Source organism: Anaerococcus hydrogenalis DSM 7454, assembly GCF_000173355.1.
Classification (GTDB): Bacteria; Bacillota; Clostridia; order Tissierellales; family Peptoniphilaceae; genus Anaerococcus; species Anaerococcus hydrogenalis.
The window spans coordinates 57,672-108,388 of the sequence record NZ_ABXA01000003.1; the positions used below are offsets into that span (position 1 = coordinate 57,672).

The following is a 50,717-nucleotide window of genomic DNA, read 5'->3' on the forward strand; positions in this document are numbered from 1 at the left end:
TCTTTTACTACCTTTATTTTTGGAAAATAGAAATACTTATCTAAATCTTCACGCATCTTTTTTGATAAATCTGTCATTTTAGAAAAATCATTTATTTTATTTACATGAATTTGCCTGAAAACTTGTTTTGCCCTAAACTTTTTAAATCCTAAGTCCAAAAATATTTTTTCTAACTCTTCTATTGTCTTATCATTTATAGTTTGTTTCATAATCATATCTTTTCAAATTTTGTAAGGAAAAATCCATCGGTTTCATCTTCAAAAGTATTATATTCCAAATACTCCTCACCATTAATTTTTATATTCTTAAGACTTTTTTTCTTGCTTAAATAGGTAAAATTATCTTTATTTTCAATATTTCCAATAGTACAAGTTGAAAACACCATAATGCCACCCTTCTTAAGGTATAAAAAAGCTCTGTCTAAAATATTTTTTTGAAGTTTTGAAAGATTTATAACATCTTCCATAGTCCTATTATATCTTATCTCTGGTTTTCTATCCATAACACCAAGACCTGAACAAGGTAAATCACATAAAATATAATCAAATTTTTCTTTATACTCATCTTTTACTATACTAGCATCAAAATTTGTAATTTCTATATTTTTAAGGCCAAGTCTTTTTATATTCTCATTTATTTTTGAAAGTTTATTAAATGATATATCATTGGCTACAATTCGAGATGAATTTTCGCAAAGCTCTGCTAAAAAAGAAGTTTTAGTTCCTGGAGCCGCACACAAGTCAAGTATTTGAGAATTTTTTTCAGGACTTAAGACTTCACAAACCTTAATTGATGCCTCTGATTGGATAGTAAATAGTCCTTTTTTAAATTCTTCTGTATCTGCCAAAGAGCTTGGGTTTTTAACTATCAAACTTCTAGAAGAAATTTTAGATTCTGCAAGTTGATATCCCTTATCTTCTAGAAGATTTTTTAATTTATTTTTATAAATCTTATTTTCATTCACCCTAATTGACAATTTTCTTTTCTTATTTAAGGAATTTAAAAATTTTTCTGTGTAGTCATATCCATAAGATTCATTCAAATACTTAATAATCCATAAAGGAATAGAATATTTTATAGATTGAAATTGGTCTTTATTTTTTGCCTTTATTTTTGATAGGTTTTCTTCATCTCTAATATATGACCTTAAAACAGCATTTACAAAAGACTTAGATTTATAAGAAACTTTTTTTGTTAAATTTACAAGTTCATTTACTATGGCATAATTTTTTCTATCTAAAAAATGAATATTATATATTCCAATCTCTAAAATTAGCAAAACTTTTTTATCTAATTTTTTTATTTTTATTTTAGATAATTTTCCAATAATATATTCAAGATACAGCTTATTTTCCAAAACTCCATATATATTTTTGGTAATATAAGATATATCGCTGACTTCTCTTGCTATATCATTTATAATATCTGTAGATTTTTCGTTTTTATAGCATATCCTATAAAGTCCATCTAATATTAATTTGAAATCTTCCATATTATTCTAAATAAATTCCTTCTTCAAAATCATTTCCTAATAAAAATGACTTCGTATCCATGGCTTTTTTCCCAGGAAATTGAATTTTTTCTATTTTTATCCCACCATTTTTGCAGCCTATAATAATCTTATCTTCCTTATTTGCCTTATATACAAAAGATATTTTTGGATTTTCTATTTGAACAGGACTTGCCTTTAAAATTTTTACGTTTTCTCCCTTATAAGTAAAATAAGCCTTAGGAAATTCTACAAAAGCCCTTATTTTATTGATTATATCTTCTTTATCATTAGAAAAATCGATTTTTCCCATATCTTTTGATATTTTTTTGGTAAATGTAGCATTTTCATCATCTTGTTTTATACTTTTTTCAATTAAATCATTGTAATTTAATAAGGAATATAAAATTGCCTGGCTTCCAATTTTAGATAATTTTTCACTCAATGATGTAAAATCATCTTCATCTTGTATTTCCAATTCTTTTTGATATAAAATATCTCCAGAATCCATTCCTTTTTCTATAAGCATGGCTGATGCATGAGTTGTTTTATCACCATTTAATAAGGTAAATTGGACAGGACTTGGTCCCCTATATTTTGGTAAGGATGAAGGATGTAGGTTTATAATTTTATTTTTAAATTCTTTTAATAGATTTTCTTTTATTAGTTGACCGAAGGCAACCACCACAATAAAATCTATCTCTTTTTCTCTTAAAATATTGATAAATTCATCTGTATTGACACTATCTGGTGTAAGTACTTCCAAATTATTATCCAAAGCATATTGTTTGATTACAGTTGGTTTGAATTTATTTCTATTTCTTTTTTTATCTTTTCCACTTACTACTAAACTTACATTTATATTTTCATTTTTATTAAGAATATCCAAAGTTTCTAGCGAAAACTTTGGACTTCCCATAAAACATATATTTATTTTTTTAGTCAAATTTAACTTCCTCTTCATAATTATCTATAAATAAAACTCCATTTAGGTGATCAATTTCATGGCAAAGAGCAACAGCCTTTAATCCTTCAGCTTCAATTTTTTTCTCTTCTCCATTTTCATCTAAATATTTTACTATTACATGGGCAGGTCTTTTTACATTTGCATTAAAGTTTGGAACTGAAAGACATCCTTCAACTCCAACTTGCTCTCCATCTTTTTCAATAATTTCTGGATTTACAAGTTTTATTAGCCCATCTTCATCTCTAATATCTACAACTATGACTCTTTTTAAAAGGCCTACTTGGGGAGCTGCAAGTCCCACTCCGTCAGCCTTATACATAGTCTCAGCCATATCATCTAACAAAATTTTAATTCTATCATTAACTTCTTTAACTTCTTTTGAAGTTTTTCTTAAAATTGGATCTCCTACTTGTCTTATATTTCTAATTGCCATATCTTCTCCTTTAATTATTTTGTTCAAAATCTATTGAGTAAATTTTTGATATCCCACCATCTCCAATTGTTACTCCATGTATTTTTTCTGCAAGTTGCATGGTTGTTTGCCTGTGAGTTATCATTATAAATTGAGTATTATTTGATAAGGATTTTAGATAGTCTATATATCTTTTTATATTTGATTCATCCATAGCTGCGTCAATTTCATCTAATAATGAAAATGGTGCAGGATTTGTTTCAAATATTGCAAATAAAAGTGCTACTGCTGTAAGTGATTTCTCTCCACCAGATAAAAGTGAAATATTCTTAGTACTTTTTCCTGGAGGACAAGCAGAAATATCAATTCCAGCATCTAATAATTCATTAGAATCTAAACTTAATTTTGCATTTCCACCCATAAATAATTCTTTAAATATTCTTTGAAACTTTCTATCTATTATATTGAAATTTTTGATAAATTCATCTTTCATGTCATTTTCTAATTTTTTTATCATTTTTTCAATATCTTTTTTAGCTAATTCTAAGTCTATTTTTTGTTTGTCTAAAAACTCAAATTCTTCATTGATTTTCTTGAAATTTTCCTTTGAATTTTCATCAAAAAATCCTATCTTTCCAAGTTTTTTTTGAAGATCAAATAGGTCTTCTTTTTTTACAGAAAGCTCTTTTTCCTCATAATTATTTTCTTTTAACTTATCCAAGGGTTTTGAAATAAATGGTCTGATTTCATCTTCTAAATTTTTCAAATCCTTACTAATAGCTTCCAATTTGTAATTAAACTGAACTATTTTCATAGAATATTCATTTAATTCATTTTCTATATTTTTTGATAAGGATAATAGTTCATGGTTAGCCTTTTTCTTATCATTGATTTCTTTATTTAGATCAAGCTTTGTTTGTTCAAATTTATCTAGATTATTTTTAGATTTTTCAATTTTTTCCTTACTCAAAGAAATTTCATTTTCTAAATTCTCCAAAGTTTTATCTAAGCTTATTTTTAATTTTTGATTAAATTTAATATTTTCTTCTAAATTTATTAGGCTATTTTGATCTTCACCAATCCTATTTTCTAAAATATTTAAGTCCCTAGTATATATTTCAAGACTATTTTTATTTTTAAATATTTGGTTAGATAAATCATTTATTAAGTTATTTTTTTCATCAGCTTGATTTTCTAAGTTTTTAATTTTTTTACTAATATCTTCTAAATCTAATTTTATTTTCTCAATATCTTTAAATTCTTCATCTTCCGAAGACTCTCTTAGAGATTCTTTTAACTCCTTAATTCTTTGAAGTAAAGTTTCCTCTTGATAAGTCTTCCTATCAAGCTCTAAATTTTTATTGGAATATTTTTCCTTTAAATCAAGTGATACTTGCTCATTTTTAACTAATATTTCTTTATTTTTTTCGATTTCTATTTTTATATTATTAAAAGAATCCAATAATTCATTTCTTTCATTTCTAAGATTATTTATTCTAGCTTTAATTTCATTGATTTTTTTATTTCTATTTAAGATATTAATATTTGATTTTCTCGATTTATTTACACCTGCAGCCATAGAACCCCATGTATTTATGAGGTCAAGTTGTAAGGAGATTATCCTATAACCCTTTATTTTATTTGAAAGACTAATAGCATCATCAATATTTTTTACTACAACAGTATTAGATAAAAAATGATTTATAATATTTTCAAGCCTATCATCATAGCTTACTAGATCATAAGCCATAGCTATGACTTCTTTCTCATCAACTCTTGCTTTTTTATTTTGTTTAATTGAATCAAGAGGTAAGAAGGTTATTCTTCCAAGTTTATTCTTATTTACAAAGTTAATAATTTCTCTAGTATCATTTTTTGACCAAGTTACTATATTTTGAAGGCCCTGTCCAATAAGATTTTCAATTATTTCTTCATAGCCTGACTTTACTGTAATAAGATTTGCCAGGGTATTTATATAGTATTTTTCAATTTCTGTATTTTTTGTTTTTTCAAAAAATCTGAAACAGAATAAAAATATCCATCATTTCTTTCAATCATTGATTTTTGAATCTTATATTTAGAAATTTCTTCCTTACATGATAAATTATTTTGATTAATTTCTTTTTCTAATAAATCTTTTTGATTGTTATCACTTAAGATTTTTTCTTTTATTTTATTAATGTTTTCATCTGTATCATTAATTTTTTTTGATAAAGTATTTTTTTCTTCTTCAAAAACAGATAAATCTTTTTTATATCAGTAAGTTCTTTTTCAAAATCACTTATCTTTTCTTTTATTTCTTTATTATTTTTATCTCTTCTCTCTTTTAAAATTAACCTTGTTTTTTGGTCTATATCATAATCATATATTAATTTATTTAGTTTTTTCTCCGAGTCTTTTAAACTTACAAGGTCATTTTTTATATTTGATAAAGTAGATAAATTTTGCTTTTTCTTTTTTAAAAAAATCTTCATTTTCGATTTCTAGATTTTTAATAAGGTTTTTAGTTTGATCTAATTTACTTTTTTGATTATCTAAGGAAATTTTATATTTTTTTATTTTTTCATCATAAGATTCGAAATCTTTTTTATTTCTTTCTAAATCTTTTTGATTGTAAGATAATTTTTGCTCATCTAATTGAATTTTATTAGTAAGCCTATCTATATTTTTTTCCTTATTTAAAATATCCTGGCAAATTTTTTCATAATTTTTTTCAAGATTTCTAATTGAATCTGCTATTGGAAGTAAAGACTCATTTACCTTATCAAATTCTCTTGTTTTCTCTTCTTGGACTTTTTTTTATATTTTTTATATCTTCAATTAATTCTTTATTTTTTCTTCTAAAGATTTGGACCTTCTAATATAAAAATAATAAGATTTTTTATCAAGTAAATCTTCAATTTCGTGATACTTGTCAAAATTTTTAGCTTCTATTTCAAGCTTATTTTTATCTTTATTTTTATATTCCCATTCCCTTTGAATTATTTCTAAGTCATCATCGACTTTTGATAATTTTTTTAAGGATTCTTCCCTTCTATATTTATGAGTTGCAATTCCACTTGCCTCTTCAAAAATATTTCTTCTTTCTTGGTTAGAAGAATTCAATATTTCATCAATTCTTCCTTGACCAATCACAGAATATCCTTCTTTACCAATTCCAGTATCCAAAAACAATTCTTTTACATCTTTAAGCCTTACTCTTTTTCCATTTAACCTATATTCATTGTCACCATTTCTATAAATTCTTCTAGAAATTTTCACCAAGTCATAGTCACTTGATAAGGCCCTATCTTTATTATCGAAAGACAAGTTTACTTCTGCCATATTCATAGGTTTTTTTTGGTCAGAGCCTTGAAATATAACATCATCCATCTTTTTTCCTCTCAAAGATTTTACAGATTGTTCTCCCAAAACCCATTTTATGGCATCAGCTATATTAGATTTTCCAGATCCATTCGGTCCTACTACAGCAGTTATTTGGTTATTAAATTTTATTTTCGTTCTTTCAGCAAAGGACTTAAATCCTTTAAGTTCTACACTTTCTAATCTAATATAAATCACCACCGTAAGTTTTTTCTACAAATTTTTTTATAAATCCATCAATATCATAAGGGATTTTTTTGTCTTTACATTCAATAAATTCTTCACTATCATTTTTAAAATTTATTATTAAACCATATTTTTTGTAAAAATAATCTTTATTTGATTTTTTATTTCCAGAAATTATAGAAATTTCCCTATTTCCTACATGAATTATTATATTATCTTTAAAATCAAAGTTTTTGATTAGTTCTTCTAAATAAATTTTGTGTATATTTGATTCTACTAATTGTCTTATTGATGGATGAAAGGGACCAGACACAACATCTTCTTTGTCATTTATATTTTCTGTTGGTTGAAGTCCTATTCTTATAACTGGAATATTTTTATAAGAATAAATCATATAAAGCTTACTAGAAATATCAATAGCTTCATCTAAAGTCAAAGGCTTATATAAATTTTCTTTATATAATTTTTCAAGTTTTGTATCTTTAATAACTAAGGTAGGATATATTCTCACCATATCGGGATTCATTTTTATAGATTCTAGTCCTGTATTTATTGCTGAATCATAAGAATCCTTGTAAAGACCTGGCATAATTTGATGGCCTAATTTAAAGCCATATTCTTTTATCAATTTACTTGCCTTAATTGAATCCTCCCTACTATGTCCTCTCTCATTAGCATTCAATATTTCATTATCAAGAGATTGAATCCCAAGCTCTATTACATCAACCTCGTATTTTTTTAATATATCAAGAATAGAATTATTTATATAATCAGGCCTTGTAGATAATCTGATTCTATCAATAATTCCCTTCTTTTTATAAGCTAAAGCAATTTCAAGATAAGAAATCATGACATCTGTTTCAAGACCTGTAAATGATCCACCAAAAAATGCAATTTCTTTTGGATTATCATTATTCGGAAAATAGGATAAGTATTGATCAATTTGCTTTATGGTATTTTCTTTATTTATACTATCTTTATAATTTGTAATTTTCACCTGATTGCAAAAAGCACAATCATGGGGACAACCCAAAAATGGTATAAAGATTGGTATTATATATTCTTTTTTACTCATGGTTTAACTTCTTATAAGCCTTCATCGCAGCCATTTGTTCTGCTTCTTTTTTATTTTTCCTTTTCCTGTGCTTAATTTTTTGTTTTTAGCATAAACATCCATATAAAATGTCTTGTTATGCTCAGGACCTTCTTCTTTGGCAAGTTTATATTTTAAAATTGTCCTATTTGTTTTATTAAAATATTCTTGCAATTTTGTCTTATAATCAATAAAAAGTAGGTCATTTTCTAAAAGTTCTTTTACAGTTTGATAATAATTTTCCATCAAAAAGTTTTTCAAAAAAACATAGCCTGCATCAAGATAAATCGCAGCACAAAAAGCTTCAAAGGTATCAGCCTTTACAGACTTTTTCTCCCTACCATTGTGGCTAATTTCACCTTTTCCAAATAACAAATAAGAAGAAAGATTAAATTTCTCGCTTGCCTTTGAAAAAGAAGATGTACAAACAATTCTCGACCTTATTTTTGTAAGTTTTCCTTCTGGATATGACTTGTGATTTTTGTATAATTCCTCGCTAACCACCAAATCTAAAATGCTGTCTCCCAAAAATTCTAGCCTTTCATTAGAAGATCTATTTTTATCTTTACTTTCGTTTATATAAGAAGAATGAGTAAGGGCTACATCAATTAAATTTTTGTTTTTAAAGCTGTAGCCAATACTTTCTTCAAGTTTTTCTAATTCTTCTTTTCTTTCTTTGCTTATAGTCATTAATTTTTGCTTTCTATTAAGGATACTACATCTGAAAATTTTTCAATTTCATCTAGTTCGTCATCAGAAAATTCTATATCATATTTGTCTTCAATAGCCATGATAAAATCTAACATATCTATTGAATCAATATCATAATCTGAAATAGCCTTATCAAAATCTACTTCATCCACATCTATATCTAAATTTTCCCTTACTAATTCTAATAATTCATCTCTTATCATTTTAATTCTCCTTTAATTTTTTCTATTGTATCTGTATTTATATAATCTATTAAACCAAGAATTGCTGAGGCAAATGCTTTTTTATTTGAGTTTCCATGAGCCTTATATACATATTGTTTTACTCCCAAAAGTGGTGCCCCACCAATACCATCAGAATTATATTTTGATAGGTTCTCTTTTAAGCTATCTTTTATTAATGCTCCACCAATTTTTGTTTTAACCGACTTATAAATCGCATCCTTTATTTCTTTACTAAAAAGACTTATTACTCCTTCAGCTGTTTTTATAGCTATATTTCCATCAAAGCCATCAGCTATAATTATGTTAGTTTTTCCTGTAAATAAATCCCTTGCTTCAATATTTCCAACGAAATTAAGGGAAGATTCCTTTAATAATTTATAAGTTTCCTTAGATAATTTATTTCCCTTATGTTCTTCAATTCCTACATTTAATAAAGATACTGAAGGATTTTCTATATTTAATACATTTTTTGCAAATACATGGCCCATAATTGCAAATTCCTTTAAAAATTCTGCCTTACAATCCATGTTTGCTCCTGTATCTAACAAAAGACTTGTATTTTCATAAGTTGGAAGACTTGTTGCTATGCAGGCTCTTTTAATACCTTCTATTCTTCCAGAAATAAAAAGACCACTAGCAAGAATTGCTCCAGTAGAACCAGATGAAACTAGACCATCATAACCGTCTTCGTTTAATTTATTAAATCCTTTTACAAGACTTGATTCTTTTTTCTTTCTAATAGCCCTTACCGGGTCTTCATTGTTTTCTATTTTTTCTTTAGCATCAATTATTTCATAGGATTTTATTCTACCATCAATTATTTTTTCTATTTTTCTTTTTCACCTGAAAAACATGGTATAAATTCTTTAGTTTTTAGAGCTTCTATTGCACCTTCTATAGGAATTTTAATACCATCATCTGCTCCAAAAGTATCTATAATTATTTTCATAATTTCCCCTTATTTTTGATAATAAAAAAAGATAGTGTTACCACTATCTTAATTTAACTCAAGAACTTCTTTGCCTTTATGATAACCACAGCTTGGACAAACTCTATGTGGTAACATTGGTTCATGACAATTTGGACACTCTACATAAGATGATTTATTTAATCTGTAAGCTGAAGCTCTTCTTTTATTTTTTCTTGTTTTTGATGTTCTTCTCTTAGGTACTGCCATTCTAACACCTCCTAGTTATGAGTTTTAGCAATCTTAAACATTATATAAGTAAATGTTAAAATTGTCAAGTTAAACTAGTTTTTTAGTGTCTCTTGCAATCATTAATTCTTCGTTAGTTGCTATAACAAATACCTTAACTTTAGAATCATCTGTAGAAACTAAATGACATCCGCCACGAACATTATTTTTTTCTGGGTCAATTTTGATACCAAATTGTTCGAAACCTTCCATTATGCTTTCTCTCATTGTTATAGAATTTTCACCAATTCCACCTGTAAATACTATAGCTTCAACATTTCCAACTTCTGCCATGTATCCTGCTATATATCTTTTTGCTCTGTTAGCAAACATTTTTAAAGCTATATCTGCTCTTTTATTTCCATCATTTGCTGCATTTTCAAGATCTCTAAAATCTGATGAAACTCCTGATACTCCTAAAACCCCAGATTCTTTGTTTAAAACATTATCCATTTTTTTAGTATCGTAACCATATTCATTCATCAAAAATGTTACAACAGTTGGATCTAAATCACCACTTCTTGTTCCCATTACAAGTCCTTCTAGTGGAGTAAGTCCCATTGTTGTATCAAAAGATTTTCCTTCTTTAATTGCACAAATGGAAGATCCATTTCCTAAGTGGCAAGAAATCATATTTAAATCTTTTTGATCTTTTTCTAAAACTTCTGCTGTTTTTTGTGTTATGAAATCATGGCTTGTTCCATGGAAACCATATTTTCTAACAGCTTGGTCTTCATAATATTTATAATCAATTCCGTATAGGAAGTTTTCTTCTGGCATTGATTGGTGGAATGCTGTATCAAATACTGCAACATTTTTTACATTTGGAAGAAGTTTCTCACATGCTTCAAGCCCCATCATATTTGCTGGGTTGTGTAATGGTGCAAATTTTGAATATTCTTTTACAGCTTCTCTTACATTTTCATCAATTACAACTGATTTTGTAATTTTTTCTCCACCGTGAACAAACCTATGTCCTACTGCATCAATTTCTGATAGGTCTGATATTACACCATTTTCTTTATCAGTTATTGCATCAAATACATGTTTTACAGCTTCAGTATGGTCTTTCATATCTTCTTCGATAATATATTCGTCTTCGCCTTTTTCTTGTTTAAGTCTTGATCCGTCGATTCCAATTCTTTCTACAAGACCTTTTACTAAAACTTCTTCATTGTCCATATCAAATAATTGATATTTTAAAGATGAAGACCCACAGTTGATAACTAATATTTTCATTTATTCCTCCATTAAAATACTTTTTTCGATTTAATTTCTATATATTTTGGATTTTCTATGTCATTTATATAATTTAAAGCTTTATCCTTATCGTATGAATATTTTACTAAATTAGAATAATCATTTTCTGATATTATTTGTCCATTTATGGTAAGTTTACTTTTATTTTTTGAAATAATATCACCTTTTATTATAAGTAAACCATCCAAAATCAAATCATTTTCCAAAATTAAATCATTTCCAATTATTACTATACCACTAATTCTTATCGGTGCTTTACTTTTATTGGAATAATTTTCCTCTTTGTTTTTTAAGTTACTCTCATTTTTTTCTTGAATTTTTTCATCAGATATTTCATTTGATTTTCCTTTTTTATCTTTTATATTTAAGTTTTTATTAATTTTTAAAAAAGTATTTTCTCTATCATTATTTATCTGATAATTTTCATATTCTTTAAATTCTTTTGTCTTAAATTTTATATTTTTATAAAATTCATCGAATTTATCAGCTAAAATAATTTTTTCTTCTTCTTTTAATTCACATTTTTCTTTTAAGTATAATAACACTTGTAATTCAGCTCTTGAATCACCTATTTCATTTACACTATTTATAGAGAAATATGTATCAGATATTTTTTTACACCTAAATTTCTCAATTTGATTAAAATATTTTATATTGTAAGGATGCCATGAATGATCGTTGAATTTATCAACATCTTCTAATATTTTTATTAAATTTTCCTTATCATCAAAAATTATAGAATAGATAGATTCTTCTTTGTAGATTGCTTTTTTTCTATTGTATATGTCCTTGTTTGAATCTTGGTTATTTACTGCTTGCTTGTAGACAAAACTTAGGCTAATTGATAGTAAAACAAGGATTAAAAGTACATATACTGATAAAAATCCTCTTTTTTTCATTCTAGCCTCCTAATATAAGTTCTATATTTTGAATTTTTATCTTTTTCATAAAAATCTATAGCTATAGTAAAGGCCTTGTCTTTTTTATCATAGGATATCTTAGATGATTTACAAAATCCTATAGGAATTTTCGCTTCATTAAGACTTGATGAATTTATATTATTTATGTATACATAAAGAGTATTTTCTTCTTGGCCAAACCTATATGTAGATGTCTTATCTCCATCATTAATTTCTAATTTGAAATTTTCTTCATCTTTTATATCTATAATTTTGTCTGCTTTTCTTATAACATTTTCTATATAAAGGATGCAGTTGGTTGAATTTTTATAGGATAATTCTTCTTCATAAGTTTTTTTACTTATAGACAAGTTAGTTTTTACTATATTATCTATTAAAAGAATAAGAATAGAGGAAATTGCAAGAACACATATCAGTTCTATAAGGGTAAAGCCTTTTTTTCTCATTTTTTAACCACCACTTCTAGTTCGTATTTAGAGTTTTTAACCTTTATATATTTTAAATTTTCATTATAAGATATGACTTGTGTATAAGTTTTAATACCATCTATTTCATCTTCATATTGGCCTATTTCTCTTTCTTTTGATCTTTCCAATACTTCTTGCATTATAAATAATGATTTAGAATCATCCTTTATCTTTTTAGAATTTTTATATACAGAAAAAATAGAAGGAAGTATATAAAGGCTTATAATTCCTATTAAGGCAAGACTTATTATAACTTCAATTAGGGTAAATCCTTTTTTCTTTTTCACTTCTTATCCTCCCCGCTATTGGCGAAACTATTATCCTATATTTATAATACTTTGAATAAAAGGCTAGAGTCTTTGCTTTTTCAACACTTCCTGTTGGCTTGAAAATCAAACTATAAGAGTTAAAGGGACTAATATATTTTAAATCAACTTCTTTTACCAGGCTATTGTCCGCATATTTTATAATTTTATATTTATCATCCTTAATTTGGATTTCAAAATTATTTCCACTAGCTAAAGATTTTTCCCTGCAATAATTAAAATCGGATATAAGATTTTCTATTTCTTTTTTCTCTTCAAATTTTGATATTATCCCTGTTCTTATCATTATTAGGCTTGCTATCATGGAAATTATGGCTAGTGTAATTATAAGTTCTATTAGGGTAAAAGCTCTTTTTTTCATATCTTCCTCACAAAAGTGCTATTATGTAGGCTAAAAATATATAAGGGCAAAAAGGCATTATTATTTTGGTACTTTTATTTTTTATAGCAAGAAAAATTGCAGGTATGGCCCCTATCCAAACCGATCCTAATAATAAGTATATTATTTTTTCATTTTCTAAAAATAAAAATAAAGATATATAGAAAAAATAATCCCCGTCTCCTATATTTTTCTTCGATAAAAAATATATTATTAGAAATAAAAGGCTAAATATAAGAAATATTTTTATAAGTCCTAAATAATTTTTTAAATAAAAAATCCTATAAATAAATCCTAAGATACCTAAAATGTAGACATATACCATTTGAATTTCTAATGTTTTAAAATCTATAATAGAAATTATTAGTCCAATTATTAGGGATAAAAATATAAAAATCCCCTGAATACTACAAAATTTTTTAAATGTAAATATAAATAAAAGACCCCCTATTATTTCACAAATTGGATATGAAATCGGGATCTTTTTGTGGCAAAACCTACATTTTCCTCTTAAAAATAAATAAGAAATTATAGGGATTAAGTCTCTTTTTAATATTTTTTTATCACAATATGCACAATGACTTGGTGGAAAGGCAATATTTTCTCCCTTTATTGACCTTTGACAGACAAGATGGGCAAATGATCCAAAAACACTTCCTATAAAAAAATAAAATATAATAATCATTCAACAGGACCTGGACTTATACTTATTGATGAATCTTTAGGATTTATTGTGACTGTATATTCTTTACCTTTTATTTTGTCTGAACCTTCAGGAACTTTTGGCCACTTATCTAGATAATTTTTGTAATCTCCTTTCCCATCTGACCATTCTATAGTTTTATCACTCGAACTAGATTCATTTAATTTTAAACTAGCTGCTGTTTTTAACATTGAAATATTTGCATTATGGGCAGTAATTGCTGCTTTTTCTTTTGACATTTTGTATTTTGGTATAGCAATTGCAGCAAGTAAGGCTATAATTGCAATTACTATAATAAGTTCAATTAAGGTGAAAGCTTTCTTTTTACTTTTTAATTTTTTTACCATAGACTGCTCCTTAAAAATTAACATTATTAACTGAATCAAACATGGGAATAGCAACCGAAAAAACAACAAAACCTACAAGCAAAGCCATAAATAAAATCAAAAATGGTTCAGCCATGCTTGAAAGTCTTTTTAACCTATATATGTATTCGTTAGCATAATAATCTTTTGATTTTCTAAGAGAATCAACCATATCTCCACTATCTTCTCCTACTCTTATCATAGCTATAAATAATTTCGTAAAAACATTTTCATTCTCAAGTGAATCTGACAAGGAATTTCCTAATTCTAGACTGTATTGAACCTTATCCAAAATATGTCTAAGATATAAATTCTTGAAAGATTTTTTTTATTATATTTATACTCTCAATTATATCTACATCACCTTTTTTTAAAATAAATAATAAGGATGACATCTTATATTCTATATTAATCGTCCTAAACTTCTTAAAAAATATACTAGTAAACAAAAATTTATCGATTTTAAACCTATAATCTTCTCTTTGCCTAAGTAAGAAAATTAAAAATACAAAAATCAATACAAATAAAAGTATGTATAGGCCATTTTCACTTATAAATGATGAGCTTTCTAAAAGAATTTTTGTAGACTTAGGAAGTTTTGTCCCATTATCCTCAAAAACTTCTATAAAAGTAGGCAAAACTTTTGTAAGTATGAGAATAACTACAACAATTGTAACAACTAATAAAATTATAGGGTAAATTAGCGCTTCTATAATTTTATTTTTATTTTTACTTTCTTCGGTCAAATATCCTGATAACTCATCGAGTATTTCAGGCATTTTGCCACTGGCATCTCCACTTCTAATAAAGGCTGTAATAATGCTTCCAAACGCCTTTTCCTCTTTTAGAAAAGATTCGTAGGCTCCGTTGCCATTTTTTAAAGATAAAGATATATTGACCAAAGCCTTGTTCAATTTCTTATCAAGACTTTGGTCAATTATTATCAATAGACTATCGTATATAGATACCGATGAGTCAATAAGTAGGCTTAATTGTTTTAAAAATAATGATAAAATATTTGAATTAATCTTTCTCATACCTATATCTTTATTTAAAAAAGCCCTTAACTTATCAAATTTATTCACTTATACTTCTAGCAATTCTTTGTTTTTATTTTCTGCTATTTTTTCAATATTATCTATATATTTTTTAGTGATTTTTTGAATATCTTCTTCTATTGAGAATAAATCATCTTCAGTTAGATCGGCAGATTTTTCACCTTTTTTTGCTGTATCCAAAGAATCTCTTCTGATATTTCTAATTTGAATTTTACTATCTTCTGAATATTCATTAACTTGTTTAGTTAAATCTTTTCTTCTTTCCTCAGTCAAAGCTGGAAATGGAAGTCTTATTACTTCTCCATCATTTTGTGGATTAATACCGATATCAGACTTATTAATAGCCTTTTCAATTTCTTTGATATTTGACTTATCCCAAGGTTTGATAACTAAAAGTCTTGGTTCTGGTGTAGAAATTGTAGCAGCTTGATTAATAGGTGTTTGAGATCCATAATATGAAAATGTTAATCCATCCAAAATTGAATCATTAGCTCTTCCTGCTCTAATTTTAGAAATTCTAATTTCAAAAGACTCGCAAGCCTTTTTCATAGCACTTTCTGTATCTTTAATAATTTTATCGTACATCAAAACTCTCCTTTACAATTGTTCCAATATCTTTTCCTTCAACTATCCTAACCAAATTTTCTGGATTATCGATTCCAAAAGCAAGAATTGGCATTTCATTATCCATGCACAAACTTGTAGCTGTAGAATCCATAATTGTTAACCTTTTTTGTAAAATTTCACTATAGGTTAATTTTTCATATTTAATGGCATCATCAAATTTATTAGGATCTTTATCATAAATTCCGTCAGTACCTTTTTTACCTAATAAAATCATGTCAGCGCCAATTTCCAAAGCTCTAAGAGATGCTGTTGTATCAGTTGAAAAATATGGTAATCCTGTTCCTGCAGAAAAAATAACAATTCTTCCCTTTTCAAGATGTCTTACAGCCCTTCTTCTTATATAAGGCTCTGCAACTTCTTGCATATTAATAGCTGTCATAAGCCTTGTTTCAATTCCCATTTTTTCTAAAGTATCTTGAAGTCTTAAACCATTCATTACAGTTCCTAGCATACCTATGGTATCGCTAGTTGCTCTTTCAATATGTTTTCCACTTCTTCCTCTCCAGAAATTTCCACCACCAACAACTATGGCAATTTCTAATCCCTTGTCCTTGGCTCTTTTAATATTTTCACAGATAAGATCAATAGTTTCATCATCAAAACCAAATCCCTTATCCTTTGCAAGTGCTTCACCACTTAATTTTAAAACTACTCTTTTAATATCTCGCAAAACTTTTCCTCCTATTAGTAAAATTATATACTATTTTTAAGTATTGATAAAGTTATATGCAATTAAAATTTATTAGATAGTTTACTATCAATATATTTACCCAATTTAAAAAATATTATCCTGAAAATAAATAGAAATTTAAAATAATAAAAATTTTTATACATTTAAACAATTTAGATGTCATTTTAACTTAAAAACTGCCGCTATCTGTTCATAATTTAAACCTATTCCTTTGAGTTCTTCTGTCTTCATAAAATCTCCTATTCCTAAGCTTTTTAAGTAGTCGCTATGACTTTAGATTTGTGATTTCCTAGCATTTTAGGTCTGCCTTGAGTTGTGGGACAAGTGGGATTCGAACCCACGAAAGCTAATCCAACAGTTTTACAGACCGTTCCGTTTTCCACTTCGGTATCTTCCCATAAAAACCTGCTAACAAAAGTCAAGGAGAAAAGCGAATTATTTTTCCTTTTCTCCTTGTTGTTTAGAGTTTAAATTTGAGCACAACAAATAAGCCGGTTACAATCGGCTTGTTCAACTATTGCATTCTTGATTCTAGGCTACTTTTAATAACTTCTTTTCTTGTTTTGATGCCATAACTTTTGCATAGTATATTCTTAAGAATTTATTTAATCCTGCAAATTTACAAATCTTCTTAGCCTTTCCATCTTTTTCTTTTTTATCATATATAGATATATATCATTTTCAGTATCTTTTGCGCTCATCATGCATTTCATAACTTGATAACCTACTTTTCTTAGTATTGCATTTCCTCTTTTTGTTATTTTTCTCTGATCTGCTTTAAAGTTACCTGACTCATATGGTGGTGAATCTATTCCTACAAATGATATTAAACTTTTTTTGTTTTTAAATTTTGATAAGTCTCCAAATTCTGCTGTAATTTGCACTGCTAATTTATCTGATATTCCTGAGAATTTCTTTGCTTCTTGATATTCTTCTAAGGACTCGGAAATTTCTATCACTTGTGATAAAATAGTATGTAGAATTTGATTTATATGCTTTATCAATTCTATTCCTTCTTGTATGCTAGTCTTTATATATGAGCTATTAGAAGGTTGAGTTGAGATACTTTCCTCTGCGAGCTTGTATATGGATTTAGCTTTATCAGAATTAGGATGGTATCTCTTTTCTTTTGCCCAGTTTTTAAAATCTTCTATGAATTTTTCTTCTGGTTTTTCTAATACTAGGTTTTTATGCCACCGTATTTCTAAGAAGTCTAAGAGTTTATCTTTTGAAAAGTCTCCTGAAGCGTGTGGAATTAGTTTTTTTATTCCTGGAAATGTTTGATTTATTGTTTGATCTATGAAATTCATTTGATTGATTCTTAATTCCATATAGTGCTGATAGGATCTGTTTAATTCTTTTAGGACTCTGAAACTTTCTGAATCTACTTTGTATTCTTGTAATTCTTTCCAGTACATCAAGCCATATTCTGCTATTTGTATGGCATCTATATTATCATTTTTTGCTTTTCTAAAGTTGAGTACTCGACAAAACTGTTTCATTTTTAAAGGATTTACCACAGTTACAAAGTATCCTTTGTCTTTTAATTCATAGAGGATTGGAAGGTGGTATTTACCTGTTGCTTCCATGATTATCTTGACTTCTTCGTTTAATGATTCTAGTTTATTTGAAAATTCTTCTACTTTTGTTTTGTTAATATCAATATCAAAAGGCTTCCAAATGATTTTGCTACCTTGTTCTAGTGCACAGAATGTAAATTTTTCTTTTGCTATATCTATTCCTATAGATATCATTTTATTACTCTCTTTCTTTTGATTTGTAGTTCCTACCTGCACCATTACACTCATTTTAGCTCGTGACACGGACGTTTTGCCCAACCTGCTTAACCGAATATGAATAATGAAGAGGTAGTTGACAGTTTTTGTGACGGATATTTTAACCCTAAAAGACGATCGTCATACTACTCCTTCATTATACAAAAATAGTGCAAGATAGAAATAACTTTCTTTCTTACACTATTTATGGTACTAAAAAGACGAGCAAAAACTCGCCTAACTTGTCTACTGTATTTTGATGTAAATACTATATGGTATTTTCATCTCCAACTTGTATGTAATAAAGTTTTTTCGTTCATGAAAACCCCTTTTTTGATTGTGCATGTGACTATCACAATTATACCCTATTTAGTCACAAGTGTATTAAAATCGAGTAAAATAGGTTATAATTGTAATGAACGGAGGTAAAAAGCTAGACCTTTCGACTTCGCTATTGCTCCGCTCAAGGAAGTCCACTTCGTTTTACTTTTTCCTCTAATTTTCCAAATAAAAAATCCCTAGTTAAGTTCATGACTTTCCTAGGGAATGTATTTATATTTTCTTTTTTAGTATCCTCATTGACCATAGGACTGCTATTATTGTAACTCCAACATCTCCAAATATTGCTAGCCACATATTTGCATAGCCTAGTAGTCCTGCTATTAGGATTCCTATTTTGACTGCCATTATGAAAGTCACGTTTTGCCTTACTGTCCTATTGGTAAGGTCTGAGATTTTCATTAGCTTGCTCATCTCTCTAAATTCTCCGTTAACTACGAGTATATCGGATGATTCTATAGCAAGGTCAGATGCTGTTTCTCCCATTGATATACCAACATCTGCATTGGTAAGGACTGGGGCGTCGTTGATACCATCTCCTACAAAGACTGTAGGAAGTCCTTTATCTTGGTAGCCTTTCATAATTTCTAGCTTCTGGTCTGGCATGACTTCTGCGTAGTAGTCATCTAGGCCAAGTTCTTTGGCTGTTTCTTCAACTGCATTTTTGCCATCGCCTGATACTACAGCTATATTTTCAAAATGGTTGTGAAGATCTTCTATAGTTTCAAATGATTGGTCTTTGATTTCATCTTCGATTATTACTTTTGCAGCAAGCTTGTCATCTATAGATACATAGATTGCCCTGTCATTTTCTTCTCCATCATAGCCAATAAATCTAGCAGAACCTATCTTGATTATGTCGCCATCCTTGCTAGTAGCTCTTACACCAAGGCCCTTTTCATTGGTTACTTCTTCAAACAAATCATGTTTTTCATCACGGTCTAGACTTTCTACGATCCCTTTTGCGATAGGATGGGTACTCATTAGCTCGATATTATATATATAATCGAGGATTTTTTCCCTATCATGGTCAGTAAAATATTCTATATCTTTTACTTTGAAATTCCCTGTAGTGAGGGTTCCGGTTTTGTCTGATAATAGGACTTTGGCATTATTTAGTCCTTCAAAATACTGGCTTCCTTTTATAAGGATTCCATTTTCACTAGCTAGGCCAAGGCCTGACATAAAGCTTAGTGGGACTGATAATACTAGGGCACATGGGCATGATATTACTAAAAATGTAGCTGCCAAGAATATAGAGTCATACCAATCTCTTCCAAAAAATAGGGGAGGTATGATAGCTACTATAAGCGCAATAGCTACAACAATTGGGGTATAGATTCTGGCAAATCTTGTTACCATTTTTTCACTTTGAGACTTACTTTCTGCGGAATCTTCTATAATCTCCATAATTTTTGCAGCAACGGAATCATCAAATTCTTTCTTAGCTTCCATTTTGATAATCCCTTCAGTAAGAAGAGATGAAGATATAATCTCAGACCCTACTTCGGCTTCTACTGGCATGGATTCTCCAGTAACAGAGGATGTATCAAGTAGACCATGGCCTTCTATAACGACACCGTCCACACCAATTTTCTCACCATCACGAACCAGGAGGATATCTCCTACTTCTACATCATCTAGGTCGATTTCTGTAGTAGAACCATCTGGGTTTACCTTATTGGCCACATCAGGCACTAAGTCTAGGAGTTCTTCTATGTTTTGGCGGGACTTATGGCTTGCTATATTTTCAAATAAATCACCAAAATTATAAAAAAGTATTACAGCAATTGCTTCTATATATTGGCCTAGGATGAAGGCTGCAATTGATGCAATAGACAAAAGGAAGTTCTCATCCATGGCCTGGCCACGGATGATTCCCTTAAACCCTTTTATCAAAACATTCCATGCGGATAGCAAGTAGGCTAATAAAAAACCTCCCACAATCCATATATTTTCACCTATAGTATTCCTTAATACTGCTAATATAGCAGTAAAAATACCTATAGATATAAGTTTACTAAGCTCCTTTTTATGAGAATCTGTCATAGACTCAAGCATATCCTACCTCACTAAGACAGTCCCTGGCTCAAGTTTATCAGCAAGTCTATTAGCCTCATCAAAGATAGCATCTTCATCAGCACCATCAGCTAATTCCATCTTTAGCTTCAAAGTTAGGAATGATAGGTTGGCATCATTCACTCCATCAATTTTCTTAACAGCCTCTTCAATCTTTGCTGCACAATTTGGACATAGGTCATCACTTTCTACTTTGTATTTTACTTTCATTATATTCTCCTATTCTTTAATATGTTCTAATCCTGTCTTAAAAATCGTCTTGACGTGGTCATCGGCAAGTTCGTAGTACACTGACCTGCCACTTCTCTTGGAACTGACCAAATTGTTATCCTTCAAGCTCTTTAGCTGGTGGCTTATAGCCGACTGGCTCATATCCAAGACTTCTGCAATTTCGCCTACAGAAGTAGGCCCACTAAAAAGCACATTCATAATCCTAAGCCTAGTCGAATCGCCAAAAACCTTAAAAAGATTAGCTAACTCAAATAAAATTTCCTCATCTTTGATAGTTATCATTATCACCTCCGTTTATATGAGTATATGTTTATATGAACATTATAGCATATGTCTTTCTAATGTCAAATTTATATATGAATAATTTTAATATATGAATGTTTGACTTCTGTTTTTTTACCTTTCCAAGCGGGACTTTTACTCTTTAACAAAAAAGACAGAATCCCCCGTCTAATTAATACCATTTTTTTCCATTGTATTCTGTGTGCTCTAGGTCTATCTTTTCCCAGCCGCCAAACCTTGATATATATTGGTTTTTAAGCTCTTCATACTCTTCTTCGCTTACCTCTACCGTGTCATACTCACTGTAGTAATAGAAAGGCTTTTTTGCTTGCTCAAAGCTGTTTGCAGCTTCATCATAGAGCCAGTTATATCTTTCCTCAGGATAAGAGTCATCTTCGACTTTTCTTTGATCCTCAGAAAGCCATTGCCAAGCTGTTTTCCAGTAGCCCTCTGCCCTTTTGCGCTGATACTCTTCTCGCCTTTTACGAGCTTCTCGGAGCTTTCTTTCTTCTCGCCTTTCTGCTCCTATAAGCTCTTTTTAATCTTCTGAAAGTTCGATAGTATCCTCTGCAAAGCAGTAGTCGTACCATTCCCCGCCTTGGCGATTGGCACGCATAGAAAAGATATAATCTTCAGATATCGGCTTTCTATATATCTTCCTCCAGCCTTTTACGGTGCGTAGCTCTGTATCATCATAAGGCTGATGACCTCGGTATATACTGATAGCTTTACCATCTGAGTAGCAGTCGCAGTATCTGAGAAGATTACGCACTTTAGTGCTGGTCTTTATGCTTATAGGGACTTTGCTTTTTTTAAGCTTTTTTAAGTCTCTGATATCTATGATTTTTCTGCCATCTTTATAAGTATCTATACTTTAAGGAGGTTTTCTTGGTGCTTGAAGTTAAAGCTTAATCCCTCCACCTGCATAGCAGGTGGTTTTTTGTTTGGATCTCTTTCGTTCGCTCTAATCACTTAAGTGGACAATAAAAAAGTGAATAACAATATCGTTACCAACACATTTCCCAAACATAAAAAAAAGAACGTTGTTTTATCAACGCTCTTTTTTATTCTGGTGCGGGATAAAGGAGTTGAACCTTCACGAGAAAATCTCACTAGATCCTAAGTCTAGCGCGTCTGCCAATTCCGCCAATCCCGCATATGGGGTGAGTAGAGAGATTCGAACTCTCGATCTCCTGGGCCACAACCAGGTGTCTTAACCAACTGGACCATACCCACCAAATAATAACTTACTATATAAGTATACATCCAATTGAATCACTTGTCAAGTAAATTTTAAAATAATTTTGAAAATTTTTTATATTTACTATGGCCTGTCTCTTTCGACTTAAATATAATACCATAAATAAAAATTTTTTTCAAATTTTTTTTTGATATTTTTTTAAGTTTTACAAAAAATTAGACTTATAGTAAAATACTGTTAAGAAAGAGAGATTTAGAGGTGATTTAATGAAAAAGAAATCTAAAAGTAAAGTAATTCTAAGAATTTTTGCTGTAGTTGTTGCTCTATCAATGGTAATTCCTATTGTTATGAATGCTATTGAGTCTTTATGATTGTTGAAAATATTGAGTATTCTGATAAGTATAATCTGGTAAAACTTACCATATCTAGGGAAATTTTTTATATTTCTTATGATTTTTTTAATGATTTAAATATTACAAAAGATGAGGATTTAGATTTTAATCTTTATAAGAAAATTTTAAGTGAAGATGATTTTAATAGGTGTAAGAATGAGGCTTTAAGGCAAATTTCTTATAGGGCTAAGACTTCTTATGACCTTATTTATAAGTTAAAGAAGAAAAACTATTCTTCTGAGTCAATTGATAGGGTTATTGATTTTTTAAATGAGTACAAGTTGATTGACGATGAAAATTATGTAAAGTCTTATATTAATGATAAATCCAACATAGCAAATTGGTCTAAGGGTAAGATAAGATATAAGTTAAAGACCAAATTTATTGATGACAAACTTATTGATAAGTATTTAAATAAAATTTCCTATGATGAGGAATATGAAAAAGCCTATAATTTTGCTCTTAGAAAAAAGGAAAGTACTGATGAAAAGAATAAGATTTATAGGTTTTTGGCATCTAAGGGATTTTCTTATGATATTATTAAAAATGTTTTGGGTGATTTGTTTTAATGGATGACGCATACGTTTATATATTAAGATGCTCTGATAATAGCCTATATACTGGTTGGACCAATGATATTAAAAATAGGTTGGATAAACACAATAAAGGAAGAGGAGCAAAATATACAAGAGCAAGAAGACCTTGCAAGCTTGTTTTCTATAAAAAAGTTGATAACAAAATCAAGGCCATGCAGATTGAGTATAGGATTAAAAGATTAAATAAAAAATATAAGGAAAATATAGTAAATAATTTTGATAGAAAAAAATTAGAGCTTATCGATTAGATAAGCTCTTTTTCTTTTAGTTTTTTTATAAGGCTTTCGCCTTCTCTTTTTATTGAAATTTCAAATAAGCCCATATTGGTAAATCCATAAATGGTATATATTTTGAAGTATTTTTTTATATTCTCATTTATTATTTCTACTAATTTATAATTATAGGAAGATTTTAAGAAATCTATTACAATCATTCCTCCAATGTTTCTAAGTTTTAAATTGTAGAAAATGAAATCAATTAAGTCCTCGTTTACCTTATAATAAAAGTCATCCTTATCCATTGTAGATCTTTTCTTTGAAGAATTTACATCTACAAAACATAAGGTTTCTAGCTTATTTATTATTATAGATAGCTCACCCTTATATATTTTTTCATCACCAATAGTTTTTAAAGAATCATAAATTATTTTATTATTTCTTATATCGACTTCTTGGCAATAGTAACCTTTGTTCTCTTCTAAATATAAGTCAAATTCATTATAGCTTTTTAATAATTTAGGAGAAGGTGTAAAATTTTCCTCATCAATAAGTGAATTTTTAATATCTAAAAGGTCTTTATAAGTTTTAGGATTTTTCTTTCTTCCTTTTTTTAAGATTGGATAGCCCTTATTTTTAAACCTATATAAAAAATAATCTTGGTTTTCAATCCTAAAGTTAGCGCTAAAATTAGCAAGCTTGTCGTCAAATTCTTCTTTTACAATTTGCCCTATTAGGCTATCTCCAATTTTGAATTTTTTATTTGATTTCAAAAAAGCCTTTTTGTCCTTATCATATAATAAAAAATAAGCATTTATAGAATCAATTTTACCTACGACTTTAGCCCTATAAATATTATATAGGTATGGTGAGTAAAATTTTAATTCGTATAATTTATTATCAATAATTTTTCCAAAGGCTTTTTCTTTGTAATCTACAAATATAAAAGATTTCATTGGGCAAGTTTCTTCTTTAATTTTTCAAAAAATCCGATTTTATCAATTTCTTCTTTCTTATCTTCCAATAAATTAGAAATTATCTTGTCAAAAGAATTATTTTTTGTTTTTAAGCCTATATATTTTGAAGATTTTCCAAGTATTAGGTCTCTTTTTTCTCTTATATCAAAATATTTGTCATCCGTTTCTATATAAAAATAATTAGAATTTATATTCTTATCTAATTCATCTTCATTTAATATCTGAATTTCTTTTTTCTCATCTAATAATTTTGAATACAGACCATAGATTATTAAATAGTCATAATCAGAAATTTCATTTAATAACTCATCAATATCTTCTTTTTTTATATCATATTTTCCTTGAACTAAGGGTGATATTGCAAAATCTAAGTTCTCCTTATATTTTTTGATAATCTTATCAAGTCCAACAATACCAAGGAAATAATCACATATGTCATATGTGATCATTCCTCCCATATCAAATAAATCTTCTATATTTTCATCCTTTTTTCTTTGAAAAGAAAGAAGTAATAGGGATTTATCTTTAGATAGTTTATCAGAAAGTTCTTTTATAAATTTAGCTTCATTATGATTTGTCGAATTTATTAAAAATACCTTCATATTATTCTCCATTTGTATTATTTTCTATATTATCTTGATTTTCCATATTGTTTTGATCCTGCTTATTTGTGTTTTCATCTTTATTGTCATCTTTTTTATCAACAACAATACTTTGATCTTCAGGATTTATTTTTATATCAAAATATTTACAAACAATATCCCTGAATACTGGTGAAACATTTGATGAAATAATACCCTGAGTTAAAATTATAGAAATAGCTATTTCTGGATCATCATATGGAGCAAATCCAACCATCCACGCATATGGCTCATAATAACTACCATCTGGATTTTTACCCTCTACTTCTGCTGTTCCAGTTTTCACTCCAACCTCTAATGGCATCTTATTCAAAATAGCATTATTTTGTGCAACTAATAATGTTCCATGTTTAATATCTTCTAAATATCTAAAATTTTTAATATTTATTTTTTTATTTTTAACCTGATTTTTAAATAAAGTATTTTTAGAGTTATGGTCTTTAACCTGATTGATTAAAGTATATTTATTTAAATATCCACCATTTGATATTGTTGAAATCACCCTATTCATTTGTAATGGTGTATATGAATTTTGTCCCTGTCCAATTACAATATTTAACATATCAGTAATATCCCATTTAGCTTGATTTAAAAAAGTATATTTTAATGTATCTACTAGCCCTGCTGTATCACCATTTTTGATTTTGAATGGCTCATATCCCATTCCATCAACTATTTCCGCTAATCTCACTCTATCTACAGCCTTAGGATTGTCAGCTAATTTAATTAGCTTAGATATATCATTTTCAATATCTTTTTTTGATTTTTTAGTATTTCCCTTAATATAATTAGCCAAATCTTTTTCAAGATATTTTTTCATCATAGACTTGGTTACTTCAAGTTTTTTTTCGGTTGAAGGTATATTGCCAACTGTCTCTTGTGGGATATTTATTTCAATCCCAGTAGTTTTATTCAAACCTAGTATTTCAGCAGCTTTTTTTATATCATTTAATTCTAATTTCACTCCTAAACTTTTATGTGTTGATGGATTCTCACCTAAAGCTAAACAATAAAAATAATAGTTACATGAATCTCTTATTGCATCATATAAATTTTCCTCACCATGAGTATGACCTGTAGTAGACCAAATCAAGCAAGAAAATCTTTTATTCCCAATATCCATAAAGCCATTACAGTAGTTTAATCTTTGTGGGTCTAAGCCTTTTTCTAAAGCTGCAAGGGATGTTACTAGCTTAAATGTAGAACCTGGCATCACCGCAGTTTGACTAGCCAAGTTCATCATAGGCCTAGCTTCTATTACTGAAGAATTATCTGGAACTTGTAAGCTATCCCAATCAGTTTCTGATATACCTGTAGAAAATAAATTTGGATCATAATTCGGATATGATGCCATTGCTAATACTTCACCAGTTTTTACATTACTTACAACTACAGCCCCACTTGTTGCATATGATGCTGATTTTTCAGGTGTAAAATCACCATATTCAGAAGTATAAGCCTTTCCAGTTCTTATTGATTCTAATATTTTTGCTAGTGACTTTTCTGCTTGATTTTGCAAATTCGCATCAATAGTTAGGTAAACATCATTTCCAGGTTCTGATGGGATTTGTGATAAAGTTTGGATTCTGTTTCCAGATGAATCCACAGTAACTATACTTTTTCCATTTTTACCCCTTAAGGTATCCTGATAAGATTCTTCTATTCCAGTTTTTCCTACAATTTCATCTCTTAAATAAGAATCCTGATTTACATATCTCTCTACCTCATCATCAGTAGCAATTGGTCCCATATATCCTAATACATGACTTGCGAGATTTCTGTTTGGATAAGACCTAATTGGAATTGTTGCAACATTTATTCCCTTTGCCTTATCTATATTTTCTTCTATCCTTAGAACTGTAGACTCATCAAGATTATAAACCAAATTAATTGGCCTAAATCCATATGAGCCTTGCCTATTAATTATATTATCAATTGTTAAAATTCCACAAGCTTCATAGTTATTATTATTTTTAATATTTGAGACTTTTTTGATGTAGTCTAAAATTTCTTTTGCATCTTTAGCTTTTGATAATTTTTTTATAACCTTATCTCTTGGTTGATTTTTATCCAAGCTTGCATAATGTTCAAAGAAATCTTTTTTCCCCACATTAAATGTGTAATCCCATTTTTCTATTTTGTCATTACTTATATCTATTGAAGGATAAACACTATTTTTAACATTTGCATTTTGTGCTAAATATTTAAAATCCTTATCTAACACTACATCTTTAAGCAAGTGATGTTTATCTGCAAGATTAGCTAATTCCTCAGCAGGATCACCTGCTTGAGAATTTTTGAAATTTAAGTCAACAGAATAAATATTTTTATCATCTTTAGTCTCTGTCTTTACTTCTGTAGTAAAATTCGCGTAAACACCTTTATTTTCTAACTTTTCTATCAAAACATCTGCTGGTATCTTATAAGAACCATCATCTTCGTTTAAGGATGCTGATTTTAAAAATTCTTTAATAGAAGTTTTTTTGACTATATTATAAAAATCATCGCTTGCCTTTGTATTTAACTTAATTTCTGGATATCCGTGATGTAAGCTAGCTTTTTTTTGGATAAATTTTTCATCAGCAGCAAGGGTATAATCTTTTAAAATAACATTAGACTGAAGATTTTTATCTTTTAATATATTATAGGCTAGAATTCTTGCTTGATTATTTTCAAGAATATTTCTTATTACTGATTTATCTTCTCCAATTTCACTAACTACAACATCTACTGGATCTTCGTTTATTGTGTGATTTATAGATTTTAATTTACTTTTTGCATTATCCTTGTATCTTAGCTTAATTTCTCTATCTTTTTGACTAACTAAAAGAGGTATGTCTATTCCTCTTTTTTTCAATGCAAGAAGAGCTGTTTTCATGGTTTCATATTTTATGCCATTTTTATCACTAGTAGACTCTACTAATTCTCTTATTAAATTATTATCGATTATAGTATCTACTATTTTATCCTCTGGAGATTTTTCTTCTTTAAAATAATCATCTGTTGTTTTATATTGAAAAGAATTTAATCTAATATCAAAATCATTTTGATAATTGACTCCTGCTTCTTCTAATATATTAACTAAGGTAGTTACAGCATCAATTCTTTCTTTATCATCTAAATTTGTTAATTGATCTTTGTATAATTGCACAGCAAATGAAGGGACAGTTGTAGCAAGGATATTTCCATTTCTATCTAAAATATCTCCCCTACTTGCTATTTCGTCCACTTCTTGAACTTTTCTATTATCAGATAGGTCCCTATAATGATCACCTTGGTTTATCATTAGTATAAATAATTTTATAAATACTGCCACAAACATCAAGGCAAAAACAATTTGTAATAGGGTAATCCTACTTTCTTTTTGTTTTTTCAAAACTTACACCTCTATATTCTATATGTTGGAATATACATTAATTTTTTTACTATAAAATGATAAACTAGATAAATTATAGTGTTTAATACTGCTTCTACCAATAGTGGTAAAAATAGATAATTTTTTATAACAATCATATCTGACTTAAATAAGTAAGTGATTAGGCTTACAAAAATAAAATTAGCTATGGTAAAGGCAAAACTTAAAATTAATCCAGTATTTTTGTCACTATTAAATCTAAATCTTTCATCTCCTACAATATGGCCAATCAAAAAATATGATAAGGCCCTAATTCCAATTATTTTAGAAAACATCAAATCTTCCATTAAACCAATAATTAGACCGGCATAAGCCCCGCTTTTTGATCCTAAAATAAGAGAAAGTGAAATAACTAGTCCAATAATTATATTTATATTAGCACCAAATATATCTATCTTTGAAAACACTGTTATTTGTAAGATAAAAGATATTAATGAAACTATAAATGTTTTTAATTTATTCATATAAGCACCTTACCTTCTTAAAACCAAAACCCTATACAAATGAGTGAAATCCACAGGAGAATCTATATTTACATTTTTTCTCAAAGAATCTTTGCTCATATATACATTTGAAATTTCTCCCAAATATAAGCCTTTAGGATAAACTCCACCTATTCCACTTGTTAGAAGAATATCTGATTTTTTAGCATCGCTTGAAACTTCTAACATATAGCCTGATATGGTTTTATTTTTAAAATCATCAATTACCCCATAATCTCCGCTTCTAGAGTTTATAAATGATACATCATTTGATGAATTTTTGATAGTTTCTACTTTACTTGTAGTAGCATTGACTTTTACAACTTTTCCAATAACAGCTGAGGAATATTCGCTATCACCTATAGCTTGTAAAATAACATCATTAACCTTTAAGCCATCTTTCTTTCCCTTATCAATAAAAAATGATTCTTGCATGCTTTTTACATCAGAGCTGATTATTTGAGCTTTAATATAATCATATTTTTCATTTTTCATAGCCTTTTTTTCAGCCTTTAGAAAATCTTTTCTATTAATGATTTCATTTAAATTTGCATTTTCTTTTAAGAGATTTTTATTTTCAATTTTCAACTTTTCAATTTCAGACCTTGTTTGCTTAGATCCTATTGTATCTTCTACAGCCTTAATCAACTCAGATGAAATTGAATATGAAATTTTATTTACTGGCATAAATATAGTATTAACCGCATTATTACCAGCCTTAACCAAACCATCAGAAATGCTTGATACAAAGATTAATAAAACCAATAAAATTATCGTGATAATAAAAGATTTGTTACTTTTCTTTTTTCTTCTATATGACATACTTACCTACTTTGATATTTTAAAAACCTATCTGGATTTTCCATGATAAGTCCTGCACCTTTTATAGCATCAAGTTCAGGATTTTCTGATATTTTTGACTTTAAATTAATTTTCTTTTCAATATATTCTCCAAGACCCTTAACCTTTGCCATTCCACCTGTTAGAATAAAACCATCATTTTTAATATCACTCGATAATTCTGGTGGAGTTTTTTCTAAAACAAGATATATCATTTCAACCAAAGAATCTGCAAATTCACTCAAACAAGCTGCAATTTCTTCACTTTTTAATTTAATTCTTTTTGGTTTAGCATCTGATAAATCTCTTCCTTCAACATCCATAGATAAATTTTTATCCTTGATTCTAAGAGATAGGATTTCTTTTTTGATTTTTTCAGCAGTGTTTAAACCTATTTCTATTTTTTATTTTCCTTTAAAAAAGTTTGGATATTTTTATCAATATCATCCCCACCAATTTTTAAGGTCTTACTAGCCACAATCCCGTTTAAACTAACTACACAAACCTCGCTATTTCCAGCACCAAGATTTATAACCAAAATTCCCCTTGGATCTTCTGGGCTTAGGCCTATTCCAAAACAAGATGCAAGAGATTCATCAACCATAATCACATCTCTACTTCCTGCATGTAAAGCCGCATCTTCGACAGCCCTTTGTTCTATATCAGTAATTCCACTAGGAACACAAACGACTGCCCTTGCTTGTAACAAAGAAAAACCTGGGTTTATTTGTTGAAAATAATGATTAAGCATGGCTTCAGTCAAATTAAAATCAGAAATAACCCCCTTTTCAATCGGTCTTTGAATTATAATTTCATCAGGAGTCTTTCCAATCATATCTTTTGCCTCTTGACCAATTGCTTTTATTTGCCTATTTTGATGGTCCAAAACCAAAACGCTTGGTTCATTGATTATAACACCATCCTCTTTTTTAAAAACCTTTATACTGCTAGTACCTAAATCTATAGCTAGATCTTCAGCCTTAATTCTAAACTTCATCTTCTTCTCCTACATTAAACACTCTTTTTTAAAGCTAAAATATTTACCATTTCCAATAACAATATGGTCTAATACACTAATATCCAAAATTTTTCCAGCTTGAACAAGTCTATCTGTAATTATTTTATCATTTCTAGAAGGATTACAATTTCCACTTGGATGATTATGTACAAAAATTATAGCATTAGCACTCTTTCTAACAGCAGCTATAAAACATTCCCTAGGATTTACAATAGAAGAGTTCAAATCTCCTGTAGATATTAATTCCTTACTTATAATAACATTTTTTGTATCTAATAATATAGCATAGAAATGTTCTTTTTTTGTGTCCAAAAACTTATTTTTCATAAGATTATAAACATCATCACAACTAGTGATTTGCTTAATTTTCTTATTAGCTATCTTTTCACTAAGCCTTTTACCAAGCTGGATTGATGCTACAATCTTACTAGCCTTAGCTAGTTTAATTCCATCTACTGTAGAAAGCTCCTCAATAGAAATTGACAAGAGCTCGTCAGTAGAAAATTTTGAGAAAATTTCTCTGCTAAGCTCAATGGCATTTTTCTTTTTAGATCCAGTTCCTATTAAAATCGCCAACAATTCCTCATCACTTAGACAATCAAAGCCTTCATTTTTAAGTTTTTCTCTTGGTCTTAGACTTATATCTAAATCTTTAATCTTCTTATTCATTAAAAACACCAATTTTTTCCAAATGCTTTATCATAAAGCTTGTACTTAAACCAACAAAAAATCCAGTAAATATACCAATAAATACTAAAATTGGAAAATAATAAAACATTTTAATATTTTGCATAAAAAATATAGCTACTATAATTTGACCTAAATTATGGGAAAATGCCCCTATTTCACTAACACCTATTAGAGAAAAATCATCATCTAATTTTTTAATAGCAAAATACATAGCACTTGTCGAAAAAATCGCACCTACAATCGAATAAAAAAAGCTCATTACTGAACCTGTAATCAAAACCAATAAAAATGATTTTAAAATACTAACAGTCAAAGCTTTTTTATAATCATAAAAATAAATAGCAATTAATATTATTATATTAGAAAATCCCAATCTCGCACCAGGAATTGGCACTGGCATTGGGACCATAGATTCAATCAAAGAAATAGCAAGAGACAAAGCCGTAAAAAGTGCTAAATTCACATAAATTTTCAAATATTTTTTATTCATTTAACCACCTTATCAATTTCATCATCACTTGTATCATCATTGACAATTTCTAAGATAAGTCTATGAGGTAGACAAACTATAGTCTCCCCAACCTTACTAATTTTTGGCATATGAGTACAAATCAAATCCCTACAATTTGCCTCTGTCATCTTAACCTTTCCATTTTTTATCTCAACTACATTATATTCATCATCATTAACTTTAATCTTAAAAGTTTTATTTTTATTTAGAGGATATTTGCCATATTCTTTTCCATTAAGTTCTACTCTCAAATAACTTCCATTTTGATCAGATTTAAATTTCTGCACAAAAAAAGCCATTAATATACTTAAAACTAAAAGTAATACAACAACTATTATATCTTTTCTTTTAACTTTCATAAACACCTCTTATTAGAGTTTATCATTTAAAATATATCGATGTCAATTTAATAAAAAAAGACCACCGAAAATAATCGGTGATCATAATTTTATTCGACATCTATACATTTAGCTGGACATTTTTCAGCAGCTTGTTTTAAAAGTTCAATATCTAAATTATCAGAAATTTTTTCTTTAGATAAGAAATTGTCCATTGCAAATCCTTCAGGATAAGTCCTTGCACAAATTGAACAACCAATACATCCAACTTTACAATTTCCTCTAACATCTTTTCCTTTATCATGTGATGAGCATTTTACAATTGCTTTTTGTGAATAAGGAACAAGGTCTATTATATTTTTTGGACAAATTTTAACGCAAGCTCCACAAGCTACACATTTTTCTTTGTCAACTACACTTACTCCATTAACCATATGTATAGCATCAAATTCACATGCCTTAACACAGGATCCACATCCTAGACAACCATAATTACAGGCTTTTTTTCCACCAAAAAGTGCAATTTGTGCTCTACAATCATCAAGTCCTGCGTAATCATATAAATCTTTTGCATTTTCACATGTACCATTACATTTAACAACAGCTACTTGTTTTTCACCTGCACCAGCTGATTCAACTCCCATTGCGCTTGCAACAGCATCTGTTACAGATTGTCCACCAATTACACAAGCAGAAACAGCAGCTTCACCTTTTGCAATTGCATTTGCACATCCGTCACATCCAGGATATCCACAAGCTCCACAGTTAGCTCCAGGAAGTGCTTCTCTAACTCTTTCAACAATCGGATCAGTTTTTACTTCAAATTTTTTACTAATTACACCAAGTAATACTGCCAACAAAAATCCCAATCCTGCAAGTACTACCGCTGGTATTAAAATATTATTCATTAATATAACCTTCCTTCTCTATGCTAATCCTGCAAAGCCCATAAAGGCAATTGACATTAGACCTAGAGTAATCAAAGTAATAGGTCCACCCTTGAAAGCTTCTGGCATATCGTTATCTTCTATTTTTTCTCTTATAGAAGCAAGTATTACTAAAGCTATTAGAAAACCTACTGCAGCCGCAGCTGAGTTTATAACAGTTTCTAATAAATTATAACTTTCATTAATATTTTTTATAGCAACACCCAAAACTATACAGTTAGTAGTAATTAATGGTAAATAAACCCCCAATGCCTCATATAAATTTGGCATTGATTTTTTCATAATAATTTCTACTATTTGTACTAAAGATGCAATTACAAGTATGAATACTACTGTTTGCAAATATCCAATATTTAATGGATCTAATATGTAGTATTGTATAATCCATGTAATTAATGAGCTTAAAGTTACTACAAATATAACTGCTGCTCCCATTCCTTTTGCTGTTTCTACTTTACCTGAAACTCCAAGAACAGGACAGATTCCTAAAAATTGTCCTAATACATAATTATTTACAAAAATTGATGCAATAATTATTGAAAATAAATTTGACATAATTCCTCCTACTTATTATTTTTCTTCTTGTTTGAAATAGCTGCTGCTACTGCAAACATGATTCCTAGGATAATAAATGAAGATGCAGGTTGAATTAAAAATCCAATTGTAAAATCTTCAGGAATTATTCTATTATCTAGTAATGTTCCATTTCCAAATAATTCTCTTATAGCTGCAAGAATTGAAATTGCTATAGTATAGCCTAAACCTTGACCTAGTCCATCAACTATTGATGCAATTGGTCCTTGTTGAGAAGCAAATCCTTCAGCTCTAGCAAGAATAATACAGTTTACAACTATAAGTGGAATAAAAATCCCTAATGATTGATCAAGAGCTGGTAGGTAAGCTTTTATTAACATTTGTACCATAGTTACGAAAGATGCGATAACAACAATAAAGGCTGGTATCCTTACTTCATCAGGTATAAAATTTCTTAGTACTGATATTACTAAGTTTGAAAGTGTAAGTACAAATATTACTGCAGCTCCCATTCCAATCGCATTTGAAAGTGATGATGAAATAGCAAGAACAGAACACATACCTACCATTTGTACAAATACAGGGTTATTTGAAAATATACCGTCTTTAAAAACTTTTAATAAATTAGGAGATTTTTTCTTTCTTTTTTCTTTTTCTTTTTGAACATCAATTGGTTTTCCCGTTTGTCTTTCCATCTTAAACCTCCTACTTAATTTCCTTTAAAACATCACGAGCTGTATTTATTCCGCTTAAAATAGCATTTGTTGAATATGTAGCTCCTGAAATTCCAACAATTTCATTTTCAGATCCAGTTTCAGATGCTCCAACTTTTTTATCCATACTCACACCCTTAACTCCTTTTTTAAACCAATCTTCTTCCATTTGAAGACCAAATCCAGCAGATTCTGAATGTTTTAAAGGACTGAATCCAGTTAATTTGTTATCTTTATCAACACCAACGATAAATTCAATGTCTCCACCGTATCCACCCTTAGCATTTACATCAAATACATAGCCCTTATCTCCGTCAGCCTTATAAACTCCTTTTACTGAATCAGGAAATTTTCCTTTTACTTCTTCAAAGCTTTTGCCTTCTGGAAATGCTATTTTTAATGATTCATTTAATTTTTCTTTTTCAGCTTTTTTAATAATTGGATCTGTAACTGAATTTGTAAAGGCCAATACCAAAGCTGATACAGCTGTTATTATTAATAATTTAATTCCTAATTTTAATGCTTTATTCATCTTTTGCCCCTTTATTAGCTACACCAAATACCTTAGGCATTGTTCTACTATCTATAAGAGGAACCAATAAGTTCATTAATAAAATTGAATATGAAACACCTTCTGGATATCCTCCATAAACTCTTATAAGTGAAGTTATAAGTCCACATCCGAAGGCAAATATTATCTCTCCTTTTTTTGTTACAGGACTTGTAGTATAGTCAGTTGCCATGAAAAATGCACCAAGCATAAGTCCACCTGATAATAATTGCTCAAGTATTCCATCTACAGATTTATTGAAAATCATCAATAAAACTGCTGTTGTTATTATGTAAACTGCAGGTATTCTTAATGAGATAACTTTTCTAAATACTAAATATGCTGCTCCTATCAATATAGCAAGGGTTGAAACTTCTCCAATACAACCTCCCATATTACCTATAAACATATCTATTAAGGCTGGTTTATCTCCACCTGATAAAACAGTTGCTGCTGAAACTGCAGAAACTTTTCCAGGAGCTACGTAATTTGACATATTCTTTGACCAAGATGCAAGTAAAAATGCCCTTGCTCCAAGTGCTGGGTTTACAATATTTTGACCTATTCCTCCAAAAAATTGCTTACAAATTACAATAGCAAATACAGCTCCTATAACTGTTTGCCAAATTGGCATTGTTACTGGAATATTGTAGGCTAAAAGTAAGCCTGTAACTACTGCTGATAAATCATTTATTGATGAATCTCTTTTCATAACCTTGTTAGAAATAAATTCTGCTATTACACAGCTTATTACTGATGCTAGGATTAAAGCTAGTGCTTTTGTTCCAAAAAAGTAAACTCCTACGAGTCCTGTTGGAATAAGAGCAATTATTACATCTAACATTTCTTTAGTAACAGTTCTCTCGCTTCTCATATGAGGAGAGGATGATACTAATAATTTTTTTGCTTCCATTTAATTCTCCTCTACTTTCCTGCTTGACGAATTTGTCTTTTACCAAACCTAATAGCTTCAACTAATGGTCTTTTGGATGGACAAATGTATGAACATGAACCACATTCTATACAATCTAAAATATGTAAATCTTGCGCCTTATCAAATTTTTCCTTTAATGAAAATTTATGAATTAGAAGTGGCATTAGTCCAACTGGACAAACATTTACACATTTTGCACATCTTATACATGGATTTGTAACTGGTGCTTTTGATTCTTCTTTGTTTAATACTAGTATACAATTACTAGCTTTTTCAACTGGTTGATTGATATTTGGTTGGGCAATTCCCATCATAGGTCCACCATTTATAACTTTTCCAGCATCTTCTGTCATTCCACCAGCTTCTTCAATCATGTCTTCAAAGCTTGTTCCAAGTCTTACTAAAAAATTAGAAGGATTTTTGATTCCATGACCTGTTACTGTCATATATCTTTCTATTAGTGGTTTTCCATAATAAACTGCTTCATAAACTGCGTTTGCTGAAGAAACGTTTGACACTATAACTCCAACATCCATTGGAAGACCACCTGATGGTACTTCTCTATGTAATACTGCATTTATTATTCTTTTTTCATCCCCTTGTGGGTATTTAGTAACCATTGTAGCAAGTTCTAATTTTGGTGAATTTTTATCTGCTATCGCTTTTCTTACTTTTTCTATTGCTTCTTGTTTATTATCTTCGATTGCTATAATTCCTTTTTTAGCATCTACTGCTTTTACAAGAAGTTCCAAAGCATCTACAATTATTTCAGGCTTTGTTTTTAAAATATAATCATCGCAAGTAACATAAGGTTCACACTCTGCACCATTAATGATTACAGTATCTACTGCTTTATTTGGTGAATATTTTATGTGTGCAGGAAATGCTGCTCCTCCCATACCTACAAGACCATTTTCTTTCATAGCCTCAACAATTTTTTCTTTAGTAAGGTTAGTAACATCTTTTCTTTCATAGTTAATTTCTTGGTCGTAGCCTTCTGTATCGATTACAACAGCTTTTGCATTTTTACCAGATGCTGTTTGGATATCGATTACACTAGTAACTTTACCACTTACTGATGAGTGAATGTTACAAGAAAAATTACCTACAGCCTCACCTATAAGCTCTCCTACTTTCACTTCATCGTTTTTCTTAACTAAACATTTGCTTGGAGCTCCGATATGTTGAGTAAGGGGAATTGTTACAGTTTTTGGGACCTTTGCAACTATTAAGCCTTTATTTTCGCTTAATTCCTTATACTCTGGAATCTTAACTCCATTGTCAAATGACAAATTTTCTAGAGCCATACTCTCTCCTTTCATTTAATACGTATATAAGCATTATAAATTATTTGAAAATATTATTCAATGTCTATAGGACATCAAATAATATTTTTTTAACAAATTTCTTATAATTTTTTATCGATAAGTCTTTTCTATTTTTTAATTCTTTTTCACTAGGAAGACCATTATCATAAAAAACTTTCATCAAATCATAGTTTGAATTTATTTTTATAACATATTGTCTTGTTTCTTCTACGGGTATTTTTGTAGGGTCTGGGTCATGTTTGTCGATTTTTTTCTCTTGAATCCACTTATCTACATTACCTATTCCACCATTATAAGCAGCTAGTGCCAAATCAACATCATTATAATATTTATATAGGTAGTTAAAATATCCAACTCCCAAATTTAAATTGTAATCTACATCTTTTAGTTTATCTGGATAATATTCTTCCCCAATTAATTCAGCACTATGTTTTGCTGATGTGTCTAATAATTGCATCAAACCTTTGGCATTTTGGTTAGAGTGGGCTTCATTGTCATAATCACTTTCAACCTTTATTATTGATGCTATCAACAATGGATCCATATTATATTTTTCAGAATATTTTTTTATTTCATCTTGGTAGGCGATTTTTTGCCTTGATGTTTGGTAGGCAACTATTGAAAAACTTATTATTATCGCCATAACTATGCTTATTATTATTAATCCTATAATTTTAAAAATACTTTTTAAAGCTTTCATCTTTTCTCCAAATTATCTAAAGCTATTTCTACTTTTTTTTCTAAATCATTAAGACTTGTACTGTTATCAAAAATAAGGTCTGATTTTTCTTTCATTAGGGAAAAATTTTGACTATTTATTTTTTTTAAGGCAAAATCCTCATCAATTTTATCCCTTTGCATAAGTCTTTGGATTTGTACATCCTTATTTGCTACAACCAACCATACATAATCACATGGAAATTTTTCTTTCATTTGAAAAAATAAGGGAATTTCTATAAAAATATTTTTTTCATTCGATTTTCCTATTATTTTATTAATATATGAAATTATATTTTTATGGGTAATTTTATTTATCAATTCTCTTTTTTTAGGATCATTAAAGATAATTTTCCCTAAAGTTTTTTTGTTTATAATTCCATCTTCAAAGGCCTCATTAAAGGCCCCTGATGATAAAATTTCTCTATAATTAATTTGATCTTTTTCTAAAAGTTTTGCATTAATCTTATCACTATCGATAACCTCATATCCCTTTTTTCTTAAAATATCTGATAAGGAAGATTTACCGCTTGAGATTGTGCCTGTTATTACAATTTTATTTTGATTCATACATACTATCTCCACTATCTATATCTACTAGAAGTGGAACCTTCAATTTGACTGCTTCTTCCATAGATGATTTCAATATTTCTTTTGCCTTGGTCAAATCTTTTTTACTTGCCTCTATGATTATTTCATCATGGATTTGTAGGACAATTTTTGCATCTACTTTTGCTTTTTTTAGATTTTCATATGAATTTATCATGGCAAATTTTATAATATCTGCAGCAGATCCTTGGATTGGAGTATTTAAGGCAACTCTTTCACCAAAGCTTCTTACGTTGAAATTTTTAGAATTTATTTCTGGAACATACCTTCTTCTATTAAATATAGTATTTACGAAGCCTTCTTCCTTGGCTTTTTTTACAATATCTTTCATATATTTTTTTATTTGAGGATAGGTATTGAGATAATTTTCTATATATTCCTTGGCTCTTTTTCTAGGAATATTTAAATTTTGGCTTAGACCATAATCACTTATTCCATAAATTATCCCAAAATTTACTGCCTTTGCTTCACTTCTTTGTAATTTTGTAACCTCATCAATTGGTGTATCAAAGACTTCCGATGCTGTTTTTGTATGAATATCTATATCATGAGAAAAAGCTTCTTGCATTTTTTTTATCATTTGCAAGGTGGGCTAAGACTCTTAACTCTATTTGTGAATAGTCTGCATCTATTAATACCTTATCCTTATCTGCCTTAAAGGCCTTTCTAATTTTTCTTCCCTCTTCTGTTCTAATTGGAAGGTTTTGAAGATTCGGTTCAGTTGATGAAAGTCTACCTGTAGCTGTTACATTTTGCTTAAAGGTTGACCTTATTCTTCCATCCTCATCAATACATTCTTCTAAACTTTCAAGATAGGTAGATTTTAACTTATACATCTCCCTATATCTTTCAATTTTTCCTATAATAGGATGTTTATCTCTTAATTTTTCCAAAACTTTTGCATCTGTGGAATAACCAGTCTTGGTTTTTTTGATAATTGGAAGTTCCAAGTCTTCAAATAAAATTATTGAAAGCTGCTTTGGTGAATTTATATTAAATTCAGAACCTGCAAGTTCATAAATTACTTTTTCTAAATCCTCAAGCTCAAGTGAAACTTCATCTTTTATCTTTTCTAGTTCATTTTTATCACAGATGAAGCCAGTTATTTCCATTTCTGCCAAAACTTTGGATAATTTTATTTCACAATCCTTGTAAAGCTCATACATTGAAAGTTCTTTTAACTTATCGGTTAATATATCAAGACTATCTTCTATTGCATTTATAATTGATGATAAATATTTTCCAAGTTCTTTTTCACTTAAATCCTTATAAGATTTTTTATTCCTTCCCTTGCCCAACAAGTCTTCTTCATTTAAAACTTCATATTTCAAAAATGCTTGACTAAAAGTTTTCAAATCATAAGAGGACCTGGAAGGATCTATAAGATAGTGCATAAGCATAGTATCATCATAAGGAAAATTTATTTCTATTCCCAACTTATTAAAAAGTACTATATCTTCTTTTATATCAAAAGAAACCTTATTAATATTTTCATCTTCAAAATATTTTTTGAAATTTTCTACAAATTTTTGGTCTGGATTATAGATAAAAGTTTTGGATGATGGTGATTTGATTGCAATTTTAAAAGCTTTTGAATGTATATAATTATCATTTTCAAAAATAGTCTTAAAATAAAAAATATTTTCTTTTTCAATGTCTTCTATGACTGAAAAATCATCATCTGTAAAGGAATAAGAAAAGTCTAATTCTTCTCTTTGCTCTTTACTTCCATCTTCAAATTTTTCTAAAAACTTATTGAAATTATATTTTGAAAATTTCTCCTTCAAGGATTCCATATCTGGATTTTTAACCCTCAAATCGCTAATTTCATAATCGATTGGTGCATTTGTTACTATAGTTCCAATTTTTTTAGACAAAAAGGCAATTTGTCTTGAATTTTTAAGATTTTCCTTGGTTTTTTTGCCACTAATATCATCTAAATTTTCATACAAGGCTTCCATTGACCCGTATTTTTTTATATATTTAAGGGCAGTTTTTTCCCCAATTCCATCAACGCCTGGAATATTATCAGACTTATCACCCATAAGACCCTTAACATCAATTAATTGTTTAGGACTTAGGCCATAATCTTCTTTAATTTTTTCTTCGGTAATTTCTTCCATTTGAGAAATTCCCTTTCTTGTAAGATAAACAATAACATCATCATTTACAAGTTGAAAATAATCCTTATCTCCAGTTATTATTACAGTTTCGAGGCCCTCATCTCTTGCGATTTTTGAATAAGTTCCAACAATATCATCAGCCTCAAAGCCATCTATATCTAAATACTTGACGTTTAGTGAGTCAAGAATATCTTTTAAAATTCCAAATTGATAATTTAACTCGCTCGGAGCCTTATCCCTATTTGCCTTATAATCTTCAAATTCCTTGTGCCTAAAAGTTTTTGTTTTTTTATCAAAGGCAACCAAAATATAATCAGGTTTATATTCTTCAACAGCCCTAAAATACATTGTCAAGAATCCATAAACACCATTGGTCATAACCCCATCAGCATTGGTAAGATTAGGAAGGGCAAAAAAAGCTCTAAAAATCAAACTAGACCCATCAATCAGCATTACTTTTTTACTCATATAAATCTCCTTTCTATTAGTATAACATATTTTATTTTTCACAAAAAAAGTAAGTAGAAAAATCTACTTACTTAAATCTATGAAGTAATCATAGTCATTTTTATTAAACTGTTTTTCATCTCCTGGGAAAGTATCAGTTATTTCATTTGATTCAAAAACATACATACTAGCTCGTGTATATATTCTTGAAAAATCTTTTTCTTTAAATTTTATTAAAATTTTTTTCTCTCTAGGAATCTTATTTTTATTTTTTTCTTCTTCTAATTGGTATCTGAATTCATTGTTATTAAAACCAATTTCTTCTGATTTTGGCATAATAAATATGCTAAAAATTAAAATTAAAAATGATAAAATTTTAGTTAGATAATCATCGTAATTGAAATTCAAAACATAGATAACTATTAGGGTTAAAAACATATGAATTGTCCTAACATATCTATCATAACAAGCTAATCTTCTTAGCTCTCCTGGTGTCATAGATGAAATAAACATGAAATAATTACCTATTTGATAAATTACATATATGCATATAGTTGAAAATAACAAAGAAATAATTAATTTATCAAACTTTTTGTAGATAAGTAAAATAATTAAAATAGAAATTAATGCCCACATAAGATAGTCATTAAAAACTCTTGATAGAAATTCTCTAGTAAATCCATTTATAAGGTCGTGGTTAGTAGCTATTCCTGATTTATATTGACTAATACTCATAGAATGCTTGCCAGTATAAGAAAATTCATTTTTTATATGATTTGACCAAGATAAATTTGAAAGAAAAATTGATCCAAGACTAATAATTATAATTTTATAATCTTTTCTCATATATTTCTTAATAATATAAATCAAAACAAAAATCGATAGAAACAATCCTGAATTTTTCACATATACCAAGCTTACAAACATTGGCATTAAAAAGTATTTAAGATAATTATTTTCTTTTCTAAAGTCATAATAATAAACAAATGAAAATATTGCAAATCCAGTAGTAGATAAAATTGTATCTACCAAAAGACAATAAGGTCTAATATTGTAGTAAAATCCGTATATAATTACTAATACTGTTAGAATATAATTAATAACTTTATTTTTTGTTAAGCTAATAAAACAAAAAAGTCCAGATAGGGTAAAAATTGAATTTATAATCATTAATATAGATTCATCGAATTGAAAAAATCTTCCTATTCCATAGATAAAATACGCCATCGCTTGGGGATATGACTTAAAACTAATAGTAGTATCTAAACCTGTATTTATGGCATCTTTTCTGAGTAAAAGTCTAGATATTGTCGCCCAATGACTAAAGTCATCATACATAAGAAATTTTCTACCATATAGATAAAAGCTCAAAATTCCAATAGATATAAAGAATAAAAAATATTCTGGAAATAAACTTCCTAATATCTCTTTATTATTATATAAAAACTTTACGAATAATAGTAAACCAATTAAATTAACGATTATTATTGTTACTAACATCAAACTCAATCTAGCGGCTAATGCTACTAGAAAAATATATGATGTAAATAAAATAAAAGGTATAAATCCTACCTTTAATTCAAATTTATCTTTAACTTGACAACTATACCCAAGAAAGCTAATCAATAAGAACAAAATTGCAAATATATTTCTCATTTTTACTCCTAGTTAAAAATATACCTATCTTGTATCCTATAAGATAACAAGAAAATCAAACAATCTACAAATATTTTTATCAATGATGAATCAAGACCCAAAGATAAAAATAGCCTATCTACTAAAAACGCTGATAAAATCATCTGGCATAGCCATAAAATAATATATTTATAAAAAACACTTTTAGAATCAGATTCATCCTTAAAGACTATGTTTTTATTCACATTATAATTGAAAAGGCCTGAAATAATCCTTGCTCCTATTGTAGATATCCAAATTATTGTGGACTGACTTTTTATAAACTTTAGTAAAGTTTTTGTAAATAGCCTAAAAAATCCTATATCAACTAGCCAAGAAGAAAGGGATGATAAGATAAATTTAAAGAAGGTTTTAAACATTACTGAATATATTTTTATAGAATCCTTAACTGGATTAAAGTGGGTTTCGCTGTTATTATCAAAATAAACTGTCTCTATTGGGATTTCCTTGATTTTCTTTCCAGTTTTTGAACAATTTATAAGCATATTAATTTCATATTCAAATCTTTCTCCGTCAAGGTCTAGGAAATCTTCCATATGACTTTTACAAATTGCCCTAAGTCCTGTCTGGGTATCCCTTATCTTATCCTTAAACATCAACTTATAGATAAAACTGGTTAACTTATTTCCAAAAGAACTTTTGAAGGGTACATTTTCTTCATTAAAGTCCCTAGAACCCAAATATAAAATATTTTCTTTTGACCTACTTGCTATCTTTGCAATATTAAAAAGATCTTCGGACCTATGTTGACCATCAGAATCTGCAGTAATCACATAGGAAAAGTCAGAATAATTATTTAATATGTAATTAAAAGAATTTTTTAAGGCCCTTCCCTTACCAAAATTTTTATAATGGTCAAAAACATCTATACCTTGATTTTTTAAACTATCAAAATATTCTTTATATTCATTCCTACTTCCATCATTTACCAGAATAATCCTTTCAAATCCTTTCTCTCTCAACTCTTTAATATAATTAGTTAAGATTTCTCTTGGAGGATTTAAGGCTGGTATTAAAACTATAACATCTTTCATTTTTTATCCTTATATAATCCTTGAATTTCAAATAAATTCTAACACACTAATATTTTTTTGTAAAATAAAGAAATTTAAAAAATTTCATTAAAAAAGACAGGCTACAATGGCCTGTCTAAATATGAAAAAAATAAAAAAATTAATGGTGCTGGTGGTGGGACTTGAACCCACACGTTCCGGAGAACAACAGAGTTTGAGTCTGTCTCGTCTGCCAATTCCGACACACCAGCATTAACACTACCTGTATATTATAACACCATTTTTTTGTATTTGCAAATTTTTTTACATTTTTCTCAATTTTTTAAAATCTACATAAATTTCTCTTAGGCTTTTTATTAATTTCTTTCCTTTGTCAGAATAAACAAATTTTAAAGTTCCAAGAGCTGAAAGTATGCCTATAATTATTCCACAAATTACATCTGATGGATAATGTACATATAAGTATAGCCTAGAAAAAGCAATTAAAATTGCAAGTATAGTGGACATTAGCTTAATAGTTTTTGACTTTGAAAAAAATAATATTACTGTTAGCATGCAAAATGAAATTGCTGAATGTCCTGATGGAAAGGATGGGTCTTGTGGTTTTAAAACTAATAATTTTATCCCATCAACAAGTTCAAAGGGTCTTGTTCTTCCAACAGCAGGTTTTAATATTAAATTTACAATAATAGTATTGACTATAAGACATAAAACCATTAGCTTTGCCATTTTTTTATATTCTTTTGTTGTTAGAAAAATCAAAATTAATAATATCCAAAAAATCCCCATATTACCAAGGGCAGTTACTGTTGTCATCATCTTGTCCATCAAGGGACTTTTTAAGCCTTGTATAAAATTTAAAATAGAAATATCTATTTTTGTTATAAAATTCATATTTTCCCCTTTATATCTTTTGAATAATTTTATCATAAAGAAAGAAAATAAAAAAGACTGCTCGTGCAGTCTCAGAGCGTAGACGAAGTCAGTTTAATAATATATTAATAGTTCAAAAACAAAATTATGCTATAACCCATCTCGACTAAGTGAGTGAAACGAACGCATGGAGAGATCTCATGAGATTTCTCCGCTCGTTGCACTCGGTCGAAATGGGTAAGTTTTTACTTTGTCTACATACTGAGACTGCCCTTGCAGTCTTTTTATTCTACTTTTGTATTTACAGTTTTTATTATCATTTCATCACATTTTCTGATTCTTTCTCTTTGGGTCTCATTTACTTTATCATAATATTTGCCACCCTCAAGAAAGTCTTCTATCATAAAATCTTTTGCCAAATATCCATTTTCATCACGCATATGGCCATTCCAAATTGGATGTATTTTGACATCTCCAAGTTTTATTTTTCCTGTTTTATTATTTCTAAGAATATTTATATCATAAAGAACTGATTGCTCAGTTCTTATATCTCCCAATACATCATAAGATTGGCAAGCTATAAAATTTCCACAAGAATAAGCAATGTATCCTTCTTTTCCATCTTTAGACTTATACCTTTCAGCAGGTTGAGTTACGTGAGGATGGTTTCCTATAACAAGGTCTGCTCCCCAATCTATCATATCTCTTCCAAGTTTTATTTGATCATCTGTTGGATAAGATTGATATTCAACTCCCCAGTGAGGATAAACAATTATTAAATCTGCCTTATTTTTCTTAGCCTCTTTTATATCAGCTTTTATTTTTTCTGGCTCTAAATAATTGATTACATCTTCAGGCTTATTTTCTGTAACTAGACTATCAAGTCCATTTACTCCATAAGTATAAGACATAAAGGAAACTTTTAATCCCTTAACATTTCTATAAATAAACCTATCTTCTCCTGGTTTTCTTGTTCCAGCATGAGCAATACCATATTCATCCATAGCATCTATAGTATCAAAAATACCCTCTTCAAAAGAATCTACTGAGTGGTTGTTGGCTGTTGATAGCATATCAAAACCAGCATCCTTTATATCTCTAATATATTCCTTTGGTGTTGTAAATTGAGGATATCCGGAAGGTTCTCTAGTTTTACTTACACTTGTTTCAAAATTTCCAATAGTAAGGTCTGAATCTTTTAGAAAATCTTTTACATATTCAAATTGATTTGAAAAATCATATTTACCATTTCCATAATTTCTAGCATAGTCAACTTGGTCCATATGAGCCATCAAGTCTCCACCAGCTTTTATATTAATTATTTCATCCTTACTTTTCTCATCAAATTTTTTAGGTCTTTTCTTATCAATTTTTATAATGCCCTTGTTCTTATCATTTTCTTTTTTTACTTCCTTATTTGAAACAGAAATATCTGAAGAAATATTAGATTTTCCATCCTGTTTTTTACAAGAAGATAAAGAAAATGCCATTAAAAAAACTAATAAAAGACTTAAAATTTTCCTATATTTTTTCATTTCTACTCCTTTATTTATAAAATCAATATATTTTCTTTATTATATATTATTTTATAAATAATGTCATATTAAAATGAAATTTGATATCTGATTGCAATTATACAAAGAATTACTGCAAGTGGGACATAAAAGTATCTTCCCAAATTATACCAGCCATCTCCATGTTTATGTTTTGCATTTTTATTAATTTCTTCTAACAAATCTTCTTTTTTCATAACCCAAAACCATGATATAGCTCCCATAATAGCAGAAATAGGTAGGATATAAATTGTTACAAAGTTCATCCAAGTACCCCATTTTGCTATTGGGTGTAAAAACAATCCACAAACAAATACTATTGTCATTAGGGCGATTAAAACATGAAGCCTGTTTAATTTTTCAAATTTTGATGTTATTGCTTCGGCAACTGTTTCAATCATTGATTGAACGGATAAAACTCCTGCAAATACAATTGCAATGTATAAAATTATTGCAAAAATTCTTCCTCCTGCTATTTCTTGTAAAACTTTTGGTAATACAACAAAAATTAATTTTGGTCCTTCTGATTGAGAAAAACCAAAGGCAAAAGTTGCAGGAAGCATTACAAATGTTGAAAGCATAGCTGCTGTTGTGTCAAGCCCTGATGTTATTGTTGATGAGTGTACTATATCTTCGCTATCAGGAAGGTATGACCCATAAACAACCATTACCGTTGATACAATTGATAGGGAAAAGAATGCTTGTCCCATTGCAGCAATCCATAATCTTATATCAAGTAATTTTCTAGGATCCATTGTAAAAATAAACTTGTATCCTTCAACAGCTTTGTTTAAAAATGCAATTCTTATTGCCAAAATTATAAATAAAATAAAGAATAATGGCATCATAAATGAATTTGTTTTTTCAATTCCCTTTGTTCCATAGGCAAGGGTGAAAAATACTATAATAATTAATAAGAAGTGCTCTTTTGCCAAAACAAAATCTTTTGAAGAAATTGATTCAAACCAAAGATTAGGATCTTGAGTTAACAAAGTTCCTGTTATTGAATCAATCAAAGCTTTAAGAACATAAGTTATTACAACAGTATATCCTATAGCTAGAAGAACAACTCCAACCAAGGGAATCCATCTTAAAACTCTTCCAACTCCTTCCTTGTTTCTAGATTTCCAAACTTCTCTAAAAACTCCCATAGGACCTGACTTATATTTTCTTCCAACTGCACTTTCTGCAGAAAGTCCCACACGACCAAATAAAAATACAAAGAACAAATAAGGTAATAAAAAAGATAGTCCCCCATTCATTCCTATTTTGTAGGGAAAGGCCCATACGTTGGCAAGTCCTACTGCACTTCCAACGCATGCCATAATAAATCCCCATTTGTTAGTAAATTTCGAATTATTTTCCATTATTAATCTCCATAAATTTTAAAAAGTAACCTTAAATACAAGAGCAAGTATTGATAAGCCAATAGCTATTGGAACATATACATATTTTCCAAGCTTGTGCCATTTTTCTCCAACTTTTTTCTTAGCTCCAATATTAACTTCTTCCAAATGTTCTTCTTTCTTCCAAAAATAAAACCAAGTTATAGCTCCAATTGATGCTCCTATTGGGATAATATAAATTGAAACAAGATCCATCCATGGACCCCATTTTCCGATTGTCTCCATATTCATACCAACCAAAAATGTAATAAGACCAATAATAAGTAAAGCATAAAGTCTTTTTATTTTTTTATATCTATGCATCAATGATTCAACTATTACCTCAAACATATTTTGTAAAGAAGAAATTCCTGCAAAAACAACTGCTGTATAAAGAATTATAGCAAAAATTCTTCCACCCTTAATATTTTGTAAAATTGTTGGCAAAACCTCGAACAAAAGACCAGGACCACCAGCTTGTGAAAGTCCAAAAACTAAAATAGATGGAACAATAACACAAGATGATAAAAGGGCAGCCATGGTATCAAAAATTGCTGTTGATTTTGCTGCTGATAAAATATCTTCTTTTTTATCTAGATAAGAACCACAAACAATCATCCCACTTCCAGTAACAGAAAGAGAAAAGAAAGCTTGTCCCATAGCATTTATAACTGTATTTAAAGATAGTTTATCATAATCAAACCTAAACATATACTTGTAACCATCGAAAGCATTTGGCAAAGTCAAAATAAAAATTGCAATAATCAAAAACAATATAAAAAATGATGGCATCATAATCTTATTAGATTTTTCAATAGTATGAGCTCCCTTAAGACAGGTTAGAAGTGTAGCTAAAATTATAATAAAATGATAAAAAACTACAGAATAATCTTTATTAGCAAAAGACTCAAACCAAGTTTTGGTATTAACAACCATAAGCTCACCTGTAATAGAATCAACCAAAGCCTTCAAGACATAAGAAACTATAACAGCATATCCTATTGCAATAAATAAAGACCCTATCAAAGGTAAAATCCCTATATTTTTACTAAAAAAAGAATGAATTTTATTATTATTTTTTGAATTTAAGGCATATTCATAAGAGCCCAAAGTTCCAGTTTCAGCTCTTCTACCTATTGCAAATTCACTTGATAAACCTACATAAGCAAAAAGAGAAACAAAAACTAAATAAAATAATAAGAAAAACATCCCACCTTCTTGAAATTTGTAAGGAAATCCCCAAACATTTGCCATGCCCACGGCACTTCCCACTGCTGTTAGGATAAAACCTAACCTAGATGAAAATTTTTTTTCCTTGTTCATATTTAACTCCTTTTTACTTTAGTACACCAAGGTGTTGGTGTCCTATTGAACTTGTTTCATTATATCATACATTTCAAATTTGTAAAATAAATTTAAAAAAGAATTAAATACAACATTTTCCTATAATTTCATAAAAGTAAACCTGCCAATAGCAATTACTTTTTTCCTATCATCAAAAACATCACAATCAATATTAATTACCCTCCTACCTACCTTTTTTGCCATACATTTTGCATACAAAAATTCAGTATCCTTACCTGCCCTTAAAAAATTAACATAGCCATCGCTTGTCACAAATTCTCCATCAAAATATTCAGAAGCCTTTTTGCCACAGGATGTATCAATTAAGGTCATAGTTACACCCCCATGGATGATACCATTAATATTCATACAATAATCTTTGATTGGAATTTTTGTAATTATAGATCCATCATCATCTTTTACATATTCCATTTCTAAATAATCAACAAAATTCATAAAACTTCCTTTCTATTCAATAGGGCAATTATATCATTTTTTGTAAAAAATATAAAAATGGTATAATTTATAGGCAAAGGAAATTTTATGAGAAAAATCTTATTTATTTTATCGTCCAAGGCTGGAAAAACCGAGTTCGATATAAAAAAACACCATATAGAAAAAATATATAATAAAAAAGACCTAGAAGAAAATGTAGAAATTATTGACACTTCTTATAAGGACCATGGAAAAATTGCTGCAAAAAATTTTATTTATAAATACAAAAACTTAAAAAAAACAATAATAGTTGCAGGTGGAGATGGGTCTTTAAATGAAATTGCAAATGTAATATACGAAAATGATGTGGAAAATACTAGTCTAGGCCTTATACCAATGGGAACAGGAAACGACTTTTCCAAAAACTTTTCCTACAAAAATTTTAAAGTGGAAAATCTTTTAAATTTGAAAGATAGAAAAATCGACCTAATAAAAGTAAACAATAAAATCGGTATAAATGTTCTCTCCCTAGGATTTGATACACTAGTATTAGAAAAAGCTTATGAATTTTTGAATAAAAATCCAAATTTAGGCAAAAAAGCCTATCTTCTTGGAGTTATAAAAGCCCTAAAACATTTATCCTACAAAGACCTATATTTTAAAATTTATGATAAGGATAATAAGGCTATAGAATTTGAAGATAAATTTTTACTATCTGCTATCTGCAATGGTGGCTATTATGGGTCTGGTTTTAATCCTGCCCCAAGTGCAAAGATTGATGATGGACTTTTAAACTTAGTTTATGCCAAAAAACTACCAAATCTTTTGTTGCCTTCCCTAATTATTAGGTACAAATTTGGTTTATTGGAAAAATCAAAATATTTAGACGAAATAAAAATTAAAAAGGGTCAAATAAGGTCAAGTGAAAAAATACTCGCCAATATTGACGGTGAAATATTTGAAAGTAAGGAAATAAATTTTCAAATACTAGAAAATTCCTTGACTTGGACTTACTTTGATAAGACACAAAAAAATGTTAGACTAAAAATCTAACATTTT

56 protein-coding genes, 4 tRNA genes and 1 pseudogene (1 of these 61 only partly in view) are annotated in these 50,717 nt (G+C 28.7%); 3 read left to right on the plus strand and 58 right to left on the minus strand.

What is annotated here, in order from left to right; genetic code table 11:
• The 31 genes from rlmN to ANHYDRO_RS00950 form a co-directional block, all read right to left on the minus strand.
• A protein-coding gene (gene rlmN / locus ANHYDRO_RS00815; RefSeq protein ID WP_004812447.1) for a dual-specificity RNA methyltransferase RlmN crosses the window boundary here: on the minus strand, positions 1-215 show its 5' portion. The gene continues 817 nt to the left of window position 1, outside the view; only the first 215 of its 1,032 coding nucleotides appear in the window; its start codon is at positions 213-215; its stop codon lies beyond the left edge, outside the window.
• Entirely contained in the window at positions 212-1,492 is a 1,281-nt protein-coding gene (rsmB, locus tag ANHYDRO_RS00820) for a 16S rRNA (cytosine(967)-C(5))-methyltransferase RsmB (protein ID WP_004812449.1), read from the minus strand. The genes rlmN and rsmB overlap by 4 nt, the downstream gene beginning before the upstream one ends.
• Position 1,493: 1 nt before the next feature.
• On the minus strand, positions 1,494-2,453 hold the full coding sequence (gene fmt, locus ANHYDRO_RS00825; protein ID WP_004812451.1) for a methionyl-tRNA formyltransferase: 960 nt from the start codon (positions 2,451-2,453) through the stop codon (positions 1,494-1,496).
• Positions 2,428-2,889, minus strand: coding sequence for a peptide deformylase (def, locus tag ANHYDRO_RS00830; RefSeq protein ID WP_004818110.1), 462 nt, complete (start codon positions 2,887-2,889; stop codon positions 2,428-2,430). The genes fmt and def overlap by 26 nt, the downstream gene beginning before the upstream one ends.
• 10 nt (positions 2,890-2,899) lie before the next feature.
• Complete coding sequence (locus ANHYDRO_RS00835; RefSeq protein WP_148315717.1) at positions 2,900-4,906, minus strand: coiled-coil domain-containing protein; 2,007 nt, start codon at positions 4,904-4,906, stop codon at positions 2,900-2,902.
• A 130-nt stretch (positions 4,907-5,036) separates the two neighbouring features.
• Positions 5,037-5,342, minus strand: coding sequence for a hypothetical protein (locus ANHYDRO_RS10195; RefSeq protein WP_004812457.1), 306 nt, complete (start codon positions 5,340-5,342; stop codon positions 5,037-5,039).
• Positions 5,343-5,688: 346 nt separating this feature from the next.
• Positions 5,689-6,429: an AAA family ATPase gene (locus ANHYDRO_RS10200; RefSeq protein ID WP_004812459.1), complete on the minus strand. Its 741-nt coding sequence runs from the start codon at positions 6,427-6,429 to the stop codon at positions 5,689-5,691.
• Positions 6,416-7,492 carry an elongator complex protein 3 gene (locus tag ANHYDRO_RS00845; protein ID WP_004812463.1) on the minus strand — a complete coding sequence of 359 codons (1,077 nt, stop codon included), beginning with the start codon at positions 7,490-7,492 and terminating at the stop codon, positions 6,416-6,418. Before ANHYDRO_RS00845 ends, ANHYDRO_RS10200 begins: the two co-directional genes overlap by 14 nt.
• A gap of 21 nt (positions 7,493-7,513) precedes the next feature.
• Positions 7,514-8,200, minus strand: a complete 687-nt coding sequence (gene rnc, locus ANHYDRO_RS00850; protein ID WP_004812465.1) for a ribonuclease III — start codon at positions 8,198-8,200, stop codon at positions 7,514-7,516.
• On the minus strand, positions 8,200-8,424 hold the full coding sequence (locus ANHYDRO_RS00855) for an acyl carrier protein (protein WP_004812467.1): 225 nt from the start codon (positions 8,422-8,424) through the stop codon (positions 8,200-8,202). Before ANHYDRO_RS00855 ends, rnc begins: the two co-directional genes overlap by 1 nt.
• Entirely contained in the window at positions 8,421-9,275 is an 855-nt protein-coding gene (gene plsX, locus ANHYDRO_RS00860; RefSeq protein ID WP_316244751.1) for a phosphate acyltransferase PlsX, read from the minus strand. Before plsX ends, ANHYDRO_RS00855 begins: the two co-directional genes overlap by 4 nt.
• Complete coding sequence (locus tag ANHYDRO_RS11035; RefSeq protein ID WP_004812470.1) at positions 9,272-9,394, minus strand: hypothetical protein; 123 nt, start codon at positions 9,392-9,394, stop codon at positions 9,272-9,274. Before ANHYDRO_RS11035 ends, plsX begins: the two co-directional genes overlap by 4 nt.
• A 48-nt stretch (positions 9,395-9,442) precedes the next feature.
• Positions 9,443-9,622, minus strand: coding sequence for a 50S ribosomal protein L32 (gene rpmF, locus ANHYDRO_RS00865; RefSeq protein WP_004812473.1), 180 nt, complete (start codon positions 9,620-9,622; stop codon positions 9,443-9,445).
• A 69-nt stretch (positions 9,623-9,691) separates the two neighbouring features.
• Positions 9,692-10,879: an acetate/propionate family kinase gene (locus tag ANHYDRO_RS00870; RefSeq protein WP_004812474.1), complete on the minus strand. Its 1,188-nt coding sequence runs from the start codon at positions 10,877-10,879 to the stop codon at positions 9,692-9,694.
• Positions 10,880-10,890: 11 nt separating this feature from the next.
• Positions 10,891-11,799: a hypothetical protein gene (locus ANHYDRO_RS00875; protein WP_004812476.1), complete on the minus strand. Its 909-nt coding sequence runs from the start codon at positions 11,797-11,799 to the stop codon at positions 10,891-10,893.
• Positions 11,796-12,266 carry a prepilin-type N-terminal cleavage/methylation domain-containing protein gene (locus ANHYDRO_RS00880; protein WP_004812478.1) on the minus strand — a complete coding sequence of 157 codons (471 nt, stop codon included), beginning with the start codon at positions 12,264-12,266 and terminating at the stop codon, positions 11,796-11,798. The genes ANHYDRO_RS00875 and ANHYDRO_RS00880 overlap by 4 nt, the downstream gene beginning before the upstream one ends.
• Positions 12,263-12,574, minus strand: a complete 312-nt coding sequence (gene comGE, locus ANHYDRO_RS00885) for a competence type IV pilus minor pilin ComGE (protein ID WP_004812479.1) — start codon at positions 12,572-12,574, stop codon at positions 12,263-12,265. The genes ANHYDRO_RS00880 and comGE overlap by 4 nt, the downstream gene beginning before the upstream one ends.
• Positions 12,543-12,974, minus strand: a complete 432-nt coding sequence (locus tag ANHYDRO_RS00890) for a type II secretion system protein (RefSeq protein WP_004812481.1) — start codon at positions 12,972-12,974, stop codon at positions 12,543-12,545. Before ANHYDRO_RS00890 ends, comGE begins: the two co-directional genes overlap by 32 nt.
• A gap of 7 nt (positions 12,975-12,981) precedes the next feature.
• A complete protein-coding gene (locus ANHYDRO_RS00895) occupies positions 12,982-13,677 on the minus strand; it encodes a prepilin peptidase (RefSeq protein ID WP_004812483.1) in 696 nt (231 codons plus the stop codon).
• Positions 13,674-14,042 carry a prepilin-type N-terminal cleavage/methylation domain-containing protein gene (locus ANHYDRO_RS00900; protein WP_004818168.1) on the minus strand — a complete coding sequence of 123 codons (369 nt, stop codon included), beginning with the start codon at positions 14,040-14,042 and terminating at the stop codon, positions 13,674-13,676. Before ANHYDRO_RS00900 ends, ANHYDRO_RS00895 begins: the two co-directional genes overlap by 4 nt.
• A gap of 10 nt (positions 14,043-14,052) precedes the next feature.
• A complete protein-coding gene (locus ANHYDRO_RS10205) occupies positions 14,053-14,352 on the minus strand; it encodes a type II secretion system F family protein (protein WP_004812488.1) in 300 nt (99 codons plus the stop codon).
• Between the two features lie 7 nt (positions 14,353-14,359).
• Complete coding sequence (locus ANHYDRO_RS00905) at positions 14,360-15,097, minus strand: type II secretion system F family protein (protein ID WP_244261605.1); 738 nt, start codon at positions 15,095-15,097, stop codon at positions 14,360-14,362.
• Positions 15,098-15,145: 48 nt separating this feature from the next.
• Entirely contained in the window at positions 15,146-15,703 is a 558-nt protein-coding gene (gene frr / locus ANHYDRO_RS00910; protein WP_004812491.1) for a ribosome recycling factor, read from the minus strand.
• A complete protein-coding gene (gene pyrH / locus ANHYDRO_RS00915; RefSeq protein WP_004812494.1) occupies positions 15,693-16,415 on the minus strand; it encodes a UMP kinase in 723 nt (240 codons plus the stop codon). Before pyrH ends, frr begins: the two co-directional genes overlap by 11 nt.
• 337 nt (positions 16,416-16,752) lie before the next feature.
• A tRNA-Tyr gene (locus ANHYDRO_RS00920) sits at positions 16,753-16,833 on the minus strand.
• Positions 16,834-17,041: 208 nt separating this feature from the next.
• Positions 17,042-18,190, minus strand: coding sequence for an IS110 family RNA-guided transposase (locus ANHYDRO_RS00925; protein ID WP_244261606.1), 1,149 nt, complete (start codon positions 18,188-18,190; stop codon positions 17,042-17,044).
• Between the two features lie 573 nt (positions 18,191-18,763).
• Positions 18,764-20,611: a heavy metal translocating P-type ATPase gene (locus ANHYDRO_RS00930; protein WP_004812499.1), complete on the minus strand. Its 1,848-nt coding sequence runs from the start codon at positions 20,609-20,611 to the stop codon at positions 18,764-18,766.
• A 3-nt stretch (positions 20,612-20,614) separates the two neighbouring features.
• Positions 20,615-20,839, minus strand: a complete 225-nt coding sequence (locus ANHYDRO_RS00935) for a cation transporter (RefSeq protein WP_004812500.1) — start codon at positions 20,837-20,839, stop codon at positions 20,615-20,617.
• 9 nt (positions 20,840-20,848) lie between these two features.
• A complete protein-coding gene (locus tag ANHYDRO_RS00940) occupies positions 20,849-21,142 on the minus strand; it encodes an ArsR/SmtB family transcription factor (RefSeq protein ID WP_004812502.1) in 294 nt (97 codons plus the stop codon).
• A 1,070-nt stretch (positions 21,143-22,212) separates the two neighbouring features.
• A tRNA-Leu gene (locus ANHYDRO_RS00945) sits at positions 22,213-22,298 on the minus strand.
• 3 nt (positions 22,299-22,301) lie between these two features.
• Positions 22,302-22,378 (minus strand) — tRNA-His (locus ANHYDRO_RS00950).
• 332 nt (positions 22,379-22,710) lie between these two features.
• Here ANHYDRO_RS00950 and ANHYDRO_RS00955 point away from each other — a divergent pair.
• Together ANHYDRO_RS00955 and ANHYDRO_RS00960 are read left to right on the plus strand one after the other, a co-directional pair.
• Positions 22,711-23,304, plus strand: coding sequence for a regulatory protein RecX (locus ANHYDRO_RS00955; protein ID WP_004812503.1), 594 nt, complete (start codon positions 22,711-22,713; stop codon positions 23,302-23,304).
• Positions 23,304-23,579, plus strand: a complete 276-nt coding sequence (locus tag ANHYDRO_RS00960) for a GIY-YIG nuclease family protein (protein WP_004812505.1) — start codon at positions 23,304-23,306, stop codon at positions 23,577-23,579. Before ANHYDRO_RS00955 ends, ANHYDRO_RS00960 begins: the two co-directional genes overlap by 1 nt.
• On the opposite strand, the gene ANHYDRO_RS00965 is transcribed toward ANHYDRO_RS00960, so the two are convergent.
• The 27 genes and pseudogenes from ANHYDRO_RS00965 to ANHYDRO_RS01090 all read right to left on the minus strand — a co-directional run bounded on the left by ANHYDRO_RS00965 (position 23,576) and on the right by ANHYDRO_RS01090 (position 49,679).
• Complete coding sequence (locus tag ANHYDRO_RS00965) at positions 23,576-24,502, minus strand: ribonuclease E/G (RefSeq protein ID WP_004812507.1); 927 nt, start codon at positions 24,500-24,502, stop codon at positions 23,576-23,578. The genes ANHYDRO_RS00960 and ANHYDRO_RS00965 overlap by 4 nt on opposite strands.
• Complete coding sequence (locus ANHYDRO_RS00970; protein WP_039913659.1) at positions 24,499-25,125, minus strand: P-loop NTPase family protein; 627 nt, start codon at positions 25,123-25,125, stop codon at positions 24,499-24,501. The genes ANHYDRO_RS00965 and ANHYDRO_RS00970 overlap by 4 nt, the downstream gene beginning before the upstream one ends.
• Before the next feature lies 1 nt (position 25,126).
• Entirely contained in the window at positions 25,127-28,540 is a 3,414-nt protein-coding gene (locus ANHYDRO_RS00975; RefSeq protein WP_004812510.1) for a penicillin-binding transpeptidase domain-containing protein, read from the minus strand.
• Positions 28,541-28,551: 11 nt separating this feature from the next.
• Positions 28,552-29,043 (minus strand): rod shape-determining protein MreD, encoded by a 492-nt coding sequence (gene mreD, locus ANHYDRO_RS00980; RefSeq protein WP_004812512.1) that lies wholly within the window; start codon positions 29,041-29,043, stop codon positions 28,552-28,554.
• 9 nt (positions 29,044-29,052) lie between these two features.
• Positions 29,053-29,883 carry a rod shape-determining protein MreC gene (mreC, locus tag ANHYDRO_RS00985; protein WP_004812515.1) on the minus strand — a complete coding sequence of 277 codons (831 nt, stop codon included), beginning with the start codon at positions 29,881-29,883 and terminating at the stop codon, positions 29,053-29,055.
• A gap of 2 nt (positions 29,884-29,885) precedes the next feature.
• Positions 29,886-30,302, minus strand: coding sequence for a rod shape-determining protein (locus ANHYDRO_RS11040; RefSeq protein WP_316244752.1), 417 nt, complete (start codon positions 30,300-30,302; stop codon positions 29,886-29,888).
• Positions 30,299-30,898 carry a rod shape-determining protein gene (locus ANHYDRO_RS11045; RefSeq protein WP_004812518.1) on the minus strand — a complete coding sequence of 200 codons (600 nt, stop codon included), beginning with the start codon at positions 30,896-30,898 and terminating at the stop codon, positions 30,299-30,301. Before ANHYDRO_RS11045 ends, ANHYDRO_RS11040 begins: the two co-directional genes overlap by 4 nt.
• 9 nt (positions 30,899-30,907) lie before the next feature.
• Complete coding sequence (radC, locus tag ANHYDRO_RS00995; RefSeq protein ID WP_004812520.1) at positions 30,908-31,588, minus strand: RadC family protein; 681 nt, start codon at positions 31,586-31,588, stop codon at positions 30,908-30,910.
• Entirely contained in the window at positions 31,581-32,099 is a 519-nt protein-coding gene (locus ANHYDRO_RS01000) for a Gx transporter family protein (RefSeq protein WP_004812522.1), read from the minus strand. The genes radC and ANHYDRO_RS01000 overlap by 8 nt, the downstream gene beginning before the upstream one ends.
• Positions 32,096-32,479 carry a NusG domain II-containing protein gene (locus ANHYDRO_RS01005; protein ID WP_004812525.1) on the minus strand — a complete coding sequence of 128 codons (384 nt, stop codon included), beginning with the start codon at positions 32,477-32,479 and terminating at the stop codon, positions 32,096-32,098. The genes ANHYDRO_RS01000 and ANHYDRO_RS01005 overlap by 4 nt, the downstream gene beginning before the upstream one ends.
• An 89-nt stretch (positions 32,480-32,568) precedes the next feature.
• Complete coding sequence (locus ANHYDRO_RS01010; RefSeq protein ID WP_004812527.1) at positions 32,569-33,366, minus strand: RnfABCDGE type electron transport complex subunit B; 798 nt, start codon at positions 33,364-33,366, stop codon at positions 32,569-32,571.
• A gap of 18 nt (positions 33,367-33,384) precedes the next feature.
• A complete protein-coding gene (gene rsxA / locus ANHYDRO_RS01015; protein ID WP_004812529.1) occupies positions 33,385-33,960 on the minus strand; it encodes an electron transport complex subunit RsxA in 576 nt (191 codons plus the stop codon).
• Between the two features lie 8 nt (positions 33,961-33,968).
• On the minus strand, positions 33,969-34,634 hold the full coding sequence (rsxE, locus tag ANHYDRO_RS01020; RefSeq protein ID WP_004812532.1) for an electron transport complex subunit RsxE: 666 nt from the start codon (positions 34,632-34,634) through the stop codon (positions 33,969-33,971).
• 10 nt (positions 34,635-34,644) lie between these two features.
• Positions 34,645-35,184 carry an RnfABCDGE type electron transport complex subunit G gene (locus tag ANHYDRO_RS01025; protein WP_004812534.1) on the minus strand — a complete coding sequence of 180 codons (540 nt, stop codon included), beginning with the start codon at positions 35,182-35,184 and terminating at the stop codon, positions 34,645-34,647.
• Positions 35,177-36,115, minus strand: a complete 939-nt coding sequence (locus ANHYDRO_RS01030; RefSeq protein ID WP_004812536.1) for an RnfABCDGE type electron transport complex subunit D — start codon at positions 36,113-36,115, stop codon at positions 35,177-35,179. Before ANHYDRO_RS01030 ends, ANHYDRO_RS01025 begins: the two co-directional genes overlap by 8 nt.
• 11 nt (positions 36,116-36,126) lie before the next feature.
• On the minus strand, positions 36,127-37,443 hold the full coding sequence (rsxC, locus tag ANHYDRO_RS01035) for an electron transport complex subunit RsxC (RefSeq protein WP_039913662.1): 1,317 nt from the start codon (positions 37,441-37,443) through the stop codon (positions 36,127-36,129).
• Between the two features lie 64 nt (positions 37,444-37,507).
• Complete coding sequence (locus ANHYDRO_RS01040) at positions 37,508-38,164, minus strand: lytic transglycosylase domain-containing protein (RefSeq protein ID WP_004812539.1); 657 nt, start codon at positions 38,162-38,164, stop codon at positions 37,508-37,510.
• Complete coding sequence (coaE, locus tag ANHYDRO_RS01045) at positions 38,161-38,751, minus strand: dephospho-CoA kinase (RefSeq protein ID WP_004812541.1); 591 nt, start codon at positions 38,749-38,751, stop codon at positions 38,161-38,163. Before coaE ends, ANHYDRO_RS01040 begins: the two co-directional genes overlap by 4 nt.
• Positions 38,738-41,381 (minus strand): annotated as a pseudogene (gene polA / locus ANHYDRO_RS01050) (DNA polymerase I). The gene coaE and the pseudogene polA overlap by 14 nt, the downstream one beginning before the upstream one ends.
• A gap of 63 nt (positions 41,382-41,444) precedes the next feature.
• On the minus strand, positions 41,445-43,016 hold the full coding sequence (locus ANHYDRO_RS01055) for a hypothetical protein (RefSeq protein WP_004812549.1): 1,572 nt from the start codon (positions 43,014-43,016) through the stop codon (positions 41,445-41,447).
• A gap of 8 nt (positions 43,017-43,024) precedes the next feature.
• Positions 43,025-44,089 carry a glycosyltransferase gene (locus tag ANHYDRO_RS01060; protein WP_004812552.1) on the minus strand — a complete coding sequence of 355 codons (1,065 nt, stop codon included), beginning with the start codon at positions 44,087-44,089 and terminating at the stop codon, positions 43,025-43,027.
• Positions 44,090-44,232: 143 nt separating this feature from the next.
• Positions 44,233-44,319, minus strand: a tRNA-Leu gene (locus tag ANHYDRO_RS01065).
• Positions 44,320-44,371: 52 nt separating this feature from the next.
• Positions 44,372-44,962: a phosphatase PAP2 family protein gene (locus tag ANHYDRO_RS01070; RefSeq protein ID WP_039913665.1), complete on the minus strand. Its 591-nt coding sequence runs from the start codon at positions 44,960-44,962 to the stop codon at positions 44,372-44,374.
• Between the two features lie 263 nt (positions 44,963-45,225).
• Positions 45,226-46,476 carry a CapA family protein gene (locus tag ANHYDRO_RS01075; RefSeq protein ID WP_004812558.1) on the minus strand — a complete coding sequence of 417 codons (1,251 nt, stop codon included), beginning with the start codon at positions 46,474-46,476 and terminating at the stop codon, positions 45,226-45,228.
• Between the two features lie 68 nt (positions 46,477-46,544).
• Positions 46,545-47,861 (minus strand): sodium-dependent transporter, encoded by a 1,317-nt coding sequence (locus ANHYDRO_RS01080; RefSeq protein WP_004812560.1) that lies wholly within the window; start codon positions 47,859-47,861, stop codon positions 46,545-46,547.
• An 18-nt stretch (positions 47,862-47,879) separates the two neighbouring features.
• Complete coding sequence (locus tag ANHYDRO_RS01085) at positions 47,880-49,202, minus strand: sodium-dependent transporter (protein WP_004812562.1); 1,323 nt, start codon at positions 49,200-49,202, stop codon at positions 47,880-47,882.
• 120 nt (positions 49,203-49,322) lie between these two features.
• A complete protein-coding gene (locus tag ANHYDRO_RS01090) occupies positions 49,323-49,679 on the minus strand; it encodes a PaaI family thioesterase (protein ID WP_004812563.1) in 357 nt (118 codons plus the stop codon).
• Between the two features lie 87 nt (positions 49,680-49,766).
• Between ANHYDRO_RS01090 and ANHYDRO_RS01095 the strand changes: the two genes are divergently transcribed.
• Positions 49,767-50,711 carry a diacylglycerol/lipid kinase family protein gene (locus ANHYDRO_RS01095; protein WP_004812566.1) on the plus strand — a complete coding sequence of 315 codons (945 nt, stop codon included), beginning with the start codon at positions 49,767-49,769 and terminating at the stop codon, positions 50,709-50,711.
• Positions 50,712-50,717: the final 6 nt, after the last annotated feature.

Bases quoted from the DNA above. Each gene is read 5' to 3' on its own strand.
- rsmB (WP_004812449.1), bottom strand. From the start codon at position 1,492: ATGGAAGATTTCAAATTAATATTAGATGGACTTTATAGGATATGCTAT.
- fmt (WP_004812451.1), bottom strand. From the start codon at position 2,453: ATGAAGAGGAAGTTAAATTTGACTAAAAAAATAAATATATGTTTTATG.
- def (WP_004818110.1), bottom strand. From the start codon at position 2,889: ATGGCAATTAGAAATATAAGACAAGTAGGAGATCCAATTTTAAGAAAA.
- ANHYDRO_RS10195 (WP_004812457.1), bottom strand. From the start codon at position 5,342: ATGAAGATTTTTTTAAAAAAGAAAAAGCAAAATTTATCTACTTTATCA.
- ANHYDRO_RS00845 (WP_004812463.1), bottom strand. From the start codon at position 7,492: ATGAGTAAAAAAGAATATATAATACCAATCTTTATACCATTTTTGGGT.
- rnc (WP_004812465.1), bottom strand. From the start codon at position 8,200: ATGACTATAAGCAAAGAAAGAAAAGAAGAATTAGAAAAACTTGAAGAA.
- ANHYDRO_RS00855 (WP_004812467.1), bottom strand. From the start codon at position 8,424: ATGATAAGAGATGAATTATTAGAATTAGTAAGGGAAAATTTAGATATA.
- ANHYDRO_RS11035 (WP_004812470.1), bottom strand. From the start codon at position 9,394: ATGAAAATAATTATAGATACTTTTGGAGCAGATGATGGTATTAAAATT.
- rpmF (WP_004812473.1), bottom strand. From the start codon at position 9,622: ATGGCAGTACCTAAGAGAAGAACATCAAAAACAAGAAAAAATAAAAGA.
- ANHYDRO_RS00870 (WP_004812474.1), bottom strand. From the start codon at position 10,879: ATGAAAATATTAGTTATCAACTGTGGGTCTTCATCTTTAAAATATCAA.
- ANHYDRO_RS00875 (WP_004812476.1), bottom strand. From the start codon at position 11,799: ATGAAAAAAAGAGGATTTTTATCAGTATATGTACTTTTAATCCTTGTT.
- ANHYDRO_RS00880 (WP_004812478.1), bottom strand. From the start codon at position 12,266: ATGAGAAAAAAAGGCTTTACCCTTATAGAACTGATATGTGTTCTTGCA.
- ANHYDRO_RS00890 (WP_004812481.1), bottom strand. From the start codon at position 12,974: ATGAAAAAAAGAGCTTTTACCCTAATAGAACTTATAATTACACTAGCC.
- ANHYDRO_RS00895 (WP_004812483.1), bottom strand. From the start codon at position 13,677: ATGATTATTATATTTTATTTTTTTATAGGAAGTGTTTTTGGATCATTT.
- ANHYDRO_RS00900 (WP_004818168.1), bottom strand. From the start codon at position 14,042: ATGGTAAAAAAATTAAAAAGTAAAAAGAAAGCTTTCACCTTAATTGAA.
- ANHYDRO_RS00905 (WP_244261605.1), bottom strand. From the start codon at position 15,097: ATGAGAAAGATTAATTCAAATATTTTATCATTATTTTTAAAACAATTA.
- frr (WP_004812491.1), bottom strand. From the start codon at position 15,703: ATGTACGATAAAATTATTAAAGATACAGAAAGTGCTATGAAAAAGGCT.
- ANHYDRO_RS00925 (WP_244261606.1), bottom strand. From the start codon at position 18,190: ATGATATCTATAGGAATAGATATAGCAAAAGAAAAATTTACATTCTGT.
- ANHYDRO_RS00930 (WP_004812499.1), bottom strand. From the start codon at position 20,611: ATGCTTGAGTCTATGACAGATTCTCATAAAAAGGAGCTTAGTAAACTT.
- ANHYDRO_RS00935 (WP_004812500.1), bottom strand. From the start codon at position 20,839: ATGAAAGTAAAATACAAAGTAGAAAGTGATGACCTATGTCCAAATTGT.
- ANHYDRO_RS00940 (WP_004812502.1), bottom strand. From the start codon at position 21,142: ATGATAACTATCAAAGATGAGGAAATTTTATTTGAGTTAGCTAATCTT.
- ANHYDRO_RS00955 (WP_004812503.1), top strand. From the start codon at position 22,711: ATGATTGTTGAAAATATTGAGTATTCTGATAAGTATAATCTGGTAAAA.
- ANHYDRO_RS00960 (WP_004812505.1), top strand. From the start codon at position 23,304: ATGGATGACGCATACGTTTATATATTAAGATGCTCTGATAATAGCCTA.
- ANHYDRO_RS00965 (WP_004812507.1), bottom strand. From the start codon at position 24,502: ATGAAATCTTTTATATTTGTAGATTACAAAGAAAAAGCCTTTGGAAAA.
- ANHYDRO_RS00970 (WP_039913659.1), bottom strand. From the start codon at position 25,125: ATGAAGGTATTTTTAATAAATTCGACAAATCATAATGAAGCTAAATTT.
- mreD (WP_004812512.1), bottom strand. From the start codon at position 29,043: ATGAATAAATTAAAAACATTTATAGTTTCATTAATATCTTTTATCTTA.
- mreC (WP_004812515.1), bottom strand. From the start codon at position 29,883: ATGTCATATAGAAGAAAAAAGAAAAGTAACAAATCTTTTATTATCACG.
- ANHYDRO_RS11045 (WP_004812518.1), bottom strand. From the start codon at position 30,898: ATGAAGTTTAGAATTAAGGCTGAAGATCTAGCTATAGATTTAGGTACT.
- radC (WP_004812520.1), bottom strand. From the start codon at position 31,588: ATGAATAAGAAGATTAAAGATTTAGATATAAGTCTAAGACCAAGAGAA.
- ANHYDRO_RS01000 (WP_004812522.1), bottom strand. From the start codon at position 32,099: ATGAATAAAAAATATTTGAAAATTTATGTGAATTTAGCACTTTTTACG.
- ANHYDRO_RS01005 (WP_004812525.1), bottom strand. From the start codon at position 32,479: ATGAAAGTTAAAAGAAAAGATATAATAGTTGTTGTATTACTTTTAGTT.
- ANHYDRO_RS01010 (WP_004812527.1), bottom strand. From the start codon at position 33,366: ATGAATAATATTTTAATACCAGCGGTAGTACTTGCAGGATTGGGATTT.
- rsxA (WP_004812529.1), bottom strand. From the start codon at position 33,960: ATGTCAAATTTATTTTCAATAATTATTGCATCAATTTTTGTAAATAAT.
- rsxE (WP_004812532.1), bottom strand. From the start codon at position 34,634: ATGGAAAGACAAACGGGAAAACCAATTGATGTTCAAAAAGAAAAAGAA.
- ANHYDRO_RS01025 (WP_004812534.1), bottom strand. From the start codon at position 35,184: ATGAATAAAGCATTAAAATTAGGAATTAAATTATTAATAATAACAGCT.
- ANHYDRO_RS01030 (WP_004812536.1), bottom strand. From the start codon at position 36,115: ATGGAAGCAAAAAAATTATTAGTATCATCCTCTCCTCATATGAGAAGC.
- rsxC (WP_039913662.1), bottom strand. From the start codon at position 37,443: ATGGCTCTAGAAAATTTGTCATTTGACAATGGAGTTAAGATTCCAGAG.
- ANHYDRO_RS01040 (WP_004812539.1), bottom strand. From the start codon at position 38,164: ATGAAAGCTTTAAAAAGTATTTTTAAAATTATAGGATTAATAATAATA.
- coaE (WP_004812541.1), bottom strand. From the start codon at position 38,751: ATGAATCAAAATAAAATTGTAATAACAGGCACAATCTCAAGCGGTAAA.
- ANHYDRO_RS01055 (WP_004812549.1), bottom strand. From the start codon at position 43,016: ATGAGAAATATATTTGCAATTTTGTTCTTATTGATTAGCTTTCTTGGG.
- ANHYDRO_RS01060 (WP_004812552.1), bottom strand. From the start codon at position 44,089: ATGAAAGATGTTATAGTTTTAATACCAGCCTTAAATCCTCCAAGAGAA.
- ANHYDRO_RS01070 (WP_039913665.1), bottom strand. From the start codon at position 44,962: ATGAATTTTATAACAAAAATAGATATTTCTATTTTAAATTTTATACAA.
- ANHYDRO_RS01075 (WP_004812558.1), bottom strand. From the start codon at position 46,476: ATGAAAAAATATAGGAAAATTTTAAGTCTTTTATTAGTTTTTTTAATG.
- ANHYDRO_RS01080 (WP_004812560.1), bottom strand. From the start codon at position 47,861: ATGGAAAATAATTCGAAATTTACTAACAAATGGGGATTTATTATGGCA.
- ANHYDRO_RS01085 (WP_004812562.1), bottom strand. From the start codon at position 49,202: ATGAACAAGGAAAAAAAATTTTCATCTAGGTTAGGTTTTATCCTAACA.
- ANHYDRO_RS01090 (WP_004812563.1), bottom strand. From the start codon at position 49,679: ATGAATTTTGTTGATTATTTAGAAATGGAATATGTAAAAGATGATGAT.
- ANHYDRO_RS01095 (WP_004812566.1), top strand. From the start codon at position 49,767: ATGAGAAAAATCTTATTTATTTTATCGTCCAAGGCTGGAAAAACCGAG.